Annotated in this window: 53 protein-coding genes, 3 pseudogenes and 4 riboswitches; of the genes and pseudogenes, 19 read left to right on the forward strand and 37 right to left on the reverse strand. The window is 52.4% G+C overall.

All coding sequences use genetic code 11. From position 1 onward, the window contains the following. The first annotated feature begins 8 nt into the window (after window positions 1–8). Window positions 9–656 (forward strand): hypothetical protein, encoded by a 648-nt coding sequence (locus B4113_RS10570; RefSeq protein WP_061912492.1) that lies wholly within the window; start codon window positions 9–11, stop codon window positions 654–656. 174 nt (window positions 657–830) lie between these two features. Here the strand turns inward: B4113_RS10570 and B4113_RS10575 are convergent, their stop codons facing one another. Together B4113_RS10575 and B4113_RS20975 are read right to left on the reverse strand one after the other, a co-directional pair. Then, window positions 831–2,525, reverse strand: a complete 1,695-nt coding sequence (locus tag B4113_RS10575) for a M3 family oligoendopeptidase (RefSeq protein ID WP_061912485.1) — start codon at window positions 2,523–2,525, stop codon at window positions 831–833. 404 nt (window positions 2,526–2,929) lie between these two features. Then, complete coding sequence (locus B4113_RS20975; protein ID WP_255358712.1) at window positions 2,930–3,061, reverse strand: hypothetical protein; 132 nt, start codon at window positions 3,059–3,061, stop codon at window positions 2,930–2,932. Between the two features lie 15 nt (window positions 3,062–3,076). After that, a riboswitch (Lysine riboswitch) is annotated at window positions 3,077–3,256 on the forward strand. A 76-nt stretch (window positions 3,257–3,332) separates the two neighbouring features. Between B4113_RS20975 and B4113_RS10580 the strand changes: the two genes are divergently transcribed. After that, entirely contained in the window at window positions 3,333–4,757 is a 1,425-nt protein-coding gene (locus B4113_RS10580) for an amino acid permease (protein ID WP_082799314.1), read from the forward strand. A gap of 121 nt (window positions 4,758–4,878) precedes the next feature. After that, the gene (locus B4113_RS10585; protein WP_033017652.1) at window positions 4,879–6,897 is read left to right on the forward strand and encodes a S9 family peptidase; all 2,019 of its coding nucleotides are present in this window, start codon (window positions 4,879–4,881) and stop codon (window positions 6,895–6,897) included. Window positions 6,898–7,227: 330 nt separating this feature from the next. Here the strand turns inward: B4113_RS10585 and B4113_RS10590 are convergent, their stop codons facing one another. Together B4113_RS10590 and B4113_RS10595 are read right to left on the reverse strand one after the other, a co-directional pair. After that, a complete protein-coding gene (locus tag B4113_RS10590) occupies window positions 7,228–7,797 on the reverse strand; it encodes a phosphate propanoyltransferase (RefSeq protein ID WP_172418596.1) in 570 nt (189 codons plus the stop codon). Window positions 7,798–7,972: 175 nt separating this feature from the next. Beyond that, window positions 7,973–8,434, reverse strand: coding sequence for a MarR family winged helix-turn-helix transcriptional regulator (locus B4113_RS10595; protein ID WP_033017703.1), 462 nt, complete (start codon window positions 8,432–8,434; stop codon window positions 7,973–7,975). Between the two features lie 980 nt (window positions 8,435–9,414). Between B4113_RS10595 and B4113_RS10600 the strand changes: the two genes are divergently transcribed. Beyond that, a complete protein-coding gene (locus tag B4113_RS10600) occupies window positions 9,415–10,149 on the forward strand; it encodes a ZIP family metal transporter (protein ID WP_033843392.1) in 735 nt (244 codons plus the stop codon). Between the two features lie 339 nt (window positions 10,150–10,488). On the opposite strand, the gene B4113_RS10605 is transcribed toward B4113_RS10600, so the two are convergent. The 5 genes from B4113_RS10605 to B4113_RS10625 form a co-directional block, all read right to left on the reverse strand. Then, window positions 10,489–11,031 carry an acireductone dioxygenase gene (locus B4113_RS10605; protein ID WP_033017646.1) on the reverse strand — a complete coding sequence of 181 codons (543 nt, stop codon included), beginning with the start codon at window positions 11,029–11,031 and terminating at the stop codon, window positions 10,489–10,491. Window positions 11,032–11,062: 31 nt separating this feature from the next. Next, window positions 11,063–11,695 carry a methylthioribulose 1-phosphate dehydratase gene (locus B4113_RS10610; RefSeq protein ID WP_033017644.1) on the reverse strand — a complete coding sequence of 211 codons (633 nt, stop codon included), beginning with the start codon at window positions 11,693–11,695 and terminating at the stop codon, window positions 11,063–11,065. Continuing rightward, window positions 11,692–12,354 carry a 2-hydroxy-3-keto-5-methylthiopentenyl-1-phosphate phosphatase gene (mtnX, locus tag B4113_RS10615; protein WP_033017642.1) on the reverse strand — a complete coding sequence of 221 codons (663 nt, stop codon included), beginning with the start codon at window positions 12,352–12,354 and terminating at the stop codon, window positions 11,692–11,694. The genes B4113_RS10610 and mtnX overlap by 4 nt, the downstream gene beginning before the upstream one ends. Beyond that, the gene (gene mtnW / locus B4113_RS10620; protein ID WP_033017640.1) at window positions 12,351–13,592 is read right to left on the reverse strand and encodes a 2,3-diketo-5-methylthiopentyl-1-phosphate enolase; all 1,242 of its coding nucleotides are present in this window, start codon (window positions 13,590–13,592) and stop codon (window positions 12,351–12,353) included. The genes mtnX and mtnW overlap by 4 nt, the downstream gene beginning before the upstream one ends. A 67-nt stretch (window positions 13,593–13,659) precedes the next feature. Further along, a riboswitch (SAM riboswitch) is annotated at window positions 13,660–13,767 on the reverse strand. A gap of 97 nt (window positions 13,768–13,864) precedes the next feature. Beyond that, window positions 13,865–15,040 carry a pyridoxal phosphate-dependent aminotransferase gene (locus B4113_RS10625; RefSeq protein WP_061912486.1) on the reverse strand — a complete coding sequence of 392 codons (1,176 nt, stop codon included), beginning with the start codon at window positions 15,038–15,040 and terminating at the stop codon, window positions 13,865–13,867. Between the two features lie 99 nt (window positions 15,041–15,139). On the opposite strand from B4113_RS10625, the gene B4113_RS10630 reads away from it, so the two are divergent. The 6 genes from B4113_RS10630 to B4113_RS10655 all read left to right on the forward strand — a co-directional run bounded on the left by B4113_RS10630 (window position 15,140) and on the right by B4113_RS10655 (window position 22,280). After that, window positions 15,140–15,955, forward strand: coding sequence for a carbon-nitrogen family hydrolase (locus B4113_RS10630; protein WP_033017638.1), 816 nt, complete (start codon window positions 15,140–15,142; stop codon window positions 15,953–15,955). 93 nt (window positions 15,956–16,048) lie between these two features. After that, window positions 16,049–16,217, forward strand: a riboswitch (SAM riboswitch). Between the two features lie 85 nt (window positions 16,218–16,302). Beyond that, window positions 16,303–17,493, forward strand: coding sequence for an S-methyl-5-thioribose kinase (gene mtnK, locus B4113_RS10635; RefSeq protein ID WP_033017637.1), 1,191 nt, complete (start codon window positions 16,303–16,305; stop codon window positions 17,491–17,493). 70 nt (window positions 17,494–17,563) lie between these two features. After that, complete coding sequence (gene mtnA / locus B4113_RS10640) at window positions 17,564–18,631, forward strand: S-methyl-5-thioribose-1-phosphate isomerase (RefSeq protein WP_033017636.1); 1,068 nt, start codon at window positions 17,564–17,566, stop codon at window positions 18,629–18,631. Next, on the forward strand, window positions 18,618–19,778 hold the full coding sequence (locus B4113_RS10645) for a sugar ABC transporter substrate-binding protein (RefSeq protein WP_033017635.1): 1,161 nt from the start codon (window positions 18,618–18,620) through the stop codon (window positions 19,776–19,778). The genes mtnA and B4113_RS10645 overlap by 14 nt, the downstream gene beginning before the upstream one ends. After that, entirely contained in the window at window positions 19,775–21,325 is a 1,551-nt protein-coding gene (locus tag B4113_RS10650) for a sugar ABC transporter ATP-binding protein (RefSeq protein ID WP_033017634.1), read from the forward strand. The genes B4113_RS10645 and B4113_RS10650 overlap by 4 nt, the downstream gene beginning before the upstream one ends. Then, window positions 21,267–22,280, forward strand: coding sequence for an ABC transporter permease (locus B4113_RS10655; RefSeq protein ID WP_033017633.1), 1,014 nt, complete (start codon window positions 21,267–21,269; stop codon window positions 22,278–22,280). Before B4113_RS10650 ends, B4113_RS10655 begins: the two co-directional genes overlap by 59 nt. 61 nt (window positions 22,281–22,341) lie before the next feature. On the opposite strand, the gene B4113_RS10660 is transcribed toward B4113_RS10655, so the two are convergent. Both B4113_RS10660 and B4113_RS10665 read right to left on the reverse strand, forming a co-directional pair. Further along, window positions 22,342–22,833, reverse strand: coding sequence for a methylated-DNA--[protein]-cysteine S-methyltransferase (locus B4113_RS10660; protein ID WP_033017632.1), 492 nt, complete (start codon window positions 22,831–22,833; stop codon window positions 22,342–22,344). Further along, a complete protein-coding gene (locus B4113_RS10665; RefSeq protein ID WP_033017631.1) occupies window positions 22,823–25,039 on the reverse strand; it encodes a PAS domain-containing sensor histidine kinase in 2,217 nt (738 codons plus the stop codon). The genes B4113_RS10660 and B4113_RS10665 overlap by 11 nt, the downstream gene beginning before the upstream one ends. Before the next feature lie 198 nt (window positions 25,040–25,237). Here B4113_RS10665 and B4113_RS10670 point away from each other — a divergent pair, with 198 nt between their 5' ends. After that, the gene (locus tag B4113_RS10670) at window positions 25,238–27,010 is read left to right on the forward strand and encodes a B12-binding domain-containing radical SAM protein (protein WP_033017699.1); all 1,773 of its coding nucleotides are present in this window, start codon (window positions 25,238–25,240) and stop codon (window positions 27,008–27,010) included. Between the two features lie 506 nt (window positions 27,011–27,516). Beyond that, window positions 27,517–27,771: pseudogene (locus tag B4113_RS21190) on the forward strand (transposase); the annotation flags it as partial. A 134-nt stretch (window positions 27,772–27,905) separates the two neighbouring features. On the opposite strand, the gene B4113_RS10675 reads toward B4113_RS21190, so the two are convergent. The 8 genes and pseudogenes from B4113_RS10675 to B4113_RS10690 all read right to left on the reverse strand — a co-directional run bounded on the left by B4113_RS10675 (window position 27,906) and on the right by B4113_RS10690 (window position 31,841). After that, entirely contained in the window at window positions 27,906–28,346 is a 441-nt protein-coding gene (locus tag B4113_RS10675) for a hypothetical protein (RefSeq protein ID WP_235597990.1), read from the reverse strand. A 300-nt stretch (window positions 28,347–28,646) separates the two neighbouring features. Continuing rightward, a pseudogene (locus B4113_RS18840) lies at window positions 28,647–28,975 on the reverse strand (UPF0236 family transposase-like protein); the annotation flags it as partial. A 151-nt stretch (window positions 28,976–29,126) separates the two neighbouring features. Then, window positions 29,127–29,282: a hypothetical protein gene (locus tag B4113_RS19865; RefSeq protein WP_160331370.1), complete on the reverse strand. Its 156-nt coding sequence runs from the start codon at window positions 29,280–29,282 to the stop codon at window positions 29,127–29,129. Window positions 29,283–29,387: 105 nt separating this feature from the next. Then, window positions 29,388–29,540: a hypothetical protein gene (locus B4113_RS20125; RefSeq protein ID WP_165570907.1), complete on the reverse strand. Its 153-nt coding sequence runs from the start codon at window positions 29,538–29,540 to the stop codon at window positions 29,388–29,390. After that, entirely contained in the window at window positions 29,533–29,700 is a 168-nt protein-coding gene (locus tag B4113_RS19870; protein ID WP_011230441.1) for a hypothetical protein, read from the reverse strand. The genes B4113_RS20125 and B4113_RS19870 overlap by 8 nt, the downstream gene beginning before the upstream one ends. Next, window positions 29,697–29,852 (reverse strand): hypothetical protein, encoded by a 156-nt coding sequence (locus B4113_RS20130; protein ID WP_165570906.1) that lies wholly within the window; start codon window positions 29,850–29,852, stop codon window positions 29,697–29,699. The genes B4113_RS19870 and B4113_RS20130 overlap by 4 nt, the downstream gene beginning before the upstream one ends. 322 nt (window positions 29,853–30,174) lie before the next feature. Beyond that, window positions 30,175–31,002, reverse strand: a complete 828-nt coding sequence (locus B4113_RS10685; protein WP_033018462.1) for a carbohydrate ABC transporter permease — start codon at window positions 31,000–31,002, stop codon at window positions 30,175–30,177. A 14-nt stretch (window positions 31,003–31,016) separates the two neighbouring features. After that, window positions 31,017–31,841 carry a carbohydrate ABC transporter permease gene (locus B4113_RS10690; protein WP_051985051.1) on the reverse strand — a complete coding sequence of 275 codons (825 nt, stop codon included), beginning with the start codon at window positions 31,839–31,841 and terminating at the stop codon, window positions 31,017–31,019. Window positions 31,842–31,949: 108 nt separating this feature from the next. Here B4113_RS10690 and B4113_RS10695 point away from each other — a divergent pair, with 108 nt between their 5' ends. Then, window positions 31,950–32,150, forward strand: coding sequence for an alpha/beta-type small acid-soluble spore protein (locus tag B4113_RS10695; protein ID WP_033018461.1), 201 nt, complete (start codon window positions 31,950–31,952; stop codon window positions 32,148–32,150). Window positions 32,151–32,162: 12 nt separating this feature from the next. Here B4113_RS10695 and B4113_RS10700 read toward each other — a convergent pair whose 3' ends face one another. From B4113_RS10700 to B4113_RS10710, 3 genes are all read right to left on the reverse strand, one after another. Further along, window positions 32,163–33,197, reverse strand: coding sequence for an anti-sigma factor domain-containing protein (locus tag B4113_RS10700; RefSeq protein WP_033018460.1), 1,035 nt, complete (start codon window positions 33,195–33,197; stop codon window positions 32,163–32,165). Next, window positions 33,194–33,943 carry an RNA polymerase sigma factor SigI gene (sigI, locus tag B4113_RS10705; RefSeq protein ID WP_369802256.1) on the reverse strand — a complete coding sequence of 250 codons (750 nt, stop codon included), beginning with the start codon at window positions 33,941–33,943 and terminating at the stop codon, window positions 33,194–33,196. Before sigI ends, B4113_RS10700 begins: the two co-directional genes overlap by 4 nt. Before the next feature lie 513 nt (window positions 33,944–34,456). After that, window positions 34,457–35,872, reverse strand: coding sequence for an amino acid permease (locus B4113_RS10710; RefSeq protein ID WP_033018458.1), 1,416 nt, complete (start codon window positions 35,870–35,872; stop codon window positions 34,457–34,459). 322 nt (window positions 35,873–36,194) lie between these two features. Between B4113_RS10710 and B4113_RS10715 the strand changes: the two genes are divergently transcribed. Continuing rightward, window positions 36,195–36,536, forward strand: a complete 342-nt coding sequence (locus B4113_RS10715; RefSeq protein WP_033018457.1) for a DUF485 domain-containing protein — start codon at window positions 36,195–36,197, stop codon at window positions 36,534–36,536. Continuing rightward, window positions 36,536–38,071 (forward strand): cation acetate symporter, encoded by a 1,536-nt coding sequence (locus tag B4113_RS10720; RefSeq protein WP_033018456.1) that lies wholly within the window; start codon window positions 36,536–36,538, stop codon window positions 38,069–38,071. The genes B4113_RS10715 and B4113_RS10720 overlap by 1 nt, the downstream gene beginning before the upstream one ends. Window positions 38,072–38,258: 187 nt before the next feature. Here B4113_RS10720 and menC read toward each other — a convergent pair whose 3' ends face one another. The 7 genes and pseudogenes from menC to murB all read right to left on the reverse strand — a co-directional run bounded on the left by menC (window position 38,259) and on the right by murB (window position 43,432). Next, a complete protein-coding gene (menC, locus tag B4113_RS10725; RefSeq protein ID WP_033018455.1) occupies window positions 38,259–39,383 on the reverse strand; it encodes an o-succinylbenzoate synthase in 1,125 nt (374 codons plus the stop codon). A 40-nt stretch (window positions 39,384–39,423) separates the two neighbouring features. Continuing rightward, a pseudogene (locus B4113_RS20555) lies at window positions 39,424–39,624 on the reverse strand (GNAT family N-acetyltransferase); the annotation flags it as partial. Further along, window positions 39,582–40,772: a M20 peptidase aminoacylase family protein gene (locus B4113_RS10730; protein WP_051962655.1), complete on the reverse strand. Its 1,191-nt coding sequence runs from the start codon at window positions 40,770–40,772 to the stop codon at window positions 39,582–39,584. The gene B4113_RS10730 and the pseudogene B4113_RS20555, both read right to left, overlap by 43 nt. 101 nt (window positions 40,773–40,873) lie before the next feature. Further along, window positions 40,874–41,311: a threonine/serine exporter family protein gene (locus B4113_RS10735; RefSeq protein WP_033843369.1), complete on the reverse strand. Its 438-nt coding sequence runs from the start codon at window positions 41,309–41,311 to the stop codon at window positions 40,874–40,876. Between the two features lie 17 nt (window positions 41,312–41,328). After that, on the reverse strand, window positions 41,329–42,072 hold the full coding sequence (locus tag B4113_RS10740) for a threonine/serine exporter family protein (protein WP_033019861.1): 744 nt from the start codon (window positions 42,070–42,072) through the stop codon (window positions 41,329–41,331). Between the two features lie 120 nt (window positions 42,073–42,192). Beyond that, entirely contained in the window at window positions 42,193–42,408 is a 216-nt protein-coding gene (locus B4113_RS10745; protein WP_033019850.1) for a hypothetical protein, read from the reverse strand. 109 nt (window positions 42,409–42,517) lie between these two features. Then, a complete protein-coding gene (gene murB / locus B4113_RS10750; protein ID WP_033843368.1) occupies window positions 42,518–43,432 on the reverse strand; it encodes a UDP-N-acetylmuramate dehydrogenase in 915 nt (304 codons plus the stop codon). Window positions 43,433–43,652: 220 nt separating this feature from the next. On the opposite strand from murB, the gene B4113_RS10755 reads away from it, so the two are divergent. The 3 genes from B4113_RS10755 (at window position 43,653) to B4113_RS10765 (ending at window position 45,286) form a co-directional block, all read left to right on the forward strand. Then, the gene (locus B4113_RS10755; protein WP_033843367.1) at window positions 43,653–44,246 is read left to right on the forward strand and encodes an IMEF encapsulin system ferritin-like cargo protein; all 594 of its coding nucleotides are present in this window, start codon (window positions 43,653–43,655) and stop codon (window positions 44,244–44,246) included. Window positions 44,247–44,328: 82 nt separating this feature from the next. Beyond that, a complete protein-coding gene (locus B4113_RS10760; protein ID WP_051962653.1) occupies window positions 44,329–44,619 on the forward strand; it encodes a 2Fe-2S iron-sulfur cluster-binding protein in 291 nt (96 codons plus the stop codon). Window positions 44,620–44,749: 130 nt separating this feature from the next. Then, entirely contained in the window at window positions 44,750–45,286 is a 537-nt protein-coding gene (locus B4113_RS10765) for an HD domain-containing protein (protein ID WP_033843366.1), read from the forward strand. A 351-nt stretch (window positions 45,287–45,637) separates the two neighbouring features. Here the strand turns inward: B4113_RS10765 and B4113_RS10770 are convergent, their stop codons facing one another. From B4113_RS10770 to asnB, 3 genes are all read right to left on the reverse strand, one after another. Continuing rightward, a complete protein-coding gene (locus B4113_RS10770; protein ID WP_033019846.1) occupies window positions 45,638–46,678 on the reverse strand; it encodes a ribonucleotide-diphosphate reductase subunit beta in 1,041 nt (346 codons plus the stop codon). 197 nt (window positions 46,679–46,875) lie between these two features. Beyond that, a complete protein-coding gene (locus B4113_RS10775; protein ID WP_061912488.1) occupies window positions 46,876–49,158 on the reverse strand; it encodes a ribonucleoside-diphosphate reductase subunit alpha in 2,283 nt (760 codons plus the stop codon). 129 nt (window positions 49,159–49,287) lie between these two features. Further along, window positions 49,288–49,481: riboswitch (cobalamin riboswitch) on the reverse strand. 309 nt (window positions 49,482–49,790) lie between these two features. After that, window positions 49,791–51,698, reverse strand: a complete 1,908-nt coding sequence (gene asnB, locus B4113_RS10780; protein WP_033019842.1) for an asparagine synthase (glutamine-hydrolyzing) — start codon at window positions 51,696–51,698, stop codon at window positions 49,791–49,793. 325 nt (window positions 51,699–52,023) lie between these two features. Between asnB and B4113_RS10785 the strand changes: the two genes are divergently transcribed. Further along, a complete protein-coding gene (locus B4113_RS10785; RefSeq protein ID WP_033019841.1) occupies window positions 52,024–52,884 on the forward strand; it encodes a C39 family peptidase in 861 nt (286 codons plus the stop codon). Window positions 52,885–53,250: 366 nt separating this feature from the next. Here B4113_RS10785 and B4113_RS10790 read toward each other — a convergent pair whose 3' ends face one another. The 5 genes from B4113_RS10790 to B4113_RS10810 all read right to left on the reverse strand — a co-directional run bounded on the left by B4113_RS10790 (window position 53,251) and on the right by B4113_RS10810 (window position 56,972). Continuing rightward, on the reverse strand, window positions 53,251–53,589 hold the full coding sequence (locus tag B4113_RS10790; protein WP_033019839.1) for a DUF86 domain-containing protein: 339 nt from the start codon (window positions 53,587–53,589) through the stop codon (window positions 53,251–53,253). Further along, window positions 53,573–53,914, reverse strand: coding sequence for a nucleotidyltransferase family protein (locus B4113_RS10795; RefSeq protein ID WP_051962651.1), 342 nt, complete (start codon window positions 53,912–53,914; stop codon window positions 53,573–53,575). Before B4113_RS10795 ends, B4113_RS10790 begins: the two co-directional genes overlap by 17 nt. Window positions 53,915–54,038: 124 nt before the next feature. Further along, entirely contained in the window at window positions 54,039–54,242 is a 204-nt protein-coding gene (gene copZ / locus B4113_RS10800) for a copper chaperone CopZ (RefSeq protein ID WP_033843361.1), read from the reverse strand. 21 nt (window positions 54,243–54,263) lie between these two features. Further along, window positions 54,264–56,660, reverse strand: coding sequence for a heavy metal translocating P-type ATPase (locus B4113_RS10805; protein WP_033843360.1), 2,397 nt, complete (start codon window positions 56,658–56,660; stop codon window positions 54,264–54,266). A 12-nt stretch (window positions 56,661–56,672) separates the two neighbouring features. Next, on the reverse strand, window positions 56,673–56,972 hold the full coding sequence (locus tag B4113_RS10810) for a metal-sensing transcriptional repressor (RefSeq protein ID WP_033843359.1): 300 nt from the start codon (window positions 56,970–56,972) through the stop codon (window positions 56,673–56,675). Window positions 56,973–57,116 lie beyond the last annotated feature (144 nt).

Genomic DNA, 57,116 nt, shown 5'->3' on the forward strand with positions numbered 1-57,116 from the left:
TGACACCCCTGCATCATACCAAGAGGGCTTTTTTTGATCAAGTCCCCGGAAAAGCTCCTAACGGGAATGCTCTTTTTATCGGCGTTCTCTTGCTGGCGGCGTGCGAGCGCGGACATGATCCTACCCCCGCTCCGCACCATGTAGGGAAAGAAGCGGTACAAGGAAACGAGCAAAAGGAAAAAGTAAAAAAGGAACAGAAGCCGTTATCGCTAGAGGAGAAATTTCTGCCACCGCATTTTTTAGTCAATGAATTTACCGCCAAAGCAACGAGCCGCTCGATTCACTTGACGATGCGTTACACCCTCTCGGAGCAGCTGTATCAGTTGCTTGAACAGTATCGAGATTACTATTTCGTCATTCAATATCCAGAGGAACTTTCTCGCGTGACCCATGTTGACCGTTCGAACGCCGTCAAAGGCCCTTTGCCGGCCAACGGACAGTTGTCATATACCATCACCATTTCTTCCTCATGGATAGACGATATCCCAAAAGATTTGATCAATCGAATTAATCATGGGGACTTGCGGTACAATCTTCTCATCTTGGACAAAGAACGATCCCCTGTCCATATTTTTAACGATGTCCAGTGGTATCCATCGTTCGATCCAAACAAAGGATCCAGCGTCATTTCGGAAGACGACGGTGCCAGAACATGACGGCCGTTCGGTCAAACGTTTTGACCGAACGCACGTCCGTCGCTGCTTGATGCCGAAGCCATCCTCCGTTACGCGAAAGAAAACAACTAGGCCGGCTCCTTGGCGGAAGCCGGCCGGTTAGCGGCGCAGACCGTTCATCAACACGCGGATCGTCCGTTCCATTTCCGCTTTCATTCACAACGCTTTGTCATCGACACTGTCCAGCCACCGCTCGATATGGCCGATAACCGAAGCGACCGCCCCGTCGGCAAACGGCGACTGGAGGTTGGCGCTTTGGACGAGCTCGGTGAACGGCCGGCTGCCGCCCAATCGGCAAAGCGCCACATAGTCGCGCCACGCCGCAGCCCGGTCGTCTTCCGCCCGCTTCCAAAACTGGAACGCGCACACTTGCGCGAGCGTGTAGTCGATGTAATAAAACGGGTCGGTGTAGATGTGCCCTTGCCGCTGCCAAAAGCCGCCTCGTTCAAGGTAATCGTGGCTGTCGTAATCCTTTGTCGGCAAATACACGTTCTCAATGTCACGCCATGTTTTCTTCCGCTCGGCCGGCGTCATGTCCGGGCGCTCGTAGACGGCGTGCTGGAATTCATCGACCGCGACGCCGTACGGCAAAAACAAGAGCGCGTCGCTCAAATGGGCGAACCGGTATTTGTCGGCATCTTCGGCGAAAAACAGCTCCATCCACGGCCATGTGAAAAATTCCATGCTCATCGAATGGATTTCGCACGCCTCAAGCGTCGGCCAGTTGTATTCCGGGATATCGTAATGGCGGCTTTCGTACACTTGGAACGCATGCCCTGCTTCATGGGTCAATACGTCAATGTCGCTGGACGTTCCGGTAAAGTTCGAGAAAATAAACGGCGCTTGGTAGTCGTCAATATACGTGCAATAGCCGCCGCTCGCTTTCCCTTTTTTGGCGACGAGGTCCATCAGTTCATGTTCGACCATATAGCGGAAAAACGCGCCCGTTTCCGGCGACAGCTCTTCATACATGCGCCGGCCGTTGTCGACGATCCAAGCGGCGTCCCCTTTTGGCGCCGGATTGCCGCTCGGGAACATGAACGGCTCATCATAATACGTAAGCCGATCGACCTGAATCCGCTGCCGCTGGCGTTCGCGCAGTTTGACGGCGAGCGGGACGATGTGCGCTTTCACTTGCCGGCGGAAGTTGGCAACCATCTCGGCATTGTAATCGGTCCGGCCTAAACGGGCATAACCGAGCTCGACAAAATTTTTGAACCCGAGCTTCTCGGCGATCGCGGTGCGCACATGAACGAGCTCATCGTACAGCTCATCAAGCTCTTTTTCATGATCGGTGAAAAACGAAAACCTCGCTTCGCTCGCCCGTTTGCGCACCGAGCGATCCGGCGATTCGACGAACGGCTGCAGCTGGGCGAGCGTCCGCTCTTCGCCTTCAAACATGATTTTCGCTGAGGCGATCAGCTTCGTATATTCGCTTGCCAGCTTGTTCTCTTTTTGCAAGTCTTCCATCACTGCCGGAGCGTACGTTTTCAGCTGCGTTTCCGCCAAGGCAAACAGCTGCGCGCCCCACGTTTTTTCGAGCTCGGCGCGAAACGGCGACTCGACAAGGGCGCGGTAATAGTCGTTGACGAGCCCTTTGACGATCGGCCCCGTTTCATCAAAAAAGTCTTGTTCTTTCTTATAAAACTCATCGTTTGTATCGATCGTATGGCGAATGTGGCACAAATTCGCCATCGTGCTGTAGCGGCGGCGCAGCTCGTTCACCCGTTTCATCGCCTCGTGCTGACCGGCGGCGCTCCCGGCGCGGCGGAACGCATCGAGCGCTTCTTGAAACGCGTCCTGCAACTGATCGATGTCCGGCCGCTCATAGCGAAACTCGGAAAATTTCATCGTCATCCCCTTCTCTCTTCACGAATGATCTCATCACCATGCATTGGGCTCGTATTTTTCGCCCATTTTGTCTATTCGCCGTCGTGCAAAAATCTCCTGCCTTTTCCAACCTTTGAATTTTGCCCGGACGATCCGAAAAAAGCGGGAACATCCTTCTTCTATCCCACATCTTTCTAAGAGGCGGTGATTTACTCGCGCAACCGCTTCCCAGCATCGTTTTTCAAATAGAAAAGCCTTGCAACAGTGCACACTTTTTTTCATCGACCAAAGTCACCAGCCTTTAAGAGGGCGGTGATTTAAGGGAGCAAGCCGCTGATCAAGCCCGTTTCTCCCGTAGAAAAGCCTTGTCGCATCAGGATCGTCTTTCAAACGCTCCCCTATCGCTCAAAAGAAACAACCGTTTTTCACAAGACATCTAAAAGGCCGGTGAAAAATCGCTTCGTACCGGCTTTTCCATCCGAACGGTTCGGCGCCGTTTCCAGCAAAAACAACTTGACGTTTTTTGTCGAATTAAGTACGATAATGTCGGCAACCATATACCCCCTCTCCACCAATGGGATAGAGGTTGCGGTGAACAAAAGTAGCGCTGCCGAGGCTCGGAGCGGCTGATGACGCAGCGGGAAAGGGTTCACCGCCGAAGTTTGCGGCGCGCTCCGGCGCCGCAAGCTGGGACTGCGGCCGAACAGGCGCAGGACTGCCATCGCCTACGGCGATGGAGCGCTATCGCCATTCAGTCTGGATGCGAACATGCCATGCACCCGCTGAAGAGGCGCGGGTGCATATTTTTTTGAAAAGGAGTGTTAGCGGTTGGGCAAGCAACAAAAACTAGGCGTTTGGGTATTAACGGCGCTAGTCGTCGGCAATATGGTCGGTTCGGGAATTTTTATGCTGCCGCGTTCGCTCGCGGAGGCAGCCAGCCCCCTTGGCGTCATGCTCGCTTGGCTGTTGACCGGAACGGGCGTTTTGATGACGGCGCTTGTGTTTGGAAACTTAGCGATTCGCAAACCGAACTTGAACGGCGGGCCGCAAATTTACGCAAAAGAGCTGTTCCCGAAAGGGTCGAACTGGTCGATTTTATCCGGGTTTATGTCATCATGGGGCTATTGGGTCGGCAACTTTGCCGGCAATGTCGCCATCATCACAACGTTTGCGAGCTACTTATCGACATTCTTTCCTGTCTTGACAAGCGACCACACCGTGGCCATGATCGGTTCGTTTCCTTTGAAACTAGGAAATTTGCTGACGTTTCTCGTCTGCACGGCGCTCCTTTGGGGGATGCATGCCATCATTTTGCGCGGGGTGGAAAGCGCCGGAAAGCTCAATTTTGTGGCTACCGCCGCCAAAGTGCTCGGCTTTTTCCTGTTTATCGTCATCGCCTTGTTTGCCTTTGACAAGGCGGTCATCGGTCCCCTTAATGCTCCGCGCTATGACGGGGATGGGCAAGCGATCAGCCTGCTCGGGCAAATCAAAAACGCCGCGTTAGCGACGCTCTGGGCGTTTATCGGCGTTGAATCGGCGATGGTGTTCGCAGCGCGGGCCCGCAAACAGGCGGACGTCAAACGGGCGACGATCGCCGGTCTTCTGATCGCTTTGGCCATTTATATCGGCATCAGCTTTTTGGTGATGGGTGTCTTGCCGCAAGAGAAGCTCATTCAATCGGAAAAACCGCTCGTCGATGCCATTGTCGCCATCGTCGGTCCTATCGGCGGCTACGTGCTTGCCGGACTCGGCCTCATCAGCTTGCTCGGTTCGACGCTCGGTTGGATTTTGTTGAGCGCCGAGGTACCGTACCAAGCGGCGAAACAAGGGATGTTTTTGCCGTCCTTTTTAAAGGAAAACGACAGACGGGCGCCGAGCTTTTCATTGACCTTGTCCAATGCGTTGGCCCAGCTGTTTATCTTTTCAACGATTTCCCACTCGATGGCCGCGGCGTTTGACTTTGTCATTTACATCGCCACGCTGGCGTACCTCGTCCCGTACTTGATTGCGTCCGTCTTTCAATTAAAGCTTGTCATCACGGGCGAAACGTATCAAGGGGAGCGCAGCCGCCTAACGGATGGCGTCGTTGCCGCTGTAGCGTCCGTCTATTCGGTCTGGGTCGTCATCGCTGGCACGGCGGACATCAAAACGTTCCTCTTTGGTCTCACTTTGCTCGCGAGCGGTTTGATCTTTTACCCGCAAGTGAGAAAAGCAGCACAGCACGAGCGACAAAGACAAAAACGATCGGCATAATCAAAAGCAGGCGTCCGTCTCAACGGACGTTCGTTTTTTTTTGCACCAAAAGCAGGATTTTTCTTTCGAAAAGCGAAACAATCTATCAACCAAACATTTCTTACGAAAGAAGGGATCAGGCATGAACAGCGAACACGAAACGAAACGCCGCGGCATGACGGCAGAAGACTTGCTTCGCCTCCGCTCCGTGCGCGACCCGCACTACGCCCCGGACGGCACGCGCGTCGTGTTTGTGGAAAAATCGATCGACGAGGAAAAACAGTACCGCTCGCATCTATCGATGTGGACCGAAGACGGCTCCGTCCGTCCATGGACGTTCGGGCGCTGGCGCGATACGAAACCGCGCTTTTCCCCAACGGGGGAAGAGATCGCCTTTTTATCGGACCGCTCCGGACGCGCGCAGCTTTGGCGATTGCCTGCCCATGGCGGCGAAGCGCGCCAGCTGACGTTTTTCAAAAATGGGGTGCGCGATTACGTTTGGGCGCCGGATGGAACGTTTCTCATCGCCCTAACGACGATCGGCGACGACGAAACGATCGCTGACCGCGAAGAGCCGGAAAAAAAGGAAGCGAAGCCGGCGGACCCGAAACCGCGCGTAGTCGAGCGTCTCTATTACAAATCGGACGCGGCAGGATTTCTTGACGACAAACGACCGGTGCTCGTGCGCATCGATGCGGCGACGGGAAAAGCGGAAGCGTTAACGAGCCGCGAGGAGGAAATCGGTTCGTTTGCAATGTCGCCCAATGGACGGACGCTTGCCTTTGTGGCCAACCGGAACGAAGATCCCGACACCGTCTTTACACGCGACATTGTGCTGCTTGACCTCGAATCGAAAGCGGAAACGAATGTGACGAACGGATGCGGCACCTTCACCTCGCTCGCTTGGTCGCCGGACGGAACGAAGCTCGCCGCCATCGGTCATGATTTGGCTTATCTCGGGGCGACGCTTCACCGGCTTTACGTTTTTGAGCCGGAGCGTGGAACGGCGCGGGTGCTGACCGCCGATTGGGACGTCCATCTCGGCGATGCGATGATCGGCGACATGCACGCTGATGCGAAAGGCCCGGGCCCGATTTGGGCAAACGACGCAAGCGGCCTGTATGTCACCGCCTCGGAGCGCGGGCGCGTCAACGTATTTTTCATCCCGCTTGACGGACCCGTCGTTCCGATCATCGAAGGAGACTTCCATGTATACGGCCTCGCCGTCCATCCGAATGAACAGCAGGCCGTTGCCGCGATTAGCGAGCCGACAGTGATTGGGGATTTGTATGCCATCTCATTTGAAAACGGCGCAAAAACACGGCTCACCACGGTCAATGAAGCGCTCGAGAACGAAGTCGCGCTCGCTGATGCCGAACCGTTTACCTACCAATCAACAGACGGTTCGGACATTCAAGGCTGGATCATGAAACCGCCCGGGCTTGGCGAAGGGGAAAAGGCGCCGCTTATCGTCGAAATTCACGGCGGGCCGCATGCGATGTACGGATTGACCTTTTTTCATGAATTTCAACTGCTCGTCTCGCACGGTTATGCCGTCTTATTCACCAACCCGCGCGGCAGCCACGGATATGGCCAGGCATTTGTCAATGCCGTGCGCGGCGACTATGGCGGCATGGATTATGAAGACATTATGGCCGGCGTCGACGCCGCCATTCGCCAATTCGACTTCATTGACGAAACACGGCTTGGCGTCACCGGCGGCAGCTACGGCGGCTTTATGACAAACTGGATCGTCGGGCATACGAACCGGTTCAAAGCGGCCGTCACCCAGCGCTCGATTTCCAACTGGCTCAGTTTCTCCGGCGTGAGCGACATCGGCTACTTTTTCACCAAATGGGAGGTCGGCTGCGACATGTGGGAAGACGCCGAGCGGCTTTGGCATCATTCGCCGCTCAAATACGTCAAACAGATGAACACGCCGCTTCTTATTCTTCACAGTGAGCGCGATTACCGCTGCCCGATCGAGCAGGCGGAACAACTGTTTATCGCCTTGAAACAACTCGGGCGAGAAACGAAATTCGTTCGCTTTCCGGACGCCAACCATGACTTGTCGCGCACCGGCAACCCGATGCTTCGCCTCGAGCGGCTTCGCCATATCGTCGAATGGTTTGACCGTTATTTGACCAAATCGCTGCCTTAACCCGAAAGGAGGAGCCGCCATGCACGCCCTTGTCATCAATCAGCGGCGGAGTCATTGATGCCATTCGACGTGATGCGCCGTTTCATCTGGTCGGCACCCTAGAAGGCTGGTGAAAAAACGATGTCACCACCAATCGGCGACATTTTCGTTAAGAAAAGAAAGCCGATTCTTCAAGGTTTCTCTAATTGAGAAATAGGTCGAACTCAACGTTGTTTTGCACGAAATCACCGGCACCCTAGATCGATCAGAGAAGAAGCGTCCGCGTTAACGGGAAGCGCCCTCTCGGAACGAACGAGAGGGCGCTTTGTTTGCCTTTGACACGGATGATTTTCATGACGGAAGCAGCTCAACATAATCGCCCGTTTTCAGGCCGGCCGCGTTCGCTTCATCCGTGTCGATGTGCATATCTAAGGCAAAATCGTCGCTGACGCGGACGATGACTTCATCAAAAATGAGCGCCCGCTCCCCTTGCGTTTTCACCTTCACGACTTGCTTGTCGCGAACGCCGAACGTCTCGGCATCTTTCGGCGTCATATGAATGTGCCGTTTGGCAATGATCACCCCTTTGTCGACGGTCACCGTCCCCTTCGGTCCGTGAATCGTAATGCCCGGCGTTCCGTCAATGTCGCCGGATAAGCGAACCGGTGGCGCGACGCCGAGCTTGAAGCTGTCGGTTTTCGAAATCTCGAGCTGCGTCAGCGAACGGACGGGACCGAGGACGCGGACGTTTTCGATTTTCCCTTTCGGCCCTTCGACCGTCACCGTCTCGTTCGCCGCAAACTGCCCGGGCTGCGACAGCGGCTTGAGCACGGTCAACTCGACGCCTTCGCCAAACAGCGCCGCCATATGCTCGCTCGACAAATGAATGTGGCGGTTCGACACCCCCACGGGAATCATCATACACGTTCCCTCCTTTGGCGTTGTTGCTTTCTTTATTAACGTATCCATTTTCGGCAAAAATAAAGAGGGTGTCCCAAAAGGACCGGGACGCCCTCTTTCGTCTCTATATATACGTACTGACTGCTTCTGTCGCACTATATGTTGTGCCTATCTTGAAAGAAGGCGACCTTTTGGGTCAGCCCCGATCAGTGAGGGCATGTTTCGCCCCGTATCCTAATTTTTTTAACAAAGCGATGGCCTGCTCCTTCTCCTCTGCGGTAAGCGCGGACACGGTGTCATGAATGGTTTCGGCGTGTTCTGGAAACACGCGCTCAATAAACCGCCGTCCTTCTTCCGTAATCGAAGCGTATGTAACGCGGCGATCCCGCTCGCAAGCGCGGCGGACGATCAACCCTTTGTTCTCCAGTTTATCGACAACGTACGTGATGCTGCCGCTGGCGAGCAAAATTTTCTCACCGATTTGCTGGAGCGGTTGATCGCCTTTATGATATAACAGTTCCAACACGGCAAACTCCGTGGGATTGACCCCGAATGAGTGGATCGATTTGTTGACTTGATCGCTGACCGCGCGATACGCCCGCGAGAGAACGATAAATAATTTTAACGATTGCTCCAATGCTTGTCCTTTCTGCTCCATGACATTCAATCCTTTGCATTTGACCATTTCTTACTTTCCATTATACTGGAACAGAAAGCAAGCAAGCAACCGTTCTTATCCATTATGTACATATTTTTCTCGCCGACCTGTTTCCTTTTTTCGAATCATGGTGATTTTATGAGGAGAGCCGATGCAAGTCGTTGCCAATCGGGAAGCACTGAAAAACCGGTTTTTCTTAACGATCTTCAACAATTTGACAAACTACAGCGTTTTTCTCCATTCCTTTCACAACCGACTAACAAGTCTATAATTTCTGTGAAATTACCGAACTGGCAGGGGCTTTCATCTTTGCGGTGAGGTCAGGCGCTGTCCATAAAACTTTTTCACACAGCATCTGATCTTTCATTTTCTACTACACAAGCGCATATGTAGAATAATATAATGCCAAGAATAATGAGAAACGCCGTTTCCTCAGATCGATTAGTAAGCATGTAAAAAAATTGAACCGATTGGAAAAAGTTTCTCCCTTCGAAAGCCTGTAGGAGTCCACAACCCTCCTTTAAGTTGCAATAAAGAATTTCCGATTTTTCGTTGCGGGTTTCATCTAAGTACAAGTTGATATGAGAGGAATCAGCGGGATGTAAACCAAAATTTCAACTTACTAACGATTATTTCTCGTGAGCAATAGGGAAGCGTTTGAAAGACGATGTTGATGCGACAAAGCTTTTTTATTTGAGAAACTAGAGGACTGGTGAAAAACGGTTGTTTCTTTTGAGCAATGGGGAAGCATTTGAAAGGTGATCCTGATGCAAGGAGGCTTTTCTATTTGAAAAACGGGCTTGATAAGCGGCTTGCCCCCTTAAATCACCAGTCTCCTAGATTCGTAAGCGGTCTGATCTGTTACATCACCAATATTTCAGTAATCGCCACTAATATTTGCAAAAAATCTGATCGTTTGATCACATCAATAAAAAACGTCTCATAAACACAGCGAGAGAAGAAAAACGAGGAGGAATTCGATGAACAATATGCTGACCGGCAGCGTGCTATCTGCCTTATCAACTGGACTTGGCGCCGCACTCATTTTGTTCATAGCTCGATCACTTACCCATCGGTGGCGTGACATCTTGCTTGCCTTTTCTGCCGGTATCATGATGGCCGCTTCCATGGTCAATCTAGTCCCACAAGCATTGCAAACAGGAAACTTTTCAACGCTATTCATTGGCCTTGCCGCAGGAATACTTGTTTTAACCATACTGGAATTAGCAGTTCCGCATCTCGACTTAGAACATACAAAAAGCGGGGTGCCGTTTGACGAAAAGGCGATGCTCATCATTGCTGCCATTACGTTGCACAATCTTCCGGAAGGGCTATCAATCGGAGTCAGCTACGCCTCAAACAGCGCTGCTCCAATGGGCAATCTCATTGCCTTGGCCATTGGCTTACAAAATGCGCCAGAAGGGTTTCTAGTCGCCTTGTTTTTAGTCAACCAGCAAATCGGTCGCTTCAAAGCATTTTTGATCGCCACATTGACGGGAACAGTTGAAATAGTCACGGCACTGCTCGGCTTTTATTTGGCCTCTCTCTTTGAAAGCTTAGTTCCATATGGTTTGGCGTTTGCTGCTGGAGCCATGTTGTTTATTATTTACAAAGAACTCATTCCTGAAAGTCATGGTGATGGAAATGAGTGGGCAGCAACATACGCGTTTATTATCGGTATTTTATTTATGTTCTTTTTCATGGAAACATTGTAAACCCTACTAAGAAGGCCAATAAAAAGCGGCAGCCACGAGCAAAGCAGCAACATCTCGCCTACAAAAAAACCTATTTCGCTGATATTTTTTAGAGAAGCAAATGGAATCGCACTATTTTGTACGAAATCACTCCTCCTCTAGTGAGAGGGGAAACGCCTTAATAGAGCGAGAGAAGGAAACGAGCTGTTTTCATTTGAATTAACGTGGAATAGAACTAGGCAAACTACTTTATGAAGGAAGGCCACCGGTGCGGCCTCCCTCGTTCCACACCATTCTCAACGAGGCAGCACACTCAGACAAACCGAGCAGAAAATTTCCTGATTAGTCACAGTAGACTGTTCATCCGTTTCCTTCTTCTGTTTCCTCATACGGATGAGCGACCCAGCCGGACGGATCGATGAACAGGCGGACAGCCACCACCCGGCGGTCATCCATCAATGTGAAGTAGTGCGGATTCCCTTCCGGCACGGAAATGACATCGCCGGCTTCGAGTTCCACATCGAAATAGCCCGTTTCTTTGTCGCCTTTGATGATGAAAATGCCGTGGCCGGCCGTAATGGCGCGCACTTCATCTTCTGTATGAATGTGGACTTGTTCAAACTTTTTCAGCAGCTCATCCAAGTTCGGCGTCGCGTCGGACAAAGCGACAATGTCCCATGTTTTGTAGCCGCGGCGCGCCGCCAAGTCTTCGATCTCGTCTTTAAATGCCGCTAAAATTTCCGCTTTCTCTTCATCGCTTAACACATACTTGTCGTGCAAATGTTCCGGCAGCTTTGTAATATCCCAATGCTCGTACAAGACACCTTGGCTGTTTAAAAACGCGCGGACGTTGTCCTCTCCCTCAATCACTTGACCAGTTTTTTTCACTTTAATGACTGCCATCGTTTTCATCCTCCTTGGAAATGAATATAGATCAACCAACTGGCAAGCCAGCCCGTTGCAAAAGCAGCCGCTTTACTTGCCAGCGGAATAAAAACTCCCATGCTTCCAAATGTTTTTTCACTTCAAAGGCGTCGCGGCCCCAGACGGTGATGCCGTGGTTATGGATCAATACCGCGCCCGTATCGCCGTCGACATGTTTCGCGAATTTCGCGGCCAACGTCGGGATGTCGGCGTCATTGTCAATGATCGGAATGCGCACCGCGGCGTTTTCCTCCCAAATGCCGAACGCTTTGATGATTTCTTGGCCGGAAAAAACCGCCTCCCCGTTTTGGGCGTACACGTCGGAAATGAGGTTGTTGTCGACCGTATGGACGTGCAAGACGCAGCCGGCCTTCGTCCGCCGATAAATCTCAACATGCAGCAGCGTCTCCGCCGACGGCTTCAAATGCGTGTCTTCCGCCGGGTTTCCATCACCATCAACGAGCAGAAAATCTTCGTCTGTCTGCTTCCGTTTGTCTTTGCCGCTGGCCGTGACAAGAAAGGTGAGCGGATCGTTTGTCACTTTGATCGACAAATTGCCGCTTGTCGCGAAAAACCAGTCGCGGGCGGCAAGCTCGGCCTTCACCTCGGCGAGCTCGTTCCATTTTTGCACGACGAGGCTCATACGATCACCTCCACCTGCTGCAAATGATCCATCACATCAAAAAACGTCGCAAACGGCGCATGGGGTAAGCCAAGCTCTTGGCATTTTTGGAGCAAAAAATCGCGTGCCAACACGTAATCCGCTTGCTTCGCCACCGCTACGTCCGTAATCGAATCGCCGATGACGACATGATACCCGTCCGGGCGGGAAAGCTTGCGAAGGAGCGACGGCTTGCAGCAGCCGCAGCCGTTTTGGCACTCGCCGTCGCACGCGTAAGGCCACGTGATGCGGATCGTCGCGCCGCTGAAATCGGAGCCGTTGCAAAAAATGCACTCTCGTTCGATGATCCCGTCAAGCAGCGGGTAGACAAAAAAGTCGATCCCACCGCTCACCACATAGAGCGGAATGCCCTGCTCTTTCGTCCAAGCGGCGAATTCGCGAAACCCTTCGCGCAAACGGGCGGTGCCCCGCAGAAAATCGACGATTTCGCCCTTTAGCGAAGACGGAAGGAGGGAAAACATCTTCCCGACCCCTTCCTGAACGGAGATGCGCTCAGCGAGAATGTCGTCTTTGAGCGCCTCCCACTCCGGCGGGGCGAACTGTTTCATAATGGCGATAATGTTGTCGTTTTCCGTAATCGTGCCGTCAAAATCGCAAAAGAGAACAAGCTGCCTCGTCATGCTTCCACCTCAACAGCGCCCCAACGGTCGATCGCTTTTTGTAGGGCCTCGTTTTCAACAGCTGCTTCGCGGAGCGGCCGACCGGCCAACACCGCATCGATCGCCGCGCGAAACGCCTGGCCGCCGCCGATCGCCCCGTCCGGATGGCCGTGAATGCCGCCGCCGGCGTTGACGATGCTGTCAAGGCCGAAATCGCGGACAAGAAGCGGCACGAGCCCCGGATGAATGCCCGCCGACGGCACCGGAAACGCCCGCGCAAACGGCTCTTGGTCATCGGTGAGCGCCCGGGCGATGCCAAGCGCCTGCTCGCGCTCGAGAGCGACGCTGCCGTACGGCGACGGGAACAGGACGAAATCAGCCCCGGCGAGCCGCAACAGCTTGCCGAGCAACAGCGACGGGGCGACCCCGTAAAACTCAGACGGCGTGATCGCGCCGCTAAACGCCGGATGCGCCATAATCGGCACGGTGATGTTTTCATCCTCGCGCAGCCCTTGCAACACATCAAGCCCGTAGGCGAACACGTTAAACAACAGCACGTCGGCGCCAAGCTCGGCGGCCCGTTTCGCTTTTTCTTTCAGCTCAAACGTTTTACCGGTCAAGTTAACGGCGTACAGCGTCCGTTTGCCCGTTTGTTCGTACACTTCCCGAAGCGCGGCCTTTCCTTCCGTAATCCGCTTCTCAAACGGAAGAAGCTCGCTATCAAACAAAATTTCGTCATCTTTGACTAGGTCGACGCCGCCAAGCGCCTGTTTTTTCAATTCGGACGTCAAATACGCCAAATCGCGGCCGATGATGCCTTTAAAAATGCTCATTAACAGCGGGCGGTTATATACCCCGACTTTTTCGCGAATGCCGCTGATGCCAAAGCGCGGCCCCGGAAATTGCCGCTTCCACTCGTCCGGAAACTCGAGATCAAGCAGCCGCACTTCCCCATCAAGCGACAATTTGCCAAACGTCGTCACCAAAAGCGCCGGCAAATCAGCGCTGAAGTTGACCGTCGGATAGGCGATTTTGACGATCGCCCGCTTCAGCCGCTTGCCGAAATACGCGTTTACACGCTCGCTTTCGCCAAGCTCCTCAACGGCGACCACTTCCCCTTTATGTTTGCGAAGCTGCTCCTGCTCCAACGCCGGCAAGTCGGTCCACGTGCCGACCGTCAAGCCGAGCGCGATCCCTTCCGCCTTTTTGCGGATGTCTTTCTCGTCATGAAGCAAATACGTTGCCATCACTGCACTCATCATTCATCCCTCTTTCCAAAGAAAAAAGCCTCTTCATAAGAAGAGGCGTCATTCGTTTATGGCGCTCTTCTTATCTCTCAGCGTTTCCGCTGCAAGAATTAGCACCGTGCTTGAATGTACCAAGCCGGTTGCCGGGCTTCATTGGGCTCGTCCCTCCGCCTGCTCTTGATAAGAATGCTTGCGTAACTATACACTTGTCAAACGATTTTGGCAAGTATGGCAAATTTACTTTGAATTATGACAGCCTTTGCCGCCGTTGTCAATCATTTTTTTCAAAACAGCCCGAGCCGTCCGATCCGCTCCGCCGCTTCACAGAGCCGCGCCTCATCGGTCAATAGGCCGACGCGCACATACCCTTCGCCGTGCTCGCCAAAGCCGATGCCCGGAGCGACAGCGACATGCGCCTGCTCAAGGAGCACATCGGCAAACTCGGCGGACGACCACCCTTTCGGTACGGGGAGCCAAGCGAAAAACGAACCGGACGGCGCCGGTGCTTCCCAGCCGATCTCGCGCAAAGCAGAAATGAACGTATGGCGGCGCGCTTCATACAGCGCGACAAGCTCGTTGACGCAATCTTGCGGGCCGAGAAGCGCTGCAGCCGCCGCTTCCTGGACGGCGCCGAACAGGCTGACGTACAAATGATCTTGCAGCAGCTCAAGCGCCCGAATGATCCGCTCGTTGCCGACGGCAAACGCGACGCGCCAGCCGGCCATATTGTACGTTTTCGAAAACGTGTAAATCTCGACGCCGACGTCTTTCGCCCCGTCAACTTCGAGGAAGCTGACCGGCTTTTTGCCGTCAAAACCGATCGCCCCGTAAGCAAAATCGTGCACGACGGCGATACCGTGCTTGGCGGCGAACGCCACCGTCTCGGCGAAAAACTCGTTCGTCGCCGTCGCACCGGTCGGGTTGTTCGGATAGTTTAAAAACATCAGTTTCGCCTGATCGGCGACCGCCGCCGGAATGGCGCTGTAATCGGGCAAAAATTGCTGCTCGACAACAAGCGGCATCATTTCCATCCGCGCGCGGGCGAGCGCGATTCCCGACCAGTAATCCGGATAGCCCGGGTCCGGGACGAGCACCACATCGCCCGGGTTGACGAGGCAAAGCGGCAGCTCGACAAGCCCGGCCTTGCCGCCAAACAAAATGGCGACTTCGCGGGTCGGGTCGACCTCAACTCCGTACTCGCGTGCATAAAAGGCGGCAACGGCTTCTTTCAAAAACGAGTAGCCTTGAAACGGCGAGTATTTATGGTATTTCGGATTGACCGCCGCCCGTTGCATCGCCTCAACGATATGCTTCGGCGTCGGCTGGTCCGGATTGCCTTGCCCTAAATTAATGACATCATGCCCGGCCTTGATTTTCTCTCCCACTTTGGCGACAAGTGAAGCAAAAAACTGCTTCGGCAGCTGTTCAAGCAGTTCGGAAAAAGGAAATTCGATCGTCATCGCCCACACCTTCTTGAAAAATTCTTGAAATTCTAGTGCAACATCATATATCGTAAAAAGCAAAATGTAAAGCAAATTTTTTCATTGGGGTGAAAAACAATGACCATCCGCATCGCTTGCCTCCAGCTCGATATCGCGTTTGGCGATCCGCAAACGAACGAACAGCAAGCCGAAACAGCCGTGCAATCCGCCGCCAACGAAGGAGCCGATATCGTCGTGCTTCCGGAACTATGGACGACCGGCTATGACTTGACGCGCTTGGACGAAATTGCTGATGACGATGCCGGGCGGGCGAAAGCGTTCGCCTCCCGCCTGGCGCAAACATACGGCGTCCATTTCGTCGCCGGCTCAGTCGCCAAAAAAACCGCTGCCGGTGTGACGAACACGATGATCGTCGCCGACCGAAGCGGCCAAATCGTCAGTGAATATAGCAAACTTCATCTGTTCCAGCTGATGGATGAGCATTTGTATTTGCAGCCGGGAAACGCGCCAGGCTTATTTTCGCTTGACGGGCTGTCGTGCGCCGGAGTCATTTGCTATGACATCCGCTTTCCAGAGTGGATTCGCGTCCATGCTTTAGCCGGAGCGGAAGCGCTGTTTGTCGTCGCCGAATGGCCGCTTCCTCGCCTTCACCATTGGCGGACGCTGCTGATGGCGCGAGCGATTGAAAATCAATGCTACGTCATCGCCTGCAATCGGGCCGGAAGCGACCCGAACAACGACTTTGCCGGCCATTCGCTCGTCATCGACCCGTGGGGCGAAATCATCGCCGAGGCCGATGAAAAGCCGGGCGTTCTTCTGGCGGACATCGACCCGGCGCTCGTTAAACAGGTGCGTGCGCGCATCCCGGTGTTTGCCGACCGCCGGCCGCGCGATTACGACGAGGCGGCAAAAAAATTTTTCAAAACGTATTGACAATCCGCCTGCCCAACCTGTATGATTCGAATCAAGCAACCAAACGATTGTTAACATCGCGAAAATTGCAAAAACTCAATAGCTAGACCGGTACTCTTATCAAGAGTTGGCTGAGGGAATTGGCCCAATGAAGCCCAGCAACCGACCGTAATGCTATCGTGAGATAGGGCGCACGCCAAGGGCGGCGCCGGAAGCGACCCGCTTCCGCAGGGCACGGTGCTAAGTCCAACAGAAAGACCGCTGTCTTTCTGAAAGATAAGAGGCGTGAAGACAAATAATCTTCAAGCCTCTTTCCGTATGCGAAAGAGGCTTTTTCATTTGCCAAAACGTAAAGGGGGAACGTGAAAATGACGATTGTCCAATCAGCTGTTTACGAACCGCTCACCGAACAAAAAGCGACCGCCCTCGCCGTCCGCCTCGGCTTGTTCCGCGACGGGGCGCCACTTGCCTGCCGCGAGATCGGCGACGGAAACTTGAACCTTGTTTTCCATATCGTCGACCAAGAAACAAAGCAAGGCGTCATCATCAAACAAGCGCTGCCGTACGCGAAAGTCGTCGGGGAAAGCTGGCCGCTTACGTTAAAGCGCGCCGTCATTGAAAGCAACGCGCTGCGCACGTTTGCCAGCTATGTGCCGCAATACGTCCCAAAAGTCTATTATTCCGACGAATCGCTCGCCATCACGGTGATGGAAGATTTGTCCCGCCTGCAAATCGCGCGCAAAGGGCTGATCGAAGGGAAAACGTACCCGCTGTTGTCCCGGCATATCGGCGAATTCATCGCCAAAACGGCGTTTTACACGTCTGATTTCGGCATGAACCAACAAGAGAAAAAGAAGTTGGCGCAAAGCTTTGTCAATCCAGAGCTATGCAAAATTACGGAAGATCTCGTCTTCACCGATCCGTTTTTCGACCATGACACGAACAACTTTGAGGACGAATTGCGCCCAGACGTTGAAGCGCTTTGGGAAGATGACCGCCTCCGCCTCGAAGCGGCGAAGCTGAAGCGCAAGTTTTTGACTGAAGCGGATGTGCTGCTGCACGGAGACTTACACACTGGCAGCATTTTCGCCAGCGACGACGAAACGAAAGTGATCGACCCGGAATTCGCCTTTTACGGCCCGATCGGGTTTGACCTTGGCCAATTTTTCGCCAACTTGCTGTTAAATGCGTTGTCCCGTCCTGAAGCGGAGCGTCAACCGCTCTTTGTTCACATCGACTCAACATGGAAGGTGTTTACGTCCATTTTCGCTGAGCTGTGGCAGACGGAAAGCGTCGAAACGTACGCCGCGACGCCCGGACTGCTTGATGAGGTGCTGCGGCAAGCGTTCATTGACGCCGTCGGTTTTGCCGGCTGCGAAGTCATTCGCCGGACGATCGGCCTCGCCCATGTGGCGGATCTCGACGGCATTGAACAAAAAGCCGAACGGCTCGCCGCGAAACGGCACGCGCTCCGTCTCGGCCGCCGCCTGATCGTTGAGCGCGCTGAACTGGCGGGAACGGACGGCTTCCGCCGCCTGTTTATCGAAACGGAACGATGACACCCTCTGCCCGGGCCGGCCGTCCAACGCCAGCTTGGGCCAATCGATCAACCGAGAAAGGAAGACGACGATGAACTCATTTGCCATCCCGCGCTCTGTCGAATGGCGCGAGACGCATATCACGATTTTAAACCAACAAAAACTGCCATCGGTCACCGAATACATCGACTTGCATACGCTCGAAGACGTGCATGAGGCGATCGCGACGTTGAAAGTGCGCGGGGCGCCGGCGATCGGCATCACGGCCGCCTATGGCTTGGCGCTCGCCGCCTCGCGCTATGAAACCGAAGCGGTGGACGAATTTCAGCGCCGCTTGCAACAAGACCGCGACTACTTAGCGAGCGCGCGCCCGACGGCCGTCAACTTGTTTTGGGCGCTCGATCGGCTCGTCGCCGCCGCCAACAGCGCCGCTTCCGTCAACGAAGCGAAAACATCGCTCATTCACGAAGCGATCCGCATCCAAATCGAAGATGAGGATGTGTGCCGCCGCATCGGCGAATACGCCTTGACCCTTTTCCGCCCGGGCGACCGGGTGATGACGATTTGCAACGCCGGTTCGATCGCCACCGCCCGCTACGGAACGGCGCTTGCTCCGTTTTATTTGGCGAAAGAAAAAGGAATCGAGCTGTCCGTCTACGCCCTTGAGACACGTCCCGTTTTGCAAGGGGCGCGCCTGACCACATGGGAACTCATGCAGGCGGGCGTCGATGTGACGCTCATCACCGACAACATGGCGGCGCAAACGATCAAGGCGAAACATATTAACGCCATCATCGTCGGCGCCGACCGGATCGCGCGAAACGGCGACACGGCGAACAAAATCGGCACGTTCGGCCTCGCTTTGCTCGCTCAATCGTTCGGCATTCCGTTTTACGTCGCCGCGCCGCTGTCTACGATCGACATCAAGACAAAAACAGGGGCGGACATCCCGATTGAAGAGCGCCATCCGGACGAAGTGACCCATCTCGCCGGCGTGCGCATCGCCCCGGAAGGCGTCAACGTGTACAACCCGGCGTTTGACGTGACACCAAACGAACTCATTACCGCCATCATTACCGAAAAAGGCATCGTCCGCGGCCATTACGAAACGGCGCTGCCATCGTTATTCGCAAAGGAGGAGCAGTATGAAACGATTTAAAGCCTTATCACCTCTTTTTCTTCTTTTCTTTACGGTGTTTTCCATCTTAACCGGCTGCACGAACGAGCAAGATGCCATGAGCGCCAAGCCGGCCAACGAAACGAAACAAACGAACAACAACGACGCCACATCGTCCAACAGCTCCACCGCCGCGAGCAGCGAGCAGGCGGCCATTCCGGAAAAACTGAAAAAGCCGGTGAAAATCGCCGCCATTATGCAACTGTCGATCGGCACATTCTCCTCGCAATACATCGCCGGCGTGAAAGAACAAGTGCAAAAATTCGGCGGCGAAGTGCAAATTTACAACGCCGACAACGATTTGACAAAGATGGCATCGTATGTTGAAACGGCCATTACACAAAACGTCGACGCGATTTTGCTTGACCACGGCCGCGCCGATGCGCTCGAAGGTCCGGTAAAAAAAGCCGTCGCCAAAGGCATTCCGGTTGTGGCGTTTGACAACGATTTGAACATTCCCGGCGTCACCGTCATCGACCAAGACGACTATAGCCTCGCTTGGAAAACGTTAAAGACGCTCGCCGAAGATTTAAACGGCGAGGGCAACATCGTCACGATTTGGGTCGGCGGCTTTACTCCGATGGAACGGCGCCATGTCATTTATGAGGCGTTCAAAAAACGCTACCCGAACATTAAGGAAATCGCCAAGTTCGGCACAGCGAGCGCCAACACCGCGCTAGACACGCAAACGCAAATGGAAGCGATTTTGAAAAAATACCCGAACAAAGGCGACATTGACGCCGTCTTCGCCACATGGGACGAGTTCGCCAAAGGGGCGACGCGCGCCATCGAACAAGCCGGGCGCACGGAAATTAAAGTGTACGGCATCGATTTGAGCGATGAAGATTTGCAAATGATCCAAAAACCGAACAGCCCGTGGGTGGCGACGACAGCGACGGATCCGGCGGAAGTCGGCCGCGTGCAAGTTCGCTTTGCCTACCAAAAAATTGCTGGTGAAAAAACGCCGAACATTTACTCGCTCGAGCCGCATTTAGTGAAACGGTCCGACCTGCCGGACAAACAAGTATCAATGAGCGATCTCTCGCAATACATCCCGGGCTGGGGGCAATCGAACGTCGCCATCTCGCCGTGGATGAAAACGTTGGAAGCTCAGGTGAACAAAAAATGAACGGGTTGTCAATGCGGGGCATGGAAAAATCGTTTGGCGCCGTGCGCGTGCTTGACGGCGTGGACTTCGACGTTCGTCCGGGCGAAGTCCACGCCCTTTTAGGCATGAACGGCGCCGGCAAAAGCACGCTGATGAACATGTTGGCCGGCGCCATTTCGCCTGATGCCGGCACGATCGCAATCGACGGCGCCCCATGCGCGTTTTCCTCGCCGTTTGACGCGAAACGAGCCGGCATCGGCTTTGTCGTGCAAGAAGTCGACACAGCGCTGTTTCCCGGTTTGTCAGTGTACGAAAACATCGCCGCCGATGAACTCGCTCGCGCCACGCAGCGGCCGATCCGCTCGCTGCGCCAAGAAAAAGAGCGGGCCGCCGCTCTCCTTCGCCGCGTCGGCCTTTCCATCCCGCCGACGAAGCTCGTGCGCGACTGTTCGCTCCACGAAAAGCAGCTGATCGTGCTCGCGAAAGTGCTGTCATCCGACGCCCGCTACATCATTTTGGACGAACCGACCGCGGCGCTGAGCGAGGCGGAAACGAAGCGGCTGTTTGCCATCATTCATGAGCTGAAACAGCAAGGCGTTGGCTTTATTTATATTTCTCATAAGCTGAAAGAAGTGCAAGAAATCGCCGACCGGCTGACGATTTTGCGCGACGGCCGCGTCGTCTATCACGGCGCCGCCGGCAGCCTGTCGCTTGAAGACATCGTCCTGCATATGACCGGGACAAAGCGAAGAACGTCTGCCAACCAGGCGCGCACGTACGGGGGCGACATCGCCTTTGCCGCCCGCGGAATCACGATTGACAAAACCGGCACGACCATCGACCTATACGCCCATCGCGGGGAAATTGTCGGCATCGCCGGCTTGGTCGGCGCCGGCAAGACGGAGCTTGCTGAAAGCTTGATCGCCCATCGAAAAACGGCGGGCGAATGGGAAATCGAGGGGCGGCGCTATGTATTCTCGTCACCTTATGAAGCCATCGCCGCCGGCGTTTGCCTTATCCCCGAAGAGCGGCGCAAACAAGGGCTGTTTTTGCCCGAATCGGTGCGGGCGAACATCACCGTGCGCCTTCTTTCCCGCCTAGCGCGCTGGCAATGGATCAAGCGGGCACAAGAAGCGGAAGCCGCCAATGCTCTCGTGCGCTCGCTCGGCATTCATCCGCCGTCAAGCGCCACGGCTGTCCGCCATTTGAGCGGCGGCAACCAGCAAAAAGTCGTGATCGGCAAATGGCTAAACACGAACGCGCGCGTCTTTTTGTTCGACGAGCCGACGAAAGGGATCGATGTTCACGCGAAGCAGGACGTGTTTGCCATCATCCGCTCCCTTGCCGATGAAGGAAAAACGGTGCTGTACTTTTCCAGTGAATGTCAAGAGCTTCTTGACATTTGCGACACCATCTACGTGATGGTCGACGGTCGGCTGCTCGCCCGCCTGCCGGCCGCTGAACTCACGTACGAGCAGCTTGTTTATTATTGCAGCGGAGGTGAAATCGATGAACCAGCCGGCCGTTTCCGCGACGCCGTCGAAAAAAACGGCACCGTCTATTCTTGAGTTTTTGTATAAACACGGGACATTGCTCGCCATTCTGGCCGTGATCGCCTATTTTGGCATCACGCAAGACCGGTTTTTCACGTATGAAAACTTCAGCGACATTTTGCGTTCGATTTCGATCGTGACGCTCGTGGCGATCGGGATTACGTTTTCGCTCATCGTTGACGGCTTCGATTTATCGGTCGGGTCAACGGTCAGCCTTGCGACGATCGCCAGCGCGGCGGCGCTTGTTCTGTATCGCCAAGAAATTTTCGTCACCTTGCTCGTGCCGCTGTTGCTCGGCGTCGCCGTCGGACTGCTCAACTCGCTCTTGATCGTCAAATTCAAATTGCCGGATTTGCTTGCGACATTGGCGACGATGTACGCCATCAACGGGGTACAGCTCACCTATACGAAAGGATTTTCGATTTATAACGATATGCCGCTGCCAGACGGCGGCACGGCGCCGGGCAAATTCATCCCTTCCTTTCTATTTATCGGCCAAGGAGAGCTGTTCGGCGTGCCGTTTTCCGTTTTGCTGATGCTGTTTGTCGTTATAGCTGCCCATTTGTTTTTGACATACACCAAACCGGGACGCCTCTTTTATTTGACGGGGGAAAACCGGGAAGCGGCAAGGCTGTCGGGGATTCCGGTGAACCGTTACCGGACGTACGCGTACGTCATTAGCGGTTTTTTCGCCGCCCTTGGCGGCATCGTCCTCGCTTCACGCATCGGCACCGGGCAAGTGTCCGCCGGCGCCTCGTTTTTGATGGACGGCGTCGCCGCCGCCTACATCGGCTTTTCCGTCTTTGGCGCCGGCAAGCCGAACGTCATCGGCACGTTGTTCGGCTCGATTTTGATGGGGGTGTTGTTGAACGGCTTGACGATGGCCAACGTTCCGTACTACGCCCAAGACATTATAAAAGGCGCCATTTTAGTCGGCGCCCTCGCGTTGTCGCATTGGCAAAAAAAATAACGCCCGATCCCGCCCCTGTGGACTCAAGTCCTAGGGGCGGCGTTTTTTTGCACCTTTGCCCCTATTTGTGGCGCCGCTCGAGCGCCAACAGCTTCTCCTTCACATCGGTGCGGCTTCCGGCATAGCCGGTCAAGGCGCCGTTTTTGCCGATCACGCGATGGCACGGAACGATGATCGCCAGTTCATTCGCCCGGTTCGCCTGTCCGACGGCGCGCACCGCTTTCGGCCGGCCGATTTGCGCGGCAATATCGGCGTAGGTCGCCGTTTCGCCGTACGGAATGCGGCAGAGCGCCTTCCACACGTCTTGTTGAAAAGCCGTGCCTTGCCACCGCAGCGGCAAATCGAACGCTTGACGGCGGCCTTGAAAATATTCATCCAACTGCGCAAGCGCGCGTTCCAAAAGCGGCGACCGGCTTTCCACCACCGGATGCCTGCTCGCAAACGCGCGCCATTCCTCCGAAAACAGCTCAACTTTCACAATCGCCTCACCGTCAGAAGCGATGTACATATCGCCGAGCAGCGCTGAACGGTATACCGCATAGTCAATCGTCATCGTCGTCCTCTCTTTCCGTTCGCTCGATCGGCAGCGTAATATGGAACGTCGTGCCGACGCCGACCTCGCTTTCCACGTCAATTTTCCCTTGGTGTTCTTCGATAATTTTATAGCTGACCATCAAGCCGAGCCCGGTGCCGCGCTCTTTTGTCGTATAAAACGGCTCGCCGAGCTTTTTAATTTTATCTTTCGGGATGCCGCACCCTTGGTCGGTGATCGAGATGCGCACATGGCAACCGGCGCGGGCGATGCGCACCGTAATGTCCCCGCCTTTTGGCATCACTTCAATGGCGTTTTTCAAAATATTAATGAACACTTGCTTCAGCTGGTTCGGCTCGCAATATACCGGCGGCAGCGCGCGCTCGAAATCGGCAATGATTTGCACGTTATGCATCATCGCTTGGGCGCTGATCAAATCGATCGTATCTTGCATAATTTTGCAAATGTCGTTTTGCTTGTATTGCACCGCCTGCGGTTTCGCCAGAACGAGAAACTCGGTAATGATCGACTCAATCCGCTTCAACTCCGACATAATAACATTAAAATACATCGAATAGTCGCCGTCAATGCTTCCTTGCAGCAGCTGGATAAACCCTTTTAACGCCGTCATCGGGTTGCGGATTTCATGGGCGATGCCCGCAGCCAGCTCGCCGACGACATTGAGCGTATCCGATTTGCGCAGCTGCAGCTCCATCTCTTTCCGTTCCGTCACGTCGCGGAGCATCATCATCCCGACGCCGGGAATCACTTCTTTTTTCAACGAAAATTCGACCATTCTTCCTTTCCACTCATCGGAAAACTCCACTTCTCCACTCGCCTCACCGGCTCGCTCGCATTGAGCAAGCAGCTTGTTCAGCTGGCGGCGCGCCCGATCTGGAACGCACTCTCCCACGGTTCGGCCGAGCAGCTGTTCTTTGGCAGCGGCAAAGATGTCGCAGGCGATCGGATTGGCGTCAATGATGCGATGCTCCCGATCCCAGAGCAAAATGCCGTCCATCGCATGGTCGAAAATGCTGCGGAACTTTTGCTCGCTTTCGCGCAGCTCGCGTTCGATTTTGCGCCGCTCGCTCACATTGCGAAAAATGGTCAAATGATAGCCGTCGATCGCCCCTTTTTTCATCGTAAACTCGAGCTGTTTATCCTCACCGTTCGGCATATGGAACGTCAATTCATCGCGAATTTCTCCTTTGCGGCGAAATTCGCTAAAAATGCGCTTCACCTTTTCCTCTCCATAGTCGACAAAATCCAATAAATTGCGGCGCACAAGCAAGTTCAACGGCAGCTCGAACGTGCGGCTCGCCGCTGGGTTGGCGTTCAATATGTAGCCAAAGTCGTCCCAAATGAGAATCGCTTCGTGCGCCTGCTCAAAAATGGCCCGGAATCGTTCTTCGCTTTTTTGCAGCTTGACCTCCATATTTTTCCGCTCCGTCACATCGCGCATAATGGCCATGTAAAATCCGCTGTACACGTTCGACGTCGCCGTCAGCTCGAACATTTTCACCGTGCCATCGGGGCGAATGAGCGACAGCTCGCCCTTGGCTGTCCCTTTTTCTTTCATCTCCGCCAGCAAACGAGCGAACTCCTCGGCGCACTCGCGGGCGACAAACTGCTGGAACGATAAGTTTAGCAACTTGTCTTTTTCCAAATTCAAACTCAGCGAAAACGCCGGATTCACGTCAATAAAGCGGCCGAACTCATCAAAAATGACGATGCTGTCGACCGCGCGGTTAAAGACGTCGCGAAACAAAAACTCGTGAATGATCCGCTCGCGCTCAAGCGCCTTATGGGCCGAAACATCGCGCATCATGACGAGGTCAAATTCGTCGAACACATCTTTTTTCATAGAAAATTCAACATGCTTGACCTTGCCGTCCGGCAGCTTGATGAGCAATTCATCGCTAAACGAACCGAACTTTTGCAGCATCGAGCGCTGAAACAGCAAAATATCGGGCGGCACGAGTTCTAAAAAGGAAGAGAAGGAACGGCCGACGAGCGAAAACTTATCCATTTCAAACAGCTTGCACGCCGCTTCGTTCACATCGACAAATTCGCCGTTTTTATTTAAAATGACAATGGCATCAAGCGACCGCTCGAAAATGATTGAATAGCTGTTTAACCGCTCCTTCAAACGTCGATTTTCTTCTTCAAGCAGCCGCACGTCCGGCGATGCATGTTGCTCTTCCCGGGGAGAAAGGCTTTTGGCCATATCGATCTCTCCTTGTCTATTCAAACCATATCAACTACATGTATATTCGCTGTGGAAAAATTTACTCCTCCCTTTATTTACGAAGATTTTGCAAAAATCTTTTCTTCAATGTTCGACAAGTTTTTTCTTCTTTTTCATTTGGCGAAACTGCGCTATAATGAAAGGTTAGTACGAATGGAAAAAGGGGTTTTCATTTCGATGAACATTATTTGCACGACCTTAAACGCCAAATACATTCATATGAATCTCGCCATCCGCTATTTGAAAGCATACGCCCAACCAGAGTTTGACGTCAAGCTCGTTGAATATACGATCAAAGATCCGGCCATGAACATCGTCGCCGACTTGTACCAGCGCCGGCCCGATGTCGTCGGCTTTAGCTGCTACATTTGGAACATTGAAGAAACGATCAAAGTCGTAAAAATGATAAAAAAAGCGGCGCCGAATCTGATCATTGTCGCCGGCGGACCCGAAGTGTCCTATGATGTGCGCGAGTGGATGGAGCGGGTGCCGGAATTGGACTTTATCGTGATTGGCGAAGGGGAAGAAACGTTTAAACAGCTGCTGTTCGCCCTAAACGGCGGCGGGGACGTAAGCAATATCGCCGGGCTGGCGTTTCGGGACGGAGACCGCATCGTCGTCAATCCACAGCGGAATAAAATTCGCTTGGCGGACATGCCGTCACCGTTTCGCTTTCCAGAAGACATCCCCCATCTTCCCAACCGGATCGTTTATATCGAAACGAGCCGCGGCTGCCCGTTCAGCTGCCAGTTTTGCCTGTCATCCATTGAGGTCGGCGTCCGCTATTTTGACCGCGAAAAAATCAAAGACGACTTGCGCTATTTGATGCAGCACGGGGCGCGGACGATCAAGTTCGTCGACCGGACGTTCAACATCAGCCGCAGCTACGCGATGGACATGTTTCGCTTTTTAATTGACGAGCATGTGCCGGGGACGGTGTTTCAGTTTGAAATTACCGCCGACATCATGCGCCCGGAGGTGATCGAGTTTTTAAACAACGAAGCGCCCCCTGGGCTGTTCCGCTTTGAGATCGGCGTTCAATCAACGAACGATGAGGTGAACCGCCTGATCATGCGCAAGCAAAACTTCGCCAAGTTGTCGCGGACGGTGACGATGATTAAGGAAGGTGGGAAAATTGCCCAGCACTTAGATTTGATCGCCGGCCTGCCGGAAGAAGATTACGACTCGTTCCGGAAGACGTTCAATGACGTGTTCGCTCTTCGTCCCGAAGAGCTGCAGCTCGGGTTTTTGAAATTGCTGCGCGGCACCGGGCTGCGCCTGCGCGCCCTTGAATACGGCTACGTATATATGGATCATGCGCCGTACGAAATACTGAGCAACAACGTTCTTTCCTTTGAGGACGTGATTCGCATCAAGCAAGTGGAAGACGTGCTCGAGAAGTATTGGAACGCCCATCGGATGGATGAAACGATTGAATATTTAGTCACCGACGTCTTCTCGTCGCCGTTTGACTTTTTCCAACAGTTTGGGACGTATTGGGATGAACGCGGCTGGGCGCGCATCGGCCACCAGTTAGAAGACTTGTTCCGCCGCCTCCATGAGTTTTTGCGCACCTCTGCGCCAGACGCTTTGCCGATCGCCGAATCGCTCATGAAATACGACTACTTGCGCAACCAAAATTATAAGCCGCGCAAACCGTGGTGGGACGAAAAAACGGAGAAAACGGCGCGCGCGGCCGTCTACCGGGCGCTGCTGGAGCGCCCCGAGGCGCTCGGAGCGGATTTTGCCGCCCTTGGGCTCGGGGAAAAAGAACTGTTTAAACATACGGTCGTTGAAATCGTGCCGGTGGATGTCGGCCGCTACACGGCCAAAAAACAGCTTTCGTTCACGCCAACCGCCATCGTCGCCTACTTCGCCCCGTCCGGCGCCGGTGCGACGCTGTTTTCCGCGCCGCTTTCAGCGTTGTCGGTTTCTTCGGCATCGGCGTAGACGGAAAGCTTTTTGTCATGGCCGGCCGCTCAAGATATCCAACTCACATTTCGCACCCTCTCGACAAAAATCGGGAGGCTTTTTTTATCTTCCTGTCGAATAAAACCTTGAAACACAAGGAAAGCAAAGGAGTTTGCCCATCATGGACGTTTGAATTCGGGCCATTATTATGAAAGTTCTTATTTGAATAGAATAAGCACCGTGTTCAAAGATCTTGACCTTCCTCAGTTGATGGATCATCTCGTTCCCGTGAATTCGCAATGCCAAACTCGAGCCAGCGATATCGTCAAACTAATCATTCTGGATATCTTGAGCGGCCCCGGCAAGCGCTCGTTCATTGGGAACAATGGGTGCATGACATCGATTAGCCGAAGCGGATTCGGCCAGGGCTGGAGCCGTCTTGGTTCAACGACGATGCCATCGCGCGTCATTGGGATCGACGGTATGAGGCGAATCTCCATCAAGTCCTTTCGTCTTGCCTCGTGTAGATCGACAAGAAAGAAAGCCTCTCTCTGTTGGCCTTGGCCATTTCCCGCGCCGGGCGTCCGTTCATCACCCCGGAACGCCCATGAAAGGGCGCGGGGGGCCGGAAACTGACCCGCCCGACCGGGCAGGCGATTTTTCAATTGTTCCGGTATGTGAACGTCGTCCTACTAGAGCTGCCGGATGGGCGCATCCAACGCGCGTTAGGGAAACCGCTCACCCCTGATCAGCGAAGGATCCTGCAAGGATTGGGCATGGATGAGAGCATTGACGTGTGACGTCATACGCAACGACTAGCGATGGTAAAAAAGGATTGCCATCGCTCGTTGTGTTGGTCGAAATGGTATTCTGAAAAACGAAATAAAACATCCTTTCTTTCTACCCTGTTAAGGTGCGAAAGGTGAGTTAAAGATTATTCCTGAGTCAAGTAATTAAAATGTTTATCAGTGATATATGTTAAATCAATGTCAAAATTCATCTTATCTAAGATAGGTTTAATATACTCTACTAAATGTGTGCCAACCTCAAAATGATGAGGGAATTTACTAATATAGAAAGAGTTATTATTATCACAATTTGGCTTATGTTCAACTAACCCTTCGATTACCTCAGCAATTTGGTTCACAATATTTTCTTCTAATTCTTTTTCTGAAATTATTACCGTGTGGATATAATTCTCCGCGCCTTCAAATGAATCCTCATCCTCTATTTCCTTTAAAATAGGAAAATCATCTAAAACACTAGGTCTCCTATAATCTAAAATCAATAGCATACAGACAGTTTCATTATCTTGATTATCTAAACGAAACAACTCTAAGTCTCGCAATTTCAACATTCTTACCAATTTGAACATTAATATCACCTCTTTAACTTTGAATTCCCTTTTTCAATGCTATCTTTTCAAAGTAATGAAACATAATTAATCCGATTATAAAATATACTAAAGAATTTAAAAAAACTATACTTAAATGAACTATCTAAGTTGCAATAAAGAATTTCCGATTGAGTTAGTCAAGACTTTGTGGAGAACATTTTTTCGGTCTACTACGGGCGTTGTCAATCACCGGTTGGTAGACCATTTTTATGAATTGTTATCGTAAGCGCTTTCGGACTCTCATCCCTCATCTTGAGATGGTTTTTTCTATCCATTTTTTTACATCCATCCACCGTCCCGAAGCGCCGACAATGCTTGGTAGATCGTCGTCCCCGATGACCGCTGAAGACACGGGATGTTCTGGCGCATCACCTCCGCCAACAACCACCCTGCCTTCCGTTTGGCCTGTTTGATCCGCTCCTGCTTCGGCGGGGCCGAGGCTGCCCTCTGGGGCTCTTCCTCCTCCAACTGCCCCGTTCTCCACCCGATTCCGTCGATTTAGGCCACCATCGCCTTCAGTAACGCCCAAAGTCCTTGGTCCTTCCAGCTGCGGCGGGATTTCACCCGGTACGCGAACCGGCTCATCACATCTCGGCGTGGCCCAAAGGTAAAATAGGAAAGTCGTATGCCTATGAAATCCGGCGTTTTTTTCTAGGGGGCCACATCGTGAACTCCTTGATATCACAGCATTTTGGCCATTTTCGTTTGCCTAAAATGACCACAAAATTGTCGAACTCGGGCCTTACGCCCGGAGTGTTGTCAGTGCTTTTCTTTTCCATTGAGCACCCGCTTACCGACTCCTTCCGTCAGCACATGCGGATGTTCCCGATTCTGGATGATCAACGGCGGGCTCGTTTCCGTGAATCGATGAAGCCGCGTCTCACCATCGCTGCTGTTTCGCCACATTCGATTCATTCGCAAATGGGAGCTGCCCATTCATGGCACGAAAAAAGAACGCCGCTTCCGGCGTCCCTTCTGTTTTCGCTTGCCTGCTGTGAAAGCGGCTGGCAGACAGCCCTCTCACCGCGGTGGGTCTTTCTTTTTTGTTTCCTTCCTCTTCGCCCGTTTTTGCTCTTCCATCAGCCAAATAGGTTGATGAGCGGCAAAATCGCCCCATTCAAACGCCATTTCTTCATTTCGTTGGACAGGCCGCTCCTTCTGATCGTTATCCATCGCCGCCTCCTTGGCGCCCTTTTTTCGAATTGCGGTTCGCGCCGCGAATCATGTCTTCTTCGCCGGCGTATTGCGCGGCAAATTCCGTATCCGGCAGGCTCTCGGTCGGCGTTTTATTGTTGTTTTTCGCCGCGTCGAATTTCACTTTTCGTTTCATCATCGTTTCATCTCCCCTTCATCTATCGTTTTCCGTTGATAAGCGACAAGCACAATTTCTTCCCCCGTCTCTTCGCGCAGCCGCTGTTCCAACTGCTGGAGCTGGCGAAGCGTCCCGTCATGAAGACGGGCAACCGGGAACGCGATGTCAGCCACCTTGATCCTCCTTCCGCTTTTTTCTTATCGTGCCTCGGCCATACATCGATTATGCACCGTCATGGCTTCAACACGACGGCAAGCGCAGCCGCCCCCCATCCTCGCCTTATCCTCTTTCCTGCCTGCCTCGGCCACCGCATCGTCCATTCCATGGCGTTGATCCCTTTCCTCGCAGCGTAGGTATTTCACCTATATGATGCTCGTTTTTTCAACGCCTATGCCGCATGAAAAAAAGGCTGTACCAAGGTCAGGAAGACCTTGGTACAGCCTTATCAAAGCCCTTTCTTCCGTTCTCAACGCGCACACAGAAACAAACCCATCTTTATTTCCCGCCCGTAAACGAAATCCCTTTTATAAAATAACGATTGAAAAACGCATGAATGATCAATACCGGCAAAGTAAACACCATGGAGGCGGCCATGATGTAGTTCCAATAACTGATGTATTGTCCTTTGAAGCTGTTCAGGCCAAGCGGCAGCGTAAACAATTGCGGATCCGACAAAATAATGAGCGGGCGCATGAAATCGTTCCACGAACCCATGAAGACGAAAATGGCCTGAGCCGCCAGCGCCGGGCGGGCGAGCGGCAGGACGATCCGGAAAAAGGTTCCGAACCGACCAAGGCCGTCAAGCTCCGCCGCTTCTTCCAACTCTCTTGGAAAGTTAATGAAAAATTGCCTCATCATGAAAATAAACGTCGCGTTTATCATCGTCGGCACAATCATGCCTTGATACGAGTTCAACCACCCGAGCTGTTTCAAAATCAAATAGTTCGGAATCATTGTCACTTGAGCTGGAACCATTAAGACGGCCAAAATGATCAAAAACAGCGGTTTTCTCCCGGGAAATTGCAGCCGTGCGAGCGCATAGCCAGCCATCGAGTTAAACAATAAGTTCAGCACCGTAACGACGACCGCAATCACTACGCTGTTCAAGAGCCAACGCGGAAACAGCTCCTGTTCCACAAAAATTTGCTTGTAGTTCTCAAGCGTGAAGTGGTTGGGAATCAACGAAATCGTACCGCTGACCATTTCCTCAAGGGTTTTGAAGGAAGAGGATAGGGCCCATAAAAAAGGAATGAGCGTAATGACCGCATAAATCACAAGCACCGCATACAGCAAGGCTTTTCCGATCCGTGTTTTTTTCCTCATTCGTCCTCAACTCCTTAATAGAGGGACTCCTCTTTCGATAACTTTCGTTGCAGCATTGTCGCCACGAGAATGACGATGGCTAACGCAAATGCTAACGCGGCCGCATATCCCATCGTCCCTAACGTTTTAAACGCGTATTGATAAATGAGAAGCACTACGGTTAACGTCGAGTTGTTCGGCCCGCCAGAACCGGCCGAGAAAATGTACGATTGGTCGAATAACTGGAATGTTCCAATTAACCCCATAATCACGACAAACGACGTCACTGGGCGCAAATAAGGGACGGTAATGTGCCAAAACTTCTGCCAAGCATTGGCCCCATCTAATTCCGCAGCTTCGTACAAGGAATCAGGAATATCTTGCAATGCCGCCAAGTAAATAACCATAAAATACGGAGCCGTCGACCATATATTCATGATCATGATCGCGTTCAAAGCAACGTCTGGATCGCCTAGCCAATTGTAAGTCGGCAGTCCAACCGCTTCAAGCACATGGTTAATGAAGCCGTTTTGGTTGTACATCCACATAAAAATAAGGGTCAGCACGGCAGAGGACGTTAATGTTGGCAAAAAGTAAACGATGCGGAAAAACTTTTCTCCTTTTAACCCTGCGTTTAAAGTAGCCGCCAATACAAGAGCCAAAACGGTCTGACAAGGAACGACAATGACGACGTATTTCACGGTGTTCCACAACGCGATTTTTGCCCGAGTATCATGCGCCATGCGCGCAAAGTTATCAAACCCTACAAACTCAAAAGATGCCGTTCCTAACAGCTGCACTTTATGAAATGCTAAAAAAACGGCAAATACGATCGGACCGATGATGAATAAAGTTTGCAACGACTTTTTTCATCATCTTGCCTCCCTTTCATTCCCACCTATACCCAAGCAACGGTTTGCTTATACTAATGATGCCACATCGAAACATGACGAAGGAGGCAAAAAAGAATGGCACGTGGAAGCAACAAACTGCTTGTTCCAGGCATTGAACAAGCATTGGAACAAATGAAATACGAGATCGCCCAAGAGTTTGGCGTACAGCTTGGGGCTGGCACTGTTTCGCGCGCCAACGGCTCTGTCGGCGGAGAAATAACGAAACGGCTCATCGCTCAGGCGCAAAGCGAGCTGACGGGCCGAAGAACGGAATAAAGCCGAGCGCAATCACTCGGCTTTTTTTGTGTTGCCATCCGTTGCTTTCGTCTTTCGGTCGGTCTCGTTTGGAGCGAGCGAACCGCGTGTAGGGTTGCCTTTTCCCTCCCCGGCCCGTTTGTTTTCATCATGACCGCCCGGCCGCAGAGGACGGGCGTTCTCATTGTTTTTCCCTTTGGGGGACATTTTGTCTGCAGGGGACGGTTTTGAAGGGGGATCAGCGTTTTTCCGCTGATGCGGCGGCTGTTGTTCGTTTTTCTGCCCCTTCGGTTGTTTTGGCTCATCATGATGTTTCTTCGTTGACGCCGGCGGCTTCGTGGACGACGGCGACGGTTCGTTTCCTTTTTTCCCTTCCTTCTCTTTGCCGTTTGGCGAATGGGAGGGCGATGGCGGGACGGGTTTTCCTTTTTTCTCGATTTGCAGCAGCTTTCCTGTTGTCATTCCCCGTTTGACGGCTCGATTGCGCACTTCCATCGTGCTCTGTTTCGTTGTGACGACAATCTGTTCATCGGCTACCGCTTGCCGGATTTCCGCGAGCTCGGCCGACAGCTTCCGTTCCGAAGAGAGGTCTCGTTCGGTTTCCACCGTCGTAATCAGCACCTCACCGCCCGCTCTTAAATACCCTTTTTGTTCACTCAAAGCAATAATTTGTTTCGCCACCGTTGAAAACGGTTCGCTTTTCCATGCTGAAAGCGCCGCGAGCACGTCGCTCCCTTCTTCATTATAGGCTTTGAGCGTCAATACGCGCAGCTCATCATCCACTCCGGCTTCAATGCTCGGGTTGATGTCGATCGACATATACGCGTACACCGTATCGGCGGGCCGCTGTATCCAAGTGGCCACCAAGAGTGCGGCAGCGATGACGGCGCTCACAAGAGCGTATCGAAAGGAGCGGCGCCGAAACGGAAACGATGAATGGACCGGTCGCGCCTCAATTTCTTCCCCTATTTCGTACTCTCGTTCTTTTTTCAGCTGTACGAATTCTCCTTCCGGCGTCAGCACCGTGACGAACTCTTCGTCCCATTCGAGCACAATCCCCTTTTTCATGATGAAAGCACCCCTTTTATATAGTCCTTTAAGTAAAGATAATCACCCGCCAAAATGACCGCGACCGCAATAATGTATTTTCTGTTTCTCTCGATGGTTTTGCGGCTGACGGATGCCATTGTTTCGAGCTGTTTGATGGGCAATTGCTTTTTCTGAAACAAGAGGGCAAGCCATTCCTCGTTTTCAACTAACAACTGGGCGACACGAACGGCGTTGAGACGGGCATCCTTATGTTTCGGTGACTGTTCAACCAGATCATGGAAATCAATACCGAACTGTTTTAGCACCTGCCGGTAGTAAATGATTTCTTCGCGCCGCTGCTGCTGCTCGATCTGCTTGTAAAACTCATCAATGGAGAGTTTGGCATCCAAATACGTCTGGGCCGCCTGTTCGCTGTCCTCGCCGTCCTCAACGTGCCAGACCGATTCGCGCATTCGCGCCTCTTTCCGAATGTAATCGATCAACCGCCGCTTAATGAGCAGCTCAGCGAAGGAGAGAAACGAGCCGCCCTTGTGCGGCGCATATTTTTCGATCGCCTCATTGAACGCAATCAACCCGATGCTCGCCTCATCATCTTCCTCACGGATGAACCGCTTGCAGACGCTCGAGGCAGTTTTGGCGATAAACGGCTTGTATTGCTGGATCAAGTCATTGCGCAGCGCTTCATTCCCTTGCTGGATCTCTGCCACCGTCCGTTCAAGCGTTCTCTCTCTCTTTTTCAATAATGTGCCAAACATCGATTTCACCCCGCTTAAATGAAACGGACTGACGCTCTTCTTTACACTATTCGTACATCGTAACGGAAATGTGGCCGTCGTTCAAGAGAAAGGTGTCACAACCGGGGAACTCGTTTAGAAGGTTGGTGATTTAGTGTAAAATACTGCTGATTCCATCCGTTTCTCAATGAGAGAAGCCTTGCAAAATCAGCTTTCTTTTCTGAATGAAAATGCCGCCGATTCGTGTGTGACAGCGGTTTCCCCCCCCTTTAGAAACGACGGCTGAAACATCACCGGTTCGCTCGCTGGGTAAAAATCAGGAATGGAAAAATCATCCTTAAGGTGTAATGCCGCTGATTGGCTCGTGGCAGCTGTGTTTCACCGACCTGCTTGAGGAATGTGGCCGGCCCCGGTGTTCCCGCCCCGTTTCCAAGCCCATTTGCCCAACCTCTGTCCGTTTTTCCCCTGCTCAGCCGTCCGAAGCAAAAAAAGAGGTTGTCCAAACGACACCGTTTGGATCAACCTCTCTTCTTTTGACAATCGTCAGCCGACTTTCTCTTTTTTGGCACCCGCCTGATTGAGCGCGCTGTGCCTCCGGCCGTAGACAAAGTAAATCGCTAAGCCAATCAGCAGCCACGAGACAAAGCCCATCCATGTCATCGGCGGAAGCTGAAGCACTAAATAACCGCAGAACAAGACGGCTAAAATCGGAACGACCGGGACGAACGGAACGCGGAAAGCCCGTTTTAAATCAGGCTGGGTCTTGCGCAATACCAACACACCGATGGAAACGGTAATGAAGGCAAAGAGCGTGCCGATATTCGTCAGTTCGGCCAATTTGTTGAGCGGGATGACGCCGGCAAACACCGCTACAGCCGCTCCAGTCAGCCACGTATTGACATACGGCACTTGGCGCGTTGGGCTGATGCGGGCAAACACGTTCGGCAGCAACCCGTCGCGGCTGATGGCGTAGAAAAGGCGCGTCTGTCCGTACATCATCACGAGAAGCACCGTCGTAATGCCGGCGATCGCTCCGAGCGAAATAAAACCAGCGACCCAGTCTTGGTGAATATAGTTCAACGCAAACGCCACCGGGTTTTTGACATTGAGCTGTTCATACGGAACAATGCCTGTCAACACGAGCGAAACAGCGATGTACAACAAAGTGCACACAAGCAGTGAGACGATGATGCCGATCGGCATATCGCGCTGCGGATTGCGCACTTCTTCCGCCGCCGTCGACACCGCGTCAAAGCCGATGTAAGCGAAAAATACCGTCGCCGCGCCGGTCGCGACACCCGAGAAGCCATACGGCATAAACGGCGTCCAGTTTTCCGGCTTGACATACCAAACACCGACAGCTAAAAAGAGGAGCACGACCGCAACTTTGATCGTCACGATGATGGCGTTGAAACGGGCCGATTTTTTCGCTCCCAAATTCAGCAGGAAAGCAATCAGCAACACGATCAAAACGGCTGGCAAATCAACGAACGTTCCTTTTGCCGGATCATACGCACTCGTCAGCGCTTTTGGCAACTCAATGCCAAACCCGGCAAGCAGGCCTTGGAAATAACCGGACCAGCCAACGGCAACCGCCGATGAAGAGACGCCGTACTCCAAAATCAAATCCCATCCTAAAATCCAGGCGAACAGTTCGCCGAACGTCGCATAGCTGTACGTATACGCGCTTCCGGACACCGGCACCGTCGAAGCGAACTCCGCGTAACAAAGCGCCGCGAACACACACGCTAACCCCGACAAAATAAACGAAAGAACAAGCGCCGGACCGGCATGTTCCGCCGCCGCCACCCCGGTCAGGACGAAAATGCCCGTCCCGATGATGGCGCCGATGCCAAGCATTGTCAAATCGAACGCCCCTAACTCCTTGCGCAGCGAGGCTCCTTTCGCCGCCGATTCATTGATCAGCAAGTGAATCGGTTTTTTACGAAACAAACTCATAGATGTCTCCCCTTGTCGTTTTTTGTAGAAATTTGTTGAAATTTATCGAAACAAGTACAGTTAGCATTGTACATGATGATGGTTTTTTTGTAAAGTGCGAAAATAAGAAAAACAGCAAAAAATTTTTTCCGTTTGGCGCGCCAAAGCAAAAAAATTTTTTTCGTTATCGATTGAATAAAAACAATTTACAAATTTTTCAGTCAATTATATAATGAACATGTGACAAATTTGTGACAAGAAAGGAGGACAGTCTTTCCGACCAACGGTGTGCGTCGATATCTTATTTTGAAAACGTTTTAATTCGAACTAAGGAGGGATTTTCATGGCCGTCAAAAAGCAGTCATTTTCCGAGCCGACCGGCGCCAATTACGAAGCGATCGCCCAGTCCGTTTCATTTCGCGCCCTCATCCAAGCGAAGAAACGCTTTATCGTTCCGGCGATCGTCTTTTTCTTCGTTTTTTACTTCGCCCTTCCGGTATTAACGTCGTACTCGAAAGCGCTCAATACGAAGGCGATCGGACCGGTCAGCTGGGCTTGGCTGTTTGCGTTCGCGCAATTTATCATGACATGGGCTTTATGCATCCTTTATTCAAAGCGCGCAGCCGAATTTGACAACATCGTCGAACAAGTGAAACAAGAAACGGTGGAAGGAGGAAATGTCTGATGCATGGGCTCGCCTTTTTCCTCTTTCTTGTCATTGTCGCCTTGACGTTGGTCATTACGTACTACGCGTCGAAACGGACGAAAACGACGAGCGAGTTTTATACGGCCGACAGCAGCCTTACCGGCTGGCAAAACGGGCTGGCCATCGCCGGCGACTATATGTCCGCGGCGTCTTTTTTGGGCATCGCCGGCATGATCGCCTTGGCGGGATTTGATGGTTTCTTTTACAGCATCGGGTTTCTCGTCGCCTACCTTGTCGTCTTGTACATCGTCGCCGAACCGCTGCGCAACCTCGGCAAATACACGATGGCCGACATGATCGCCGCCCGTTTTGACGATAAAAAAGTGCGCGGCGTCGCGGCGTTAAATACGATCGCCATTTCGATTTTCTATATGATCGCCCAGCTCGTCGGTGCCGGCGGTCTCATTAAGCTCCTGCTTGGGCTCGATTACATTTATTCCGTCTTGATCGTCGGCGTTTTGATGACAGTGTACGTCGTCTTCGGCGGCATGACGGCCACAAGTTGGGTGCAAATCGTCAAAGCCGTCTTGTTGATGGTCGGTACGTTTATCATTTCCATCATCGTCTTTGCCAAATTCGACTTCAGCATCGCTAAAATGTTCCATGAAGTCAAAACCGCCACGCCACTTGGCGAAGCGTTTTTAAACCCGGGCAACAAGTTTAAAGACCCGCTTGATACGATTTCATTAAACTTGGCGCTCGTGTTGGGAACGGCCGGGCTGCCGCACATTTTGATCCGCTTCTTTACGGTCAAAGACGCGCCAACCGCGCGCAAATCGGTCGTTTATGCAACATGGATCATTGGGATTTTCTATGTGTTGACCATCTTCTTAGGGTTCGGTGCCGCCGCGTTTGTCGGTTATGACAAAATCGTCGCCGCTAACCCCGCCGGCAATATGGCCGCTCCGCTGTTGGCCGAAGCGCTTGGTGGAGATTTCTTGTTCGCCTTCATCTCGGCTGTCGCGTTCGCGACCATTTTGGCCGTTGTCGCCGGGCTCGTTCTGTCAGCCGCCTCCGCGTTTGCCCACGATTTTTACAGCCATATTTTGCGGCGCGGCCAGGCAACGGAAAAAGAACAAATGCAGGCGGCGCGCTGGGCATCGGTCGGCGTTTCCGTACTCTCGATTTTGTTAGCGTTGTTCGCGCAAAAAATGAACGTCGCCTTCCTCGTGTCGCTAGCCTTTGCGGTGGCGGCGAGCGCCAACTTGCCGACGATCGTGTTCACCATCTTCTGGCGCCGTTTTAACACGACTGGAGCGATTACCGGGATGCTTGTCGGGCTCATCAGCGCCTTGGTGCTCGTCTTCTTCGGTCCGAACGTCTGGTCGCCGCAGCCAGGGGTCGCCATTTTCGTCGGCGAACCGCTCTTTAAGCTCGCCAACCCGGGCATCATCTCGATCCCGCTCGGCTTTCTCGGCGCCGTCATCGGCACGCTCGTTTCGTCGAAAAAAGCGGACGAAAAGAAATACACCGAAATTGTCGTCAAAGCGAACACCGGAATCGGACGGGTGTAACGCCACGAACAAAGAGCTGGCCCAAAGCGGCAACGCGTTTTGGGCCAGCTGAACATGAGTGCTACAGCAGTTTGTACTATAATAACAAATTCCCCGTTGCCGCATCGCTCCCCTCAATCAGTCTTATGATCATTTTTCGTTTCCCCTTTATGTAATAAAATGGAAGGCTTATTAAATGCCATCCGCTTTATGTCGTTGCCCGATGAAACACCTTGGCAAACTGTGTATACCGCTCGACTTGGCGGCGGTCGACACCGTAGCCGATGCCGGGGGCGTCCGGCACGCGAATCAAGCCGTCATCCACTTCGACTTCTGGAATGATCAAATCCCGCTCCCAATAATGGGACGACGCGGCGGTATCGCCGGGAAGGGTGAAGTTTTCTAATGTCGTGATGGCGATATTATGGGCACGCCCAATGCCCGCTTCGAGCATTCCCCCGCACCACACCGGCACGCCGCGCTCAGCGCAAAGATCGTGGATGCGCTTCGCCTCCCCAAGCCCGCCGACACGTCCAATTTTGATATTGATGATGCGGCAGCTGCCAAGATCCAGCGCCTTGCGCGCATCGTCATAGGAACGAACGCTTTCATCAAGGCAAATCGGCATCTCAAGAAGCGGCTGCAAGCGCGCATGATCGATGAGATCATCGGCGGCAAGCGGCTGTTCGATCATCATCAACCCGAATTCATCGAGCGCTTTCAGCCGATCCATATCGGCAAGCGTGTACGCCGAATTGGCATCGGCCATGAGCGGCACGTTCGGAAACGCGCGCCGCACCTCGCGAATGACATCGACATCCCATCCGGGCTTAATTTTTACCTTGATTCGCCGATATCCTTGCGCCACATACCGTTCAATGACCCGCAGCAAGTCGCCCACCGTTGGCTGAATGCCGATGCTGACACCGACTTCAATCTCCTTTTTCGTCCCCCCAAGAGCTTGATAAAGCGGGACGCCGAGCCGCTTGGCATATACATCCCACACCGCTCCTTCAAGCGCCGCTTTCGCCATATGATTTTGACGGATGGCGTTAAAGCGCGTTGACAGTTCCGCTGGATGATCGATCGGCTCCGCCAGCGCAAGCGGGACAAGGAAGTCCTCGAGCATATGCCAGTTCGTTTTCACCGTTTCCTCGCTGTACCACGGGGCGGCAAAGGCGACCGATTCGCCCCAACCCGAGACGCCGTCGCGATCGACCGCTTCCACTAAAAGAAACTCTTTCGCTTGAAACGTGCCGAAGCTCGTTGTAAACGGCGACTTCAACTCCATGCGCAAATGGCGCAAGATGACGTACTCGATGCTGATCGTCATTCCTCTTCCCCTTTCTGCGGCAGCCATTCGTTTCTTGGCACCCATATGTAAACCTAGGAAAGCTGTAGACAAAGCCGACGAGCTTCCCGTCCGCATACGCCCCGATGATCAAGCTGCCGTTTTTCGCCACCGTCAGCGTTTGATGAAGCGGAATTGGTGCTGTTCCCCAAATCTCCTCCTCAAGCTTGGCCATCTCGTTCAATTGTTCGATCGTCTCAATGATTTGCAGCGACAGAGGCACGCACGCTCGCTCTCCCCCCGCGGCGCAAACGTCACAAACGTATTCATCACAACCCGCGCCAAAATTTCCACGCCGGAAAGCAAATCCTCGCGCCGGAATGTCATCTTGGGATGATGGAGTCCAGGGTGCAAGTCGCAGCCTAATCCAAGCATCGTTGTTTTCAGTTCCGGTTTCTTAAAGGAATAAAAATGGAAATCCTCCCCTCCCGACGTCACGACTGGCGGAACGCACTTTTCCGCCCCCAAAGTCGTGATAATTGCCTCCTCCATCAGCCGCACGGCATCTGGATCGGGATGAGCGGCGACGATGCGCGCCTGCTCCATAAGCTCAATATCAGCTCCGTAAATCGCAGCGACCCCGTTGATCACATGGCGCAGCCCTTCGATGAGCCGCTCCATCGCTTCGTTCGTTTGCGCCCGCAAATCAAGGGCAAATTCCGCGTAGTCCGGGATCGTGTTCGCATCTTTTTCACCGGCGTGAAACTTCGTCATCTTGATCGATGCTGGCACTTGGGGGTCGATATGAATTTTGCCCAGCTCCTGAACGATAGCGCTGCCGACCTCAATGACGTTGACGCCTAAGTGCGGCCGCGCGGCATGGGCCGCTACACCGCGAATTCGTCCTTCGATGCATTGCGCCGCCCCGTGAAGGATCGCCGGCGCCGCGTACCCGCTTTTGACTTCCTGAACCGGACGTAAATGAACGCCATACAAAAACGCCAAGCCATCGGCCGCTCCCTTTTCTATCATCTTCAACGCCCCTGTGCCTTTTTCTTCGGCCGGCTGGAACAAAAACCGGAGCGTCCCCGACGGCTCATAGCCGATGCGGCGAAGCAATTTCGCCACCCCAAGCACGACCGTCATGTGAGCGTCATGCCCGCACGCATGGTTCGGCTGCCAAACGCCGTCGACTTCTTGCCAAAGAGCGTCCATGTCGCTGCGCACTCCGACCGTAAACGGGCCGGCGCCGATTTCCGCCACCGCGCCCGGACAATCGGCAAACGTTCGCACCCGATACCCTTCGCGCTCCAGCTCCTGACGGACAAATTCCGTCGTCTGCCACTCCTCCCAACTGATTTCTGGATGACGATGAAGATGGTCAAAAATCTCCCATAGCTCTGTTTTCAGCTGTCTGATGATGTCCTTCATTGCTCTCCCCCGGCTGTTTAAAAGATGAAATGATGATTATATTTATTATAATATTCAAACAAACAAATGCAACGACAAATAGGCAGAAAGGAAAAAACAACCTATCGCGATGAATGACGGCGGCGTCTCGCCAGTTGGTTGACGACCTCCGAAAAAATCAAGCCCATGGCAATGGCGCCGGAAATCATCAATGCCTTTGCTGCCAGAGCCATCGCCGTATTGTAATCGTTCATAACGACATGGCGCATCGCTTCAAACGCCGTCCCGCCCGGCACGAGCGGAAGAACGCCGGGAACAATAAAAATGGTCGCCGGCGCCCGATAACGGCGGGCGAACGCATTGCTCAAAAAGGCGACAAAAAACGAAGCCATAAACGTCGCAATCACCCCATCCGCTCCGGATCGGAAAGCGAACATATAAGCCGCCCACCCGCTCATCCCGACAAACCCGCTATGCGGCAACAAGCGCGGAGGGATGTTAAAAATGATGCCAAACAGCGCCGATGCCATAAAACTAAGCAACAACTGCATCATGATCATCGTTCCCTGCTCCCCTGTCATCGAATAGACAAAACAAAAGCAATGCCCGTGCCGATCGCAAACGCAGTCAAAAACGCTTCCGCTCCGCGGGACAGCCCGGCGATCAGATGACCGGCCATTAAATCACGCACCGCATTCGTGATCGCCAATCCTGGCACAAGCGGCATCACCGATCCGATCATCATATTTGCGACATCCCGACCGAATCCAGCCTTTGCCAACCATAAGACAAGCCAACCGGCGACAAAGGCGGCGAAAAATTCGGCAAAAAACCGTATTTTCACCAATCGGTGCACCATTTCAAAGCACCAAAAGGCAGCTCCTCCGGAAACGAGCGACGGGAGAAAATGAGCGATGCCCCCGATCAGCGAAGCAAAACAAGCGCTGGCCAACGCAGCCGCGGCGGTTTGCTGCCAAAGAGGGTAGCTTGGTTGCGCATACGCGACGCGCGCTAACTCCTCGCGCGCCTCCGAAAGCGTCAGTTCACCGCGGCTGATGCGCCGGGAAATATCGTTCACGACCGCGACTTTCGCCAAATCGGTCGAGCGCTCAGAAATGCGGATCAACCGCGTCGAGTTCGTTCCCTCAATCGAAAAAATGATGGCTGTCGGCGTGACATAGCTATGGGAGCGCGCCATGCCAAACGAAGCCGCAATCCGCATCATCGTATCTTCCACCCGATACGTCTCCCCGCCGCTTTCAAGCATCAACTTTCCCGCCAACAAACAAACATCGACAACGTCCTCAATTCGTTCGCCCATCATCCATCCGTCTCCTTTCCTTTGGACATCCGCCGGCAAAAACAAACTCCCGCCAATCGATGGCAGGAGTTTTGCTCACACACGGTTTTTACCCAACTCTCCTCCATTATACCAAACCCGCTAGCCATTGCCAAACAGCGAACGAGGTCGCACCGTTTTCCTTTCTTTGCTAGTTTTTTGTCCCTTTGGACCTTTTTCCCTTTCCTCTCCCTTTCGGCTCGTCCAATACGCCTGATAGGCGATTCCTTCCCGATTCAGCTGCGGTTGCAGCTGCTTCCAAATGGACACGGACCGGCCGTTTTGGGCGGCTGGGTTGATAATAAAACGAAGCTTCATCCTCTTCCCCCGTTCATAACCCCTTTTCTTACCTATTGGCGGTCGGTTTCATTTTTCCTCTCGTCAAAATGAAAAAATCCGAACCCGCAAACCGGATTCGGATCTTCCTTCATTCCTCGCCAATAATTTTGACTTCCAACTCCAGATCGACCCCGAATTTTTCTTTCACGGTTTTGCGCACCATTTCGATCGTCGCAATGTAATCGGCAGCGGTCGCATTGTTTTTGTTAATAATGAATCCCGCATGCTTCGTCGACACTTCGGCGCCGCCGAATCCTTTTCCCTGAAGGCCGCTGTCTTGGATGAGCTTGCCAGCAAAATAGCCCGGCGGACGCTTAAACACGCTTCCGACCGACGGATACTCAAGCGGCTGTTTCGATTCGCGCTGAAAGGTTAAATCATCCATTTTCTCCTTGATTTGCTTATAGTCGCCCGGCTGGAGCGCAAAGACCACTTCGAGCACAATATCATGCGTCCGACTGATCAAGCTTGTTCGATAGCCAAGCTCCAGCTCTTCCTTTTTCAACGTTTTCAACTCACCGGCAAGCGTCGCCACTTTGACATGGTCAAGCACATCTTTCACTTCGCCGCCGTACGCTCCGGCGTTCATCATAATCGCCCCGCCGACCGACCCCGGAATGCCGCAGGCAAACTCCAACCCGGTGAGGTGTTGTTCGAGCGCGAACCGCGACACCGCTTTAATATCGGCTCCGCTTTGGGCGATCACGTTGTTTCCTTCACGCCAAATGCGGTTCAAATGCTTCAGCTGCATAACGATGCCGCGCAGCCCGCCGTCGCGGATAATGACGTTCGAACCGTTGCCAAGAAGCGTAAACGGCAGGCCGTACTCTTCTTTCAGCCGCAACACCTCAATGACTTGCTCATACGTCTCCGGCCAGACGAGAAAATCGGCCTTGCCGCCGATCCGCACCAATGTATGGTTTTTCATCGGCTCATCGCGAAGGACATTTCGTTCACCACAAATCTGTACGAGTCTTTGATAAAGATGTTCCGCATGTTCCATCGATCTGTCACCTTCTTTACGTCTTCCGTGCCGCCCAGCGGCATTCATTCCACACCGCTTCCATTATCGCCGGAATCGCGTCCCATATCAAGTGGGCAATGTTCCTGATTCTGTTTTATTCCACACTGGGCCAAAAGGTGACGTTGGAAGGGGCCGAGATGTTTACGCCTCTTTCAATATGGAAAAGATGGTATACAACCATGTTTAGGGAGGGAGTCCATTGCACGACACGTTAAGGGACGTTCACGCCATTCTCGACCGGTCGAAAGAAGCGCTCGGCCAGTTTCAAGCGATTTTAGAACCGACGATAGAACAAGCCGCGGACGACCATGAACGGCTGTATTGGCATCATATTTACGAAGAAGAGGAACACCGGTTGGACCGTTTGGCCGCCTTGCTGCCAAAGTTGGAGGAGGCATTGGCGGACGAAGCATTCTTATCGCGAGAAAACGGCGACTTTTTGCGCCTGTTGCAAGACATCAGCCTTGAAAAATTCGGCTTGCACAACTTTTTGGAGCATCTCGATTTGTCCCTCTTCCACTATAAAGGAACGGAACATGAACCGACAATTGCAGCGCTGCGCGACATGACCGCTGCCGATTACCAACAGATGAAAGACGCCCTTGAGGCGCTGAATCGCGCATTGGACGCGCCGGTTTCCTTCGCCGCCGCAATACCGACGGATGAAAAAGAAAATCAAAAAGAGCATTTGAAGCTAGCGCAATACGCCGCCCCGCCCGCCACATCGGCGCCAAATCGCCCATCGATCGGAATAAGACGACAGCTGACAGTCGGCAGCTTAAAACACAGATAAGAAAGGAGAGAAAACATGGATAAAACGAAGCTGTACCCAGAAGCCCCGCTCACGAGCAACCAATGGGGCGAGCTTGACGACCATGCGCCCCGTTCTGTCCGAATCAACCAAACCAACAGCGCGCCCAACCGTCATTCAAGTGGAACAAAACGGAACATCGTTTGCCATACAACCGACCCGTGGCCTCTCGCTCCTTGACGCCGCCCTTCGGCAAGGCATTCCGCTCGATTACAAATGCAAAAAAGGAACGTGCGGCCGCTGCATGGTCACCGTTCTCGCCGGCGCTCACCTTCTCGCTCCGAAAACGCGGCGCGAGCGTGAAAAAACGGATCAACCAGCCAAACGGCTTGCCTGCCAAGCACCAATCCAATAAGCCGAGCGCTATTATAACACGATCGTCTTATTTTTTCTCCGTGTAATCGTTGCCACCTTCTTTCTCTCATTGCCTGACTCTTTACGCCATGGTATGATGGTGGGAAATACAAAAAAACGGAGGGATGTCTATGAGAACGGTCACCTTAACCCACGTCTTTGCCCATCCGATTGCGCAAAAATATTTAAAACGATCTGGCCTCGCCCACGCCATCAACGCGGCGTACCATGCCTACCACCTTGCCCTCCGCCACGGAGTGAACGTCGACTTGGCGACAAAAGCCGCCCTGCTTCATGATATTGGCCATTACACATGGTACAAAAACGGCCGTTGGGACTACGAACAATATCGGCAAAACGACATCCACGCCATCAAAGGGGCCGAACGCGCCCATAAGCTGCTCATCCGCCTAGGCGAACATCCGCAAAACGCTAAGGAAATTGCCCTAGCGATTTTACTTCATACCGATTCCTACCTTCCAGAAGGAGAATGGAAACGAACGCCGCTTCAAGCCATCGTCAAATGGGCCGACGAAGCCGACGAGGAACCCGGCGGCCGCCACCATTATCGAACAATCAGCGATGACTTCGCATGGAAAAAAATCCGCCAGCTCGACGAACTCGTCAGCCGTCAGCACGCCCAAGGGCGGCTCGGAGATATCGTTTGAACGCTTACCTTCATGTTCCCATTCCCCAGACCTCGCCAAACCATTCTCCTCTGAACGAAAACAGCTCACCCTTGAATCAGGTGAGCTGCTTTGCGCGCCAACAGCACATCCCCCATCGAACGCCCGCTTCTATCCTTATCGTCCCCTCACGCTTGCAAACTGCTTGGCCATCTGTTGTTCAACCGCAACGACAGCTTCACGTAGTTTCTCGCTCATGTTTGCAGACGGCTTGGCCATCTGTCTTGCCAAAACGTCCGCTCCTATTGGTTCAAAAAACGGCAAATCAAGCCAAAGGCGCCTTGCCTGACAAAAAAGCCACGCTGACCGCTGTCAAACGTGGCTTCTCCTTCATTACAACTCATCAAATCCGTTGTCCACTTGCACTTTCGTATATTGGCGTGGTTTTTGTTCGAAAAAGTCGGATTTGCCAAGGTCGACTTCTTCATACGCTTTAATCCAGCGAAGCGGGTTCGTCCGATAGCCGTCGAACGGGCGGTCAAACCCAAGCTGGTGGGCACGGACGTTGGCGTAAAACTTAATGTACGCCTCCAAATCAGCCAAGTCGATGCCATCGATCTCATGGCCGATGATTTCCCGCGCCCATTCGATCTCCAGCTCAGCCGCTTTCGTAAACGTTTCCCGGACAAAATCCGCCAACTCCGGCGTCCGATATTCCGGATATTCGTTCAACACTTCTTTGAAAATTTTCGCAAACAAATCGACATGAATGTGCTCGTCACGGTTGATGTAATTGATCATCGTGCTCGTCGCCACCATTTTTTGCTGGCGCGCGAGGTTGTAGAAGAACGCAAACCCTGAGTAGAAAAACAGTCCTTCTAAAATGACGTCAAAAACGATCGAGCGCAACAAGTTTTCCACATTCGGCTCTTCCGCAAACGCCTTGTAGCCGTTCGTCACAAAATCGTTCCGCTTGCGCAGCGTCGGTTCGTTCCGCCAAAAGTCGAATACTTCATCTTGCTTCGCTTTCGGCACAAGGCTCGAAAGCACGTATGAATACGAATGGTTGTGAATGACTTCCTGCTGGGCGAGCATAATCATGAGCGCGTTGATGCTCGGGTCCGTAATGTAATCAGCGACACGTCCGGCGTAATCGGTTTGGATGCTGTCAAGCAGCGCCAGAAGACCGATGATTTTCAAAAAGGCCTCCTGCTCGCGGGCCGTTAATTGCGGAAACTGCTTCACATCTTGCGCCATATTGATTTCAAACGGCGTCCAAAAATTGGCGAGCATTCGCTTATATTTGGCATACGCCCACGGATAGGCAAGATCATCCCAATTCAACACATTCGAGCAGCGGCCGTTGATGATGCCCGTCGAGCGGTTCGGCGCCTCCGGATCCATAATAGGTCGTTTGACTAAGCCGATCGTCATCGTCCATTCCTCCCTTTCGTTTTCTATAAAAGAATTTCTGATCTCCATGTCCCATCTTGATCACCTGACAAGCTGGCACGGTGACAAGAAGAGCAACAATGCCATGGAAAACCAAATTGTAGCTTATATAGTATCGTGCGCGCGGCCAACCGCTTACGCCTCTCCGGCACAAGGAAGTGCGCCTCTTTTGGCCCCGGTCAGCTCGCGCACGAATCGCACTCTTCGATCGTCCCCGATGTCGAACGCACGTAATACGTCGTTTTCAACCCCGACTTCCACGCCGTCAAATGCAAATCGAGCAGCTCCTTTGCCTTGATCGTATTCATGACGTAGAAGTTAAATGAGATGGCTTGGTCGACATGGCGCTGGCGCGCGGCGTTTTGCTTGATGCTCCAACGTTGGTCGATATGGTACGCCGATTTGTAATACCATGTCGTCTGTTCGTTTAGATCCGGCACGGTCACAGGAATTTTATAATCTTTCTTTTCCTCGGCATACACTTTTAAGAAAATCGGATCGATGCTCGCCGTGCTGCCGGCGATGATCGACGTCGAGGCGTTGGGCGCAATGGCCATGATATAGCCGTTGCGCACCCCGTAGCGGGCCACATTGCTCTTGAGTCGGTCCCAATCGAGCTCGCCGTGGCTTTGGTAGCCGCGCCGTTCGAAATAAGCGCCCGTCTGCCAATCCGATCCGGCAAACGCCGGGTAGCTCCCTTTTTCTTTGGCGAGCTCCATGCTCGCTTGAATCGCCAAATACGCGATCGTTTCATACAGTTCATCGGCGTAGCGGACCGCTTCCTCTGACTCCCAGCGAATGCCTTTTAACGCCAGCAAATGATGCCAGCCAAAAGTGCCAAGCCCGACAGCGCGGTATTTTTCGTTCGTCAAACCGGCCTGCAGCACCGGAATGTGATTTAAATCAATGACATTATCAAGCATCCGCATTTGAATCGGGATGAGCCGCTCCAACACCCCATCGGTCACCGCACGCGCCAAGTTGATCGACGATAAATTGCAGACGACAAAATCGCCCGGGATTTTTTCGATCACAATCACTCCGTCTTTCACATATTGCCGCTTCATCACCGTCGGGCTTTGGTTTTGCGCGATTTCCGTGCAAAGGTTGCTGCAGTAAATCATCCCGAGATGGCGATTCGGATTTTGTCGGTTCACTTCATCGCGGTAAAACATAAACGGCGTCCCCGACTCGAGCTGGCTGCGCATAATGCTTTTCATCACTTCGATCGCCGGCACTTTTTCTTTCGACAGCCTCGGTTCGTTGACGCATTGCCAATATTTCTCCCGAAAGCTGCCCTTCCCTTTTTCCTCATCATAAAAGTCTTCCAAACTAAATCCCATCACCGTCCGCACTTCATGCGGATCAAACAAATACCAGTCGCCGCGCTGTTCGACCATTTCCATGAACAAATCAGGGATGCAAACGCCGGTGAACAAGTCATGCGTCCGCAGCCGTTCGTCGCCGTTGTTGAGCCGCGCATCGAGAAACGCAAAAATATCTTTATGCCACACATCCAAATAGACGGAAATAGCTCCCTTTCGCTGCCCAAGCTGATCGACGCTCACCGCTGTGTTGTTCAGCTGCTTCATCCACGGGATGACGCCGGAGGAGACCCCTTTGAATCCTTTAATGTCGCTGCCGCGCGACCGGATTTTCCCTAAATAGACCCCAATGCCGCCGCCCGATTTCGATAAATTGGCGATGTCGGTGTTGCTGTCGTAAATCCCTTGCAAACTGTCATCGACCGTGTCGACAAAGCAGCTCGACAGCTGGCCGTATGACTTCCCGGCGTTGGCAAGCGTCGGCGTCGCCACGGTCATGTATAGGTTGCTTAACGCCCAATACGCTTCCTTCACCAACTCAAGCCGCCGCTGCTGTGGTTCATTGGCCATAAGCGTCATGGCGATAATCAAAAATCGCTCCTGCGGCAACTCATACAACCGCCGCTCATAATCGCGGGCCAAATACCGATCCGCAAGCGTGCGCAACCCTATGTACGTAAACAACTTGTCCTTCTCCGGATCAAGAAACGCACCGATGGACTCAATTTCTTCTTTCGTATAACGTTCAAGCAGCAGCGGATGATATACTCCTTGTTCCGTCAGCGCAACAAGGAGCGAGTAGAAATCGCCATACCGCTTGCGCTCCTCGTACCCGCGCTGCCGTGCTGCCTCCCGGTACAGTTGTTGCAAATACAGGCGGGCGCACACAAACGTCCATTCCGGCTCCTCCTCACTAATATACGACAGCCCTTCCAAAATGGCGGTTTGATACAGCTGCCGGAAGGTGACCATCTCTTTTCGGCTGAGAAGCTGCCATACACGTTCTTCATATTCCTCGAGCGACAGACGGACAAAGTCGGCCGCCGCCTGCTCCACCAACCTAGCAAACTCCTCACGCGAAAATGATTTCTCTTTTCCTTGATCATCGACAACAATTGATTTCGTCGACACTGTCATTCGTTTCTCCTCTCCTCCATAAAAAAATCCGCTCGGGCAGGCGAGCGGATGAAACGACAGACGGAAAAAGGCAGACGAACTCCCTTTTTCTTTTCCCCTATCGTTTCATCTTCTCACACCCCGAAGAACATGAAACGTTCCAAGCAAGGCAGGTCTCCTGACTCGTGCATCGTCCTACTTTGGGTCCTTCCCAGCGGCGCTAAATAGCTCTTGCCGCCAGTGGCCATCCCATTTCGTCCGCACATACAGTTGCGGGGGCAGTTCCGGATTCACACCGGATTCCCTATTAAGTCCTGATGGACACCATTGCTTGGCACAACGATATATAGTTGTTTGAAAAAGGAAACAAATCAATATATAGTGGATGATCATCCTGATGGAACAAGCATATACCAAAACAACAAGAATTGCAAGGGACAAGCGAGATTTTCTCAATCAATCCTTAGAAGGCCGTTGAAAAACATTGGTTTCCTTTGGTCAATGAATAAAAGTGTGCAGTGTTGCAAGACTTTTCTATTGGAGAAACGATTCCGAGAAGCAGTTGCGCGAGTCAATCACCGCCCCTTATAGTTTTCGGGCCAAAACAGACAGGCGCCCCGGCCGAATTCCGGGACGCCTCGTCCTGTTCCCCCTTACGCCTCAAAAGCAGGCGCCAGCGGCTTTTCCTTTTGTCCAGATGAAACAAAATCATAGGCTCGCTCTACATACACTTGATGCCAAATCATAAACGCCAACACCGTCCACAGCTTGCGGCTATGGTCCGCTTTCTGCTGCGCATGCTCATCGAGCAAGCGATACAGCACGTCTTTATGGAACAAGTGGTCCGTTTCGCTGTCGTGAATAAGCTGTTTCGCCCAATCATACATTTCGTTTCTCAACCAATGACGAATCGGCACAGGAAATCCTAATTTTTTCCGGTTTAATACATGATCCGGCACGATGCCTTCGGCCGCTTTGCGCAAAATATATTTCGTCGTGCCGTTGGCGGTTTTCATCTCCGGAGCGATCGTAGCAGCTGCTGCAAACACCGCTTTGTCCAAAAACGGCACCCGCAACTCAAGCGAATGCGCCATCGTCATTTTATCGGCCTTAACTAAAATATCGCCTCTCAGCCATGTATGGAGATCAATGTACTGCATCCGGTTGACCGGCGGATAATGAACGGTTTCTTGATAGAGCGGCGCGGTCACCGTTGTATACTCACGGCCTTTTTCATACGTTTTGAGCAAGGCCGCCTTTTCCGCTTCACTGTATATTTTGGCGTTCCCGATATACCGTTTTTCGAGCGGGGTCGTGCCGCGCTCTAAAAAGCTCTTCCCTTTCACCCCGTCGGGAAGCCACTTGGCGATGAAGCGCAGCACGCTCTTCACCGCTCCCGGCATCCGCTCCAACCACCGCAACGACTCTGGTTCACGATAAATGTTATAGCCGCCAAACAGCTCGTCCGCCCCCTCGCCGGAAAGCACCACGGTAACGTGTTTTCTCGCTTCACGGGCGACAAAATACAGCGGCACCGCAGCCGGATCCGCCAACGGATCATCCATATGCCACATAATTTTCGGCAGCTCGTCCATATACTCCTGCGGCGAAATGACATAGCTGATATTGTCTACGCCCAGCTTCTCAGCCGTCTCCTTGGCCACATCGATTTCGCTGAACCCTTGCCGCTCAAACCCGACCGAAAACGTCTTTAAATCCGGATGAAACTGTTTGGCGATCGCCACGATAAACGAGGAATCAATGCCGCCCGACAAAAACGCCCCGACCGGCACATCGCTGCGCATATGGACACGGACCGAATCAACCAACGCCGTGCGGATGTTCTCAACCAATTCCTCCTCCGACTGGCGAACAGAGCGGAAAAACGGCTTCCAATAGCGATGAATCGCGAGCGGTTCACCGACTCGTTTCTTGATATAATGCCCCGGCTCCAACTTCGAAATACCGACCGACATCGTCGATGGTTCGGGGACGTATTGGAAGGTTAAATAATGCTGGAGCGATTCATGATCTACCGTTTCCGCCCCAAGCGCAAGCAAAAGGCTTTTCTTCTCCGAAGCGAAAAACGTGCGGCCGCCTTGTTCCGCATAGAAAAACGGTTTAATGCCGAACGGATCGCGGGCTGCAAACACCGTTTTTTCCTGCTTGTCCCAAATGACAAACGCAAACATCCCGCGTAGCTTTTCGACCGCTTTTTCTTGTTCCATGCTATAAAGCGCAACGATGACTTCCGTATCGGAGTTTGTCGCAAACGACAATCCTTTCGCCGTCAGCTCTTCCCGCAATTCGACGTAATTGTAAATCTCCCCGTTAAAAATGATCCAGTACCGATCGTTTTCATACGAGAGCGGCTGGTGCCCCGCTTCCAAATCGATGATGCTGAGCCGCCGAAATCCAAACCCGACGTGCTCATCCATATAATACCCCTCATCATCCGGCCCGCGATGGGTAATCAGGCGGTTCATCCGCCTTAATTCCTCGCTCCATCCCGGATCTTGACATTCTGGACGATCGACAATCCATCCAATAAATCCACACATAACGATGACTGTCCCTCCAATGAATTGACATCAAGGCAACCCGTTTTTATTCTTTGCCTTACGCCTTCGGTTGCAATAAAATAATAGGCAAAGAAGAAAACAAAACCAGTTCCATTCTATCTTACAAAAAGCAAAGTTTCAAAACCAATCTTTCGCCATTTTTGACAAAACCCAACGTTCCATCACAACCATCGGAGGCACAATGGGCAGCTGACTATACTTTTAACGCTTTCTTGTTCCAATACCCTTCTTTGGAAACGGGAAAACAATCAAAACAGCCCGGAAGCCGCCATTGAAGCACTGCTGATAAAGGGGGAGAATCGCTTTGCTCACCATGATCTCGCTGTTGACCGCTCTCATCGTGCTCCTCTGCCTCGCCCTTTTGCGAAGCCCTCTCAGCCGCAAAAGGGACCAGCTGCTGCTGGCTGTATACGCGGGCTGTCTCGCCTTGCTTCTAGCCGTTTTGTCCAATCATAAAAGCTGGGCGCAAACAAAGGATCGATTTCAACATTTTGTACAGGAAACCATCGTCCCGCTTGTCAATCATGACCAAGCGGCGAACGCCGGCAAATCGACGTTGAAATCAACGGTGTTGATTGACGCGCCGTTAATCTCGCAGCTCCCCGAGCTGCCAAGGGGATGTGAAGTCACCAGCTTAGCCATGCTGCTGAACCATGCGGGAATTGATGTTGACAAAATGACATTAGCGAGACAAGTGCGGAAAAATCCGACGCCATATCAAGTAAAAAACGGCCGCGTCTTTTACGGCCATCCGAATGAAGGATTTGTGGGCGACATGTATACATTGTCGAAGCCTGGATACGGCGTATATCACAAACCCATTAAGGAGCTGGCCGAACGATACTTGCCAACGCAAATCGTCGACTTAACCGGACAATCCTTTGAGCACATTTATGACTACGTAGCGAAAGGCTCCCCGGTGTGGGTCATTACAAACACCACCTTCCGTCCGCTTCCCCCCTCCGCCTTTCGCGAATGGCAAACACCGCAAGGACCGGTCAAAATCACGTATCGGGAACACGCGGTACTCATTACGGGATACGATGAGCAGTACATTTATTTCAACGACCCATTGACCGCCATCAAAAATCAAAAAGCACCGAAGCAAGAGTTTATCGCGGCTTGGGTTCAAATGGGACGGCAAGCGATTACGTATCGCCGCTAAGCTCGGCGAATCCGAATCGCTTGCTTTTTTTTCATTTTCGTTGAACGATTTTCTCCATACATTTTGCACATCTATTTTTTATCCTAGTGAGAAGCATTGTGAAATCAGCTTTCTTTTCCTGTGAAATACCGCTGATTGGCGAGCGGAACCCTTTTTTCACTGGTCTTCTAGATGGCTGGTGAAAAACAGTTGTTTCTTTTGAGCAATGGGGGAGCGTTTGAAAGACGATCCTGATGCGACAAGGTTTTTCTATTTGAGAAACAGGCTTGATAAGAGGCTTGCTCCCTTAAATCACCGGCCTCCTAGGCCACCCCTTTTTTGAATAATGAGCTATCCCCAAACGGCGCATACGGTTTGAATGGAAGTCTAACTTTCATTTAGCAATCGTTCAACGTGCTGTTTTAATACAGGAATCTTATTTCGAACGACATCCCACACAATTCGATAATTAATGGAGAAATAACTGTGGATCAGCATATCCCTCATGCCAGCCATCTTTCTCCATTCGATATATGGAGATGCTTGCCTGATTTCGTCTGGAATGTTTTTCGCTGCTTCTCCAATCACTAATATATTTTTAATGACTGCATCTGATACTAAATCATTATCTAAAAAGTCATCATAAGAAAGCCCTTGGGTGTACTTCTCAATTTTCTCTGCAGCAACCAAAATATCTTGCAAAAAGACGCTAGGATCCCTCTGCATACTTCACACTCCTTAAAATAGTCGGCTTTAATCCTGGTTTGATATCATCTACAATCACTAAATCCACTGATTTTTGAAAAAGATCTTCCAAACTCAGTTTCAACTCCATATAATGATCAAACGTCACCGCATGATCCATAAATTCTACCAACACATCAATGTCACTCGACTCCCTTTGTTCCCCCCGACTGTACGAGCCAAATAACCCAATTCGCTTCACACCATACTTTTTCTTCCATAAATCTAAACATTTCGCCATTTCATTAAGGATGTCTTGTTGCGATCGCAAATCAATCCCCCCTTTTTCCGCGCCTGTTATTTTCATTATAACATCCCGCTTTCCCGATATTCTTCAAGAAGAGAAAAAAACTTTTCCCAGCCGAGAACTCGTCATGTCCCGTTACGCTCTCGATTAAAAAGGCCCCGTCTTCCCTCGGGGCCCCTTCTCGTTATTTCACATCATATCCTTGCTCTTCAATCGCTTCTTTCAGTTTTTCTACGCTGACCTTTGTTTCATCATACTCCACATCGACCGTCCCTTCTTGCAAATGCACTTCGACGCGGCTGACGCCATCCAACGCTTGAAGGGCGTTCGTCACCGCCGCTTGGCAATGTCCGCATGTCATTCCTTGCACTTGCAATGTAATCGTCATCATCGATTCCTCCTTAAATGTTTATAGTTTCACACGCTTCAACCGAAGCGCGTTGGTCACAACCGACACAGAGCTGAATGCCATCGCCGCTCCCGCGATCCACGGCTCCAACAATCCGAAAGCGGCGACCGGAATGCCGATCGTATTATAAAACAACGCCCAGAACAGATTTTGCCGAATGTTTTTCATCGTTTGCCGGCTCAACTCAATGGCTTTCGAGATATGGCGCAAATCGCCGCCGACCAAGGTCACATCGGCCGTTTCGATCGCCACATCCGCTCCTGTGCCAATCGCCATCCCAATATCCGCTTTGGCCAAAGCCGGCGCATCGTTAATCCCATCGCCGACCATCGCCACACGTTTTCCTTGTTTTTGCAATTCCTCGACGATGTTCGCTTTTTCTTCCGGGAGCACCTCGGCATACACATGCTCAATGCCGACTTCATGGGCGATCGCTCCTGCTGTCCGCTGATTGTCCCCTGTTGCCATATAGACATCGATGCCCATTTGTTTTAATGTTTGAATCGCTTCTTTCGCGCTTTCTTTCACCGTATCCGCGACCGCCATGATGCCGGCCAGCTCTCCATCGATGGCCACAAGCATCGCGGTTTTTCCTTGTTTTTCAAGCTCTATCAAGCGATTTTCGCACTGAGAAATCTCAACAGCGCGGTCCTTCATCCATTTCCGCGTCCCGATCAAAACGGTTTTGCCGTCAATGACCGCTTCAATGCCGTGGCCGGCAATGGCGGAAAAGTGCTCCAATGGCTTCATCGAAATCGCTTGTTTCTTCCCGTATTCGACAATCGCCTGAGCGAGCGGATGCTCGGAAGCGCTCTCGGCGGAAACCGCATAATCAAGCATGTCCTCGCGGAAGGCCAGCACATCGGTGACTTCCGGTTTTCCTTTTGTCACTGTTCCTGTTTTATCGAGCAATACGGCATTGATTTTATGCGTTCCCTCTAGGTACTCACCTCCTTTAAAGAGAATGCCTTGTTCTGCCCCTTTGCCGGTGCCGACCATAATCGATGTCGGTGTCGCCAAACCGAGCGCACAAGGGCACGCGATGACAAGAACAGCGATGGCCACCTCAAGCGCTTTGGCCAAATCACCCGGCGCAACGAAGAAGTACCAGATGAGAAAGGAAACAACCGCAATTCCGACAACAATCGGTACGAAAATGCCGGAAATGACATCGGCCATCCGCTGAATCGGCGCTTTCGACCCTTGCGCCTCTTCGACGATTTTAATGATATGAGAAAGCGCGGTATCTTTTCCGACTTTTTCGGCGCGAATAGTCAGCACCCCATTTGTATTAATGGTTGCCCCGATCACATAGTCGCCTTCCTTCTTATCGACCGGAATCGATTCACCGGTAATCATCGATTCGTCTACGGAAGATGCTCCGGCGATGACCGTACCGTCTACCGGAATTTTTTCTCCCGGCTTAACAACGATCGTATCGCCGATCACCACTTCCTCGAGTGGAACTTTTATTTCGTCCCCATTCCGAATGACGGTCGCTTCCTTCGCCTGCAGGCTGACTAACTTCGAAATGGCTTCCGTTGTCCTCCCTTTCGCAATCGCTTCAACATATTTGCCGACAAGCACAAGCGTGATCAAGACGGCGCTCGTTTCAAAATACAGCCTCGGCATATAGTCAGGATTCCCGAGCGTCCGAAAAGCTTCAGACAAGCTGTACACGTACGCGGCGGATGTTCCGAGCGCCACAAGGACGTCCATGTTCGCACTTTTGTTTCGCAACGCCCGGTACGCCCCGACGTAGAAGGGACCGCCGATGTAAAACTGAACGGGTGTAGCGAAAAGAAGCTGGAACCACGGATTCATCAGCCAATGCGGCATCGGTAAGCCGATAGCAAACGGCATATGCGCCAGCATCGTATAGAGCAGCGGCAACGATAAGAGGATGGAAATGGCGAGTCGCCGCTGCTTCTGTTTCAACTGCTCTTCTTTCCGGCCAGCACCCTCTTGTTCTTCGTTTCGAATTTGCCCCCTGTACCCAAGCGTTTTGATTTTCTCTAAAATGTCTTCGACAGATGCAACTCCCTCTTTGTATTCAACGACCGCACTGTTGGTCGCCAAGTTGACCGCAGCGCTTGTCACCCCTTCCATCCGATTCAACCCTTTTTCAATCCGTGTCGCACAAGCCGCACATGTCATGCCTTCAATATCGAGCATCACTTTTTCTGTCGCCACGCCATACCCTAAATGCTCAATTTTCGTCTCGAGATCGGCGATCGTTTGCTTCGCTGGATCGTAGTGAATCGTTGCGTTTTCCATGGCCAAATTGACATGGGCGTTGACGCCGTCCATCTTATTTAATGCTTTCTCGATCCGATTGGCGCACGCGGCGCATGTCATGCCCGTCACCTTCAGCGTCACGGTTTTCAGCTCTCCCATTTCCATCCCCCCTTACTTCGAAAATTGTTTCATCACATCCATTAATTCGCGAATCGATTCATCTCCGCTCCCTTCACGGATCGCTTTGGCCACACAATGGCTCACATGGCGTTCAAGCAACTGTAGCCCGACTTGGTTCAACGCTGCTCTAATCGCGGAAATTTGCACTAAAATATCGATGCAATACCGATTGTCCTCCACCATTTTTTGCACCCCGCGCACTTGCCCTTCGATGCGCTTCAAACGCTTGATGATGCGTTCGATTTCCTGTTCCGTCCGTGGAACCATTTTGTGATCTTCATAATGGTTCATCCAACATCACCTCTTTCAATTACATTATACCGGTAACGGGTATAAAACACAACAGAAATCCCCTCTACAAATCATGCTCACAAGCAAAACCGTAATCAATACCTACGCGGGAAAATTCCACTTTCCACTAAAAACATTCATGGG

The sequence above is a fragment of the Geobacillus sp. B4113_201601 genome (genome assembly GCF_001587475.1).
GTDB classification, from domain to species: Bacteria; Bacillota; Bacilli; order Bacillales; family Anoxybacillaceae; genus Geobacillus; species Geobacillus icigianus.

Bases quoted from the DNA above. Each gene is read 5' to 3' on its own strand.
- B4113_RS10810 (WP_033843359.1), bottom strand. From the start codon at position 56,972: ATGAACCATTATGAAGATCACAAAATGGTTCCACGGACGGAACAGGAA.
- B4113_RS10720 (WP_033018456.1), top strand. From the start codon at position 36,536: ATGCATGGGCTCGCCTTTTTCCTCTTTCTTGTCATTGTCGCCTTGACG.
- murB (WP_033843368.1), bottom strand. From the start codon at position 43,432: ATGGAACATGCGGAACATCTTTATCAAAGACTCGTACAGATTTGTGGT.
- B4113_RS20125 (WP_165570907.1), bottom strand. From the start codon at position 29,540: ATGGATAACGATCAGAAGGAGCGGCCTGTCCAACGAAATGAAGAAATG.
- B4113_RS10795 (WP_051962651.1), bottom strand. From the start codon at position 53,914: ATGAAAATAACAGGCGCGGAAAAAGGGGGGATTGATTTGCGATCGCAA.
- B4113_RS10685 (WP_033018462.1), bottom strand. From the start codon at position 31,002: ATGAGGAAAAAAACACGGATCGGAAAAGCCTTGCTGTATGCGGTGCTT.
- B4113_RS19865 (WP_160331370.1), bottom strand. From the start codon at position 29,282: ATGAATCGAATGTGGCGAAACAGCAGCGATGGTGAGACGCGGCTTCAT.
- B4113_RS10645 (WP_033017635.1), top strand. From the start codon at position 18,618: ATGAAACGATTTAAAGCCTTATCACCTCTTTTTCTTCTTTTCTTTACG.
- B4113_RS10715 (WP_033018457.1), top strand. From the start codon at position 36,195: ATGGCCGTCAAAAAGCAGTCATTTTCCGAGCCGACCGGCGCCAATTAC.
- B4113_RS10650 (WP_033017634.1), top strand. From the start codon at position 19,775: ATGAACGGGTTGTCAATGCGGGGCATGGAAAAATCGTTTGGCGCCGTG.
- B4113_RS10675 (WP_235597990.1), bottom strand. From the start codon at position 28,346: ATGTTCAAATTGGTAAGAATGTTGAAATTGCGAGACTTAGAGTTGTTT.
- B4113_RS10670 (WP_033017699.1), top strand. From the start codon at position 25,238: ATGAACATTATTTGCACGACCTTAAACGCCAAATACATTCATATGAAT.
- B4113_RS10625 (WP_061912486.1), bottom strand. From the start codon at position 15,040: ATGACGATCGAATTTCCTTTTTCCGAACTGCTTGAACAGCTGCCGAAG.
- B4113_RS10575 (WP_061912485.1), bottom strand. From the start codon at position 2,525: ATGAAATTTTCCGAGTTTCGCTATGAGCGGCCGGACATCGATCAGTTG.
- B4113_RS10805 (WP_033843360.1), bottom strand. From the start codon at position 56,660: ATGGGAGAGCTGAAAACCGTGACGCTGAAGGTGACGGGCATGACATGC.
- menC (WP_033018455.1), bottom strand. From the start codon at position 39,383: ATGACGATCAGCATCGAGTACGTCATCTTGCGCCATTTGCGCATGGAG.
- B4113_RS10775 (WP_061912488.1), bottom strand. From the start codon at position 49,158: ATGACAGTGTCGACGAAATCAATTGTTGTCGATGATCAAGGAAAAGAG.
- mtnX (WP_033017642.1), bottom strand. From the start codon at position 12,354: ATGACGAGGCAGCTTGTTCTCTTTTGCGATTTTGACGGCACGATTACG.
- B4113_RS10700 (WP_033018460.1), bottom strand. From the start codon at position 33,197: ATGAAAAAGGGGATTGTGCTCGAATGGGACGAAGAGTTCGTCACGGTG.
- B4113_RS10630 (WP_033017638.1), top strand. From the start codon at position 15,140: ATGACCATCCGCATCGCTTGCCTCCAGCTCGATATCGCGTTTGGCGAT.
- B4113_RS19870 (WP_011230441.1), bottom strand. From the start codon at position 29,700: ATGATGAAACGAAAAGTGAAATTCGACGCGGCGAAAAACAACAATAAA.
- B4113_RS10595 (WP_033017703.1), bottom strand. From the start codon at position 8,434: ATGGAGCAGAAAGGACAAGCATTGGAGCAATCGTTAAAATTATTTATC.
- B4113_RS10655 (WP_033017633.1), top strand. From the start codon at position 21,267: ATGAACCAGCCGGCCGTTTCCGCGACGCCGTCGAAAAAAACGGCACCG.
- B4113_RS10590 (WP_172418596.1), bottom strand. From the start codon at position 7,797: ATGATGATTCCCGTGGGGGTGTCGAACCGCCACATTCATTTGTCGAGC.
- B4113_RS10790 (WP_033019839.1), bottom strand. From the start codon at position 53,589: ATGCAGAGGGATCCTAGCGTCTTTTTGCAAGATATTTTGGTTGCTGCA.
- mtnW (WP_033017640.1), bottom strand. From the start codon at position 13,592: ATGAGTGCAGTGATGGCAACGTATTTGCTTCATGACGAGAAAGACATC.
- B4113_RS10695 (WP_033018461.1), top strand. From the start codon at position 31,950: ATGGCACGTGGAAGCAACAAACTGCTTGTTCCAGGCATTGAACAAGCA.
- B4113_RS10740 (WP_033019861.1), bottom strand. From the start codon at position 42,072: ATGGGCGAACGAATTGAGGACGTTGTCGATGTTTGTTTGTTGGCGGGA.
- mtnK (WP_033017637.1), top strand. From the start codon at position 16,303: ATGACGATTGTCCAATCAGCTGTTTACGAACCGCTCACCGAACAAAAA.
- B4113_RS10770 (WP_033019846.1), bottom strand. From the start codon at position 46,678: ATGACGATCGGCTTAGTCAAACGACCTATTATGGATCCGGAGGCGCCG.
- B4113_RS10585 (WP_033017652.1), top strand. From the start codon at position 4,879: ATGAACAGCGAACACGAAACGAAACGCCGCGGCATGACGGCAGAAGAC.
- B4113_RS10745 (WP_033019850.1), bottom strand. From the start codon at position 42,408: ATGAAGCTTCGTTTTATTATCAACCCAGCCGCCCAAAACGGCCGGTCC.
- B4113_RS10660 (WP_033017632.1), bottom strand. From the start codon at position 22,833: ATGACGATTGACTATGCGGTATACCGTTCAGCGCTGCTCGGCGATATG.
- B4113_RS10730 (WP_051962655.1), bottom strand. From the start codon at position 40,772: ATGAAGGACATCATCAGACAGCTGAAAACAGAGCTATGGGAGATTTTT.
- B4113_RS10760 (WP_051962653.1), top strand. From the start codon at position 44,329: ATGCGCCCCGTTCTGTCCGAATCAACCAAACCAACAGCGCGCCCAACC.
- mtnA (WP_033017636.1), top strand. From the start codon at position 17,564: ATGAACTCATTTGCCATCCCGCGCTCTGTCGAATGGCGCGAGACGCAT.
- B4113_RS10735 (WP_033843369.1), bottom strand. From the start codon at position 41,311: ATGATCATGATGCAGTTGTTGCTTAGTTTTATGGCATCGGCGCTGTTT.
- copZ (WP_033843361.1), bottom strand. From the start codon at position 54,242: ATGACGATTACATTGCAAGTGCAAGGAATGACATGCGGACATTGCCAA.
- B4113_RS10765 (WP_033843366.1), top strand. From the start codon at position 44,750: ATGAGAACGGTCACCTTAACCCACGTCTTTGCCCATCCGATTGCGCAA.
- B4113_RS10610 (WP_033017644.1), bottom strand. From the start codon at position 11,695: ATGAGCCTCGTCGTGCAAAAATGGAACGAGCTCGCCGAGGTGAAGGCC.
- B4113_RS20975 (WP_255358712.1), bottom strand. From the start codon at position 3,061: ATGGTTGCCGACATTATCGTACTTAATTCGACAAAAAACGTCAAGTTG.
- B4113_RS10605 (WP_033017646.1), bottom strand. From the start codon at position 11,031: ATGGCAGTCATTAAAGTGAAAAAAACTGGTCAAGTGATTGAGGGAGAG.
- B4113_RS10665 (WP_033017631.1), bottom strand. From the start codon at position 25,039: ATGGCCAAAAGCCTTTCTCCCCGGGAAGAGCAACATGCATCGCCGGAC.
- asnB (WP_033019842.1), bottom strand. From the start codon at position 51,698: ATGTGTGGATTTATTGGATGGATTGTCGATCGTCCAGAATGTCAAGAT.
- B4113_RS10710 (WP_033018458.1), bottom strand. From the start codon at position 35,872: ATGAGTTTGTTTCGTAAAAAACCGATTCACTTGCTGATCAATGAATCG.
- B4113_RS10600 (WP_033843392.1), top strand. From the start codon at position 9,415: ATGAACAATATGCTGACCGGCAGCGTGCTATCTGCCTTATCAACTGGA.